Below are 57062 nucleotides of genomic sequence, written 5' to 3' on the forward strand. Positions count from 1 at the left end.
CCAGGACGATCCGTCTGCGACGAGCCGTTTCGCAGAGATCGGCCAGGCCTACGAGGTCCTGAAGGATCCCGAGCGCCGCAAGCGATACGACAGAGCCGCCGAGATGCACCAAACCATCATGCAGCAGCGCAACGCTGCCCGCGAAGCCGCCGAACGCGCCAAGGTCGCCAAGGCCAATGCCGAAAAGGTCATGGAGGAGCTCGCCAAGGCCAATGCCCAGGCCGCGCATGCGCAGGCCCAAGCTCGCAGCCAGGCACAGTCGCAAGCCCAATCCCAGGCCCAGCCGCAGAATCAGTCAGGCCCGGCCGGCGAAACGCCGGAGGATATGATCGAACGCATTTTCGGCGCCGCGGCGGCCGAAAATGCGAAAGCCCAGACCCAGGCGGGCAGCGGATCGGCGCAGGCGACCGACGAACATGCCGAACCGGCCAGGAGCGACGCGGGCGGTGAAAGACCGCCCCTTCCAGCGCTTGCCATCGACCTGATCGCTTCCATCGTGCGCCGCTTCCGCGGCACGACGCCGACCCCGGAAAAGGCGCCGGATATTTCCGTCGACGCCACTGTCACCGTCGAGGATCTGCTGAAGCTGAACTCGATCACACTGAAAATGGCCGATGACCGCGAAGTCCGTCTTGCGCTCGAAAAGGGCATGACGGAGGGCCACGTGGCGCGGCTGAAGGGCCAGGGCCTCAAGCTAACCGGCATGAAATCCGGCGACATCCTCGCCTCGATCAAGATTGCCCGCGACAGCCGTTTCCGCGTCGAAGGCTTCGATCTCCACACAACTTTGTCGATCTCGCTCGAAGATGCCGTGCTTGGCGGCGACGCGTCGGTCGAGACGCCGGAAGGCAGCCGCAGCATCAGCATTCCGGCATGGTCCGGTTCCGACCAGACGGTCCGACTGAACGGCCTAGGCCTCCATGACGATGCCGGCGGTCGCGGCGATCTCGTGGTCGAATTGCGTGTCGTCCTGTGGGAAAAGCCGAACGAAAAGGTCACGGACCTGATGCGGCACATGCGTCACGGGCTCTATGTCTGACGGGCACCGCCGAATATGACAGTTTTGCGTCGGTATTCACCGTTGCGCACCCTTTGTTACGGCCACTAACACGAGATGATCCAAGTCAGCTTGAACCCTAGAGCTGCCTATGTCATAGGCAGCGTTCATCTAAGGTATCAGGGGACTATGTATGGTTCAGGCTTCCGGCCTCATGGCAGGCAAACGCGGTCTCATCATGGGCGTTGCCAACAACCGTTCGATCGCGTGGGGCATTGCCAAGGCCATCCACCAGCATGGCGGGGAAGTTGCGTTCACCTACCAGGGCGACGCGCTCAAGAAGCGCGTTGAGCCGCTGGCTGCGGAACTGGGCGCCTACATGGCCGGCCATTGCGACGTCGGCGACGAATCGACCATAGACGAAGTCTTCGCCAATCTCGAAAAGCACTGGGGCAAGATCGACTTCCTGGTGCATGCGATCGGCTTTTCCGACAAGGACGAGCTGACCGGCCGCTACGTCGATACGTCGGCGGACAATTTCGCCAAGACCATGCAGATCTCGGTCTATTCCTTTACATCCGTCGCACGGCGGGCGGAAAAGCTGATGACCGAGGGCGGTTCGATGCTGACGCTCACCTATTACGGCGCGGAAAAGGTCATGCCGAACTACAACGTCATGGGCGTTGCCAAGGCGGCACTCGAAGCCAGCGTCAAATATCTCGCCGTCGATCTCGGCCCGAAGAACATCCGCGTCAACGCGATCTCGGCCGGCCCGATCAAGACGCTTGCAGCCTCCGGTATCGGCGACTTCCGCTACATCCTCAAATGGAACGAGTACAATGCGCCGCTGCGCCGTACCGTTACCATCGAGGAAGTCGGTGATGTCGGTCTCTATATGCTCTCCGACCTGTCGCGTTCGGTTACCGGCGAAACCCATCACGCCGACAGCGGCTATCATGTCGTGGGCATGAAGGCCGTCGATGCGCCGGACATTTCGGTCATCAAGGACTGATGCTCTTCCAGGGACGTCTGCCGTGCTCATCTACATGATCCGCCACGGGCAGACGGACTGGAATGCCGAAGGCCGGCTTCAGGGCCAGCAGGATATTCCGCTCAATGCGCTCGGCCGTTCGCAGGCAACGCGGAACGGCGAACGGCTGCGCGAGATGATCGGCACGGCCGACGGGTTCAGCTTCATCGCCAGCCCGCTGTCGCGGACTCGCGAAACCATGGAGCGGCTGCGCACCGCCATGGGCCTCGATCCCCTCGCCTATCGGACCGACGAACGGCTGGTCGAAGTCTCCTTCGGCGACTGGGAAGGCTATACGCTCGATGAGATCGGCCAGATTTCTCCAGACCGGCTCGCCGCCCGAGCCGAGCAGAAATGGAGTTTCATCCCGCCGGGGACATCTGCCGAGAGTTATGAAATCCTCTGCTGGCGGATCGGCGCCTGGCTGCAATCGCTCGACAAACCGACCGTGTGCATCAGCCATGGCGGAGTGATCCGCTCGCTGTTCCGGCTGATCGGCAACCTCGACGAGGACGAGGCCGCCACCGTTCCGACCCCGCAGGACCGCATCCTTAGGGTGGACACGGAGCACAAACGGATGGAATGGCTCTGATCGGCGCACGGACGTGCCCGATATTCAAAATTATACTTTGCTAATTCTAGAGTATTACTGAACGATCTCGAGGTCGTCGACCACGCGGTTGCCATCGACGACCGTGTAGAAGACGAGCACTTTCACGCCGGCCTTCAAGCCCTCGAAATTGAATTCCTCGGGTACCTTGTAGGTCTTTCCGTCATCGAGCGTGAAGCTCAGCGCCTTGGCGTCCACGGCCTTGATCGTGGCTTCGACGTCGGCACTTTGGGCCCAGCTGTTGAGGGGCGAAAAGATGCTGGCCGTGGCAAGCAGAGCAGCAATCAGAATGCGCATGGTCGGAAGCCTTGATGAGGTCGATGATGTCTCGTTTCGACGCACAGATAGCCCCCTGATTGTGGCGAAAATCGCCCCTCACCATGACATTTTCCGTACAAGTAATGACCTGATTGTTAACGCTTTTCAAGAGCCGGGCGCCGCCTTGCGATCGAGCCCCGGAACCTTCGCCAGGCCCTTCTGAGTATTTCCGTACAATAAATGGCGCCAAAGTTTGTAGGGTGCGGTGAAAGCGTAAATTAACCCCCGCCCCATAGGCTGTCCTCTCATGCCACAGGGATTAATAAGAAGGTTTGCGCGCGTGAAATTCTGGCCGTCGTCCGGTTCCAAATCACTGCGCCTCGTGCGCAGCACCAAGACCCCGACGGCATTCGCGCTCGTTATTGCCCTGACGGTGATCACGATCGGCGTGATCGTCGACCAACGTAATACCGAAGGCTTTCGCAGCGAGCTGCGGGCGACGACGGAAAAAGTTGGCAGCATGCTGGTGCGGCGCCTCGTTGGACGCGTAGAGACCGACATCGCTACCTCAGACCATCTGGTTCACATATTGAGGGAGGACGCCAGGGACTCGCTGCATGTGTTCGAGCACTACGTTGACAGGGAATTTAGCGGGGCAGCGCACTTTTCGGGCGTCGCGGTCGCACCCGATTTCGAGCTTGCTCATTTGATCACCCGCGACGGCGTTATCAGCGGTGCGTCGGGGGCGGTCGGCGGGATCGATCTGGCGCGGCTTGCAAACGACCTGAAATCCGTCAGCGGCCGCAACCGTCTATCTCTGCTGAGCGGCGCGCAGGAAGGACATCTGACCCTCGTCATGCCGGTGCCGAAGGAAGAGGATGGCGCGGACCTGTGGGGCGCCATCGCCGTGCTGATCGACAAGCAAGACCTGATGGAGGCATCCGGCGTCACCTTTTCTCCGGCGACAGCGAAAAAACCGAACCTGATCAATCTCGACTGGCTGAACGTCGTTTTGCGGGACGCGGACAGGCCGGAATATTTCGCCTTCTTCGGCAACGATTCCATCGAGGAGCAATCCCCGATGAAATGGACGGTCCCGGTCAAAGGTGCCAGCTGGACCATGCTCGCCGCGCCGCGTTCCGGTTGGGACGTCATGCCGCCGGACCAGTTGCAGTTCCGCCTGCTGATCGTGCTTGTGGGCCTGGCGGTGATCGTGCCGGTCTTCATCGCCACATCGCTGATTTCCGAACGCAACCGCAATATCAATGTATTGAAAGCGCGCGAACTCAATCTCATAGAGCTCTCGCAGCGGTTCAACCTTGCCATGGAGGCTTCCAATATCGGCATCTGGGAGGTGACCGGCAACAGCAGCAGTCTGTTCTGGGACAACCGAGCCGCCGGGCTGCACGACAAGCCGGCTGCCAGCGAGGGCAATCGTCTCTACGACTGGCTCGGATCGATCTATCCGCCGGACCGGACGGCGGCGGAGACACATTTCGTCGACTGCGCCTCCGCCAACACGCCCTGCAGCGAGACCTATCGCGTGCAGTTGCCGGACGGCACGCTGCGATACCTGAGGTCTGCGGGCGCGAACTATCGCAACGCCGACGGCAGCCTGCGCACCACCGGCATCGTCTGGGACGTGACCGGCGACATGGTGATGACGCAGACGCTGCGCAACGCCAAGGAAAATACCGACATCAAGAACGCCGAGCTAGAGCTGGCGCTCGATGAACTGTCGAATCGCGAGCAACAGTTGGAAGAGCTGTCGACCAAACTCGACCTTGCGCTCGACTCCTATAATTGCGGCATATGGGAATCCAATCCGGTAACCCATATCGAGACCTGGGATGCCCGCATGTGCCAGTTGCACGGTGTCCCCTTCACCGACGGGCACATCCGGGCCGAGGACTGGATCGAGCTGATCCATCCCGACGACCGGGAGCACGCCAAGCTCAGTTCCTATCATTTCACGGAGAACTTCCTCCCCGAGCCATTGGTCGTGCGTGTGCCCCAGCCGGACGGCTCGATCCGCTACATCCGCTCGACCGGGAAGGTGCATACGACGCGTGACGGATCCAAGAAGGTGGTCGGCATCGCCTTCGACGTCACCCAGGACGCGATCCTGACGCGGGAACTCAAGGCTGCCAAGGACGAGGCCGACGCGAAGAACGCCGAGCTCGAAATCGCCAAGAGCCGCATCGAGCACAATTCGCTGCACGACCCGCTGACCCTGCTCGCCAACCGCCGCAAGCTCGACATGGAACTCGACCGGCTGTCGCGCTCCAGCCATAACGAGCGCCAGAAGTTCTCGATCCTGCATCTCGATCTCGACCGCTTCAAGCAGATCAACGATACGCTCGGCCATGCGGCGGGCGACGCGATGCTCGTGCACGCCTCGCGCATCCTGTCGCGCAACGTGCGCAGCAGCGATATCGTCGCACGCATCGGCGGCGACGAATTCGTGATCCTCGCCACCGACAATTCGAGCGCCGAACAGATAGGCCAGCTCGCCCAGCGCATCATCGCGGAATTCCACCAGCCGATCGATTTCGAGGGTTTTGCCTGCCGCTGCGGCGTGTCCATCGGCATCGCCCAGGCAAGCGGCATGAATGTCGATGCGCGCCGCACGCTTGTGAATGCCGATATCGCGCTCTACCGGGCGAAGGGCATGGGCCGCAACCGATACGAATTCTTCACGCAGAACCTGCAGGCCGAGATCGTCAGCCACAAGCGCACCGCCGACGAGGTGCTGGCCGGCATCGACAATGATGAATTCATCACCTTCTACCAACCACAGTTCGATGCACGCACCAATCAGCTGACCGGCGTCGAGGCGCTGATCCGCTGGAACCATCCGCATCACGGGATTCTTGCGCCCGACCGGTTCCTGAAGATTGCCGAGGACCTCAATGTGTCCGCCGCGCTCGACCACATCGTGCTTCAGACGGTTTTGAAGGACAAGATGCGCTGGGCGGCACTCGGCGTGCGGATACCGAAGGTTTCCGTCAACGTCTCCTCCAAGCGCCTGCATGACGAAACGCTGATCGATACGCTGCAATCGCTGGCGATCGTTCCCGGCGAGATCTCCTTCGAACTGGTGGAATCGATCTTCCTCGATGAGAGCGAAGCATCGGCGACCGGCAATCTCGAGCGGATCAAGGAGCTCGGCATCGATATCGAGATCGACGATTTCGGCACCGGCCATACCTCGATCGTCAGCCTTCTGAAGCTGAAGCCGAAACGGCTGAAGATCGATCGTCAGCTCGTCATGCCGATCCTGACCTCACCGCAGGAACGGGCGCTGGTGCGCTCGATCATCGACATCGCCCGCTCGCTCGGCGTCGAAACGGTGGCGGAAGGGGTAGAGACCATGCAGCATGCTAGCCTTTTGCGCGAACTCGGCTGCGATCTGCTGCAAGGTTATGCCTTCGCCCGGCCGCTTTCCTTCAACGATTTCACCGAGGCCGCGCATGCGGGCTGGCGCAAGGCCGCCTAGAGCCACCATTGTTCACCCTTGCAGGCGTGATCGTTCTGCCAAGAAAGACTTGTCGCCCGGCAACCTTTTCCATATGACAGCCGCGTCAGTAGTTGGCGGAAGGCCAACTCCGCCAGAGCTGGTCTTGTAACGCCATGTCGCACAACACTTTCGGTCACCTTTTTCGCGTCACCACCTGGGGTGAAAGTCATGGTCCGGCACTCGGCTGCGTGGTCGATGGCTGCCCGCCCGGCATTCGCTTCACGCTTGCGGAAATCCAGGCCTGGATGGACAAGCGCAAGCCTGGCCAGTCGCGTTTCGTGACGCAACGGCGCGAGGACGACATCGTCAAGGTGCTCTCCGGCGTGATGATGGATGCCGACGGCGAGACGATGATCTCGACCGGCACGCCGATTTCCATGCTGATCGAAAATACCGACCAGCGCTCTAAGGATTACGGCGAGATCGCCCGCCGCTACCGTCCCGGTCATGCGGACTATACCTATGACGTCAAATACGGTATCCGCGACTATCGCGGCGGCGGCCGTTCTTCCGCCCGCGAGACCGCAGCCCGCGTTGCCGCCGGGGCGCTTGCCCGCAAGGTCGTGCCGAGCCTGAATGTCCGCGCCGCGCTGATCCAGATCGGCAAGCACAGAATAGACCGCGCCAACTGGGATTGGGATCAGGTCGGCCAGAACCCGTTCTTCTGCCCCGATGCGGCGATGGTGCCTGTCTGGGAAGAGTATCTCGACGGCATCCGCAAGGCCGGTTCCTCGATCGGCGCCGTCGTCGAAGTGATCGCCGAAGGCGTTCCCGCCGGCCTCGGCGCGCCGGTCTATGGCAAGCTCGACCAGGATATCGCCGGCCTGCTGATGTCGATCAACGCCGTCAAGGGCGTCGAGATCGGCGACGGTTTCGGTGTTGCCGAGCTTTCCGGCGAGGAAGATGCCGACGAGATGCGCATGGGCAATGACGGCAAGCGCATCTTCCTTTCCAATCACGCTGGCGGTATTCTCGGCGGTATCTCGACCGGTGAGGCGGTGGTCGCCCGGTTTGCGATCAAGCCGACCTCCTCCATTCTCACCGAGCAGCGCTCGATCGACGTCGACGGCAACAATGTCGAGGTGCGCACCAAGGGCCGCCACGACCCCTGCGTCGGCATCCGCGCCGTGCCGATCGGCGAGGCAATGGTTGCATGCGCAGTTGCCGATCACTATCTCCGCGACCGGGCCCAGACGGGGCGAAATCTCTAGGAAACGACATTCATGGCCTATGATCAGAAGCGCGTCGTCGACGCCCTCCGCGCCTTCGAAGCCGGCGAAATCGTCGTCGTCACCGATGACGACGACCGTGAGAACGAAGGCGACCTGATCGTCGCCGCCGTCCACTGCACGCCGGACAAGATGGCCTTCATCGTGCGCCATACATCCGGCATCGTCTGCGCGCCGATGCCGCGAGAAGAGGCCAAACGCCTCAACCTCAACGCCATGGTGGCGGAAAACGACAGCGCCCATACGACGGCCTTCACCGTCACCGTCGACTTCAAGCACGGCACGACGACCGGCATTTCCGCCGAGGACCGGACGCTCACCGTCCGTAACCTCGCCAATCCGAATGTCGGCCCGAGCGATTTCGTGCGGCCCGGCCATATCTTCCCGCTGATCGCCCGCGAAGGCGGCGTGCTGATGCGCTCCGGCCATACGGAAGCGGCCGTCGATCTCTGCAGGCTCGCCGGCCTTCCGCCGATCGGCGTCATCTGCGAACTCGTCAACGACGACGGCACGGTGACGCGCGGCCAGCAGGTCACCGACTTTGCCGCCAAACATGGCCTGAAGCAGGTTTCCGTCGCCGATCTCATCGCCTACCGCCAGCGCAAGGAAACCTTGATCGAGCTGCAGACGGCGTTTGACGTCGAGACGCCGCACGGCAAGGCGAAGGCGCATGCCTATTCGCTGCCCTGGGACCCGATGCAGCATGTGGCGGTGATCTTCGGCGACATCCGTGACGGCGTCGATATTCCGGTCCGCCTGCATCTCGAAAACGTCACCCGCGACGTGTTCGGCACGCAGCGCTCGGTCGATCGTTACATGGCGAAAATCGAGGAAGAGGGTCGCGGCGTGATCATCTACCTGCGCGAAGGTTCGGTCGGCGTCGGCCAGAAGGATCATGGCCGCAAGCTGCGCCAGGACCAGGAGGGCCATGCCGAAGCCCAGGCCCGCGAAAGCGAATGGCTGGAAATCGGCCTCGGCGCGCAGATTCTCAAGGACCTCGGCGTCACCTCGATCAAGCTGCTCACCCGCAGCGAGCGCCACTATGTCGGCCTCGAAGGTTTCGGCATCAAGATCTCCGAGACGGTGATCTGCTGAGCGCCATCAATCCTTAGGGTTGCAAAAGGTTTCGGACCGTTCCATCGTCGCTCGTTGTCGGGCGGCGATTTTTCGTGTACGGATAATAATTGAAGATCATTTGGGACGAGACGAAGCGGCGTGCGAATCTCGAGAAACACGGTCTCGATTTCGCTGATCTCGGCTTTTTTCACTGGGAAACGGCTGTGATGGAACGTGGTCATTCCGGCCGCACCAAAGCCATCGGCTATTTCGAAGATGGCACTGCGGTGGTGATTTTTGCGAAGCTGGGGACGGAAGCCATCTCGATCATCAGCTTCCGACCCGCCAACGCGAAAGAAAGGAGGCTTCTCCTATGGCAATGAAGCATCGAACTCTAAAAGAATTCCAGCCGGGGCGCGGCTACACCAAGGAAGATTGGGACGCCGTGGACAGCCCGCCGCTTACTGATGAAGAACTGGCGAGCATGCGGCCCGCACGCGAAGTCATGCCGCCGGAATTCTTCGAAGCTATCGAAGAACTTCGCCGCACCCGGGGTCGGCCGAAGCTTGAGACGCCGAAGGTGGCCGTGACGCTCAGGCTCGAGCCAGACGTGCTCGAAAAGTTCAAGGCGCGCGGAAAGGACTGGCGGGCCAAGATGGCCGAGGAGCTGCGCAAGGCAGCCGGGCTCTGAGACGGTCTACCGGCTGGCGGCGAGGATTTCCGCGATGAAGCGGTGAGCCTTGAGCGCATCCTCGCCAGTGACGCGCAGCGGCGCGCCGTTGCGGATCGCATCCACGAAGTTTTCGATCAAGGCGCGATGCATTTCGTGGCCGAAAGCCATCGGATTGGCCCCGGCCCCGCTGCCGGATTTTTCACCGCCCTCCGTAATGGTCGTGCCGTCCGTGAAAGCCGCATCCAGCTTGGCGCCCGTAAAGGCGGCAGTGCCTTTGGTGCCGAACAGCTCGATGCGCTCCGGCAGGCCGGGATAGGCGCAGGTGGTGGCGTTCAGCGTGCCGATCGCGCCGTTTTCATAGGTGAAGGTCGCCGTCACGAGGTCCTCGGTTTCCATCGAATGGATCGGGCTGGTGCGGACAAAGGCCGAGACGTCTTTCGGCGAGCCGGCGAAGCTCAGCAGCAGGTCGATCGTGTGGATACCTTGGGTTAGCAGCACGCCGCCGCCGTCGCGTGCCATCGTGCCTCGACCCTCGACGTCGTAATAGCTCTGCGGGCGCCAGTTGCGGATCGCAGCGGAGGCCTCGATCAACTGGCCGAGCCGGCCGGATCTGACGATCTCGTCGAGTTTCAGAGCCGCCGAGCGGAAACGGTTCTGCAGCACCATGGCCAGCAGCACGCCCGCATCCGTCGCAGCGCGGACGATTGCCTCGGAGCGCTCGAAAGAAATGTCGAGCGGTTTTTCCAATAGAATATGCTTTTTCGCCGTAGCACATCGCTGGACGAGTTCCAGATGGCTGCTCGGCGGGGTGAGGATCAGCACGGCCTCGATCGCCTTGTCCGCGAAGATCGCATCGAGATCACCAGTCACGGGGATCGGGTACTCGGCGGCGAACGCCTCGCGCCGGGTTGCGGTCGGGCTGAAGGCCGCGACGCATTCGATCCGGTCGGAAAGGTCGAGCAGGGCGCGGGCATGGTGCCCCGCTGCCATGCCGAGCCCGATCATCGCCACTTTCAGTTTCGTCATCGTCCCCTCCCCTCAGGATCTGTTTTCAGCCGAGAACTTCGAGCGTGCGCATGATGCCGCGCAGTTCCGCCAGACCCTTCAGCCGCCCGATGCAGGAATAGCCGGGATTGACGCGTCTGCCTATGTCGTCGACGATCGCATGGCCGTGGTCGGGCCGCATTGGGATCTGCCAGTCCGCCCGACCTTCGGCCTTGCGGCGCTTTTCCTCGGCCATCAGCGCCATCACGACACGCACCATGTCCGTATCCCCGTCCAGATGTTCGGCCTCGTGGAAGGAACCGTCGCCTTCCCTGGTGACGTTGCGCGGGTGGGCGAAATGGATGTCGGAGGCGAATTCCTTCGCCATGGCGACGAGATCGTTTTCGGGATTGGCGCCGTAGGAGCCGGTGCAGAGCGTGATGCCGTTCGAGGGCGACTTCACTGCCGCTAGCAGCGCGCGCGCATCCGAAGCCTTGCAGACGACGCGCGGCAGGCCGAAGAGCGGGAATGGCGGATCGTCCGGATGGATCGCCATCCTGACACCCGCCTCTTCGGCGACCGGGATGATCTCGCTCAGGAAGGTGAAGAGGTTTTCGCGGAAACCAGTCTCCGACAGTTCCTTGTAGATATCCAGCATACGGTTGAGGCTCTGGCGGTCGTAGACGAATTCGCGGGCCGGCACCCATTCGATCAGGTTGCGCTCGAGGCGGGCGAGATCGGTCTCGCTCGCCGTCTTCAGCCATGTTTCGGCCCTGGCGATACGGTCGGCAGGATGATCGGCCTCGGCGCCGGGGCGCTTCAGGATGAAGACGTCATAGGCGCAGAATTCGACGATATCGAAACGCAGGGCCGTGCCGCCATGCGGCATCTCGTATTCGAGGTCGGTGCGCGTCCAATCGGTGATCGCCATGAAATTGTAGCAGACCGTCCTGATGCCGGCTTTTGCCACCGCGCGGATCGAGGCCTTGTAGTTGTCGATCAGCTCGCGGTACCGCCCGGTGCGGGTCTTGATGTCCTCGTGGACGATGATGCTTTCCACCACCGACCAGGTGAGCCCGGCCGCCTCGATGATCGCCTTGCGCTTTAAAATCTCGTCATCGGGCCAGATGCGGCCATCGTTCAAGTGATGCAGCGCGCTGACGATGCCCGTCGCGCCGGCCTGTTTTACATGCGAAAGCTTGACCGTGTCGTCCGGTCCGAACCAGCGCCAAGTCTGTTCCATCCTATTGTTACCTTATGCTTGTCAGCCGAGCCGCATGCCGGTTGCGGCATCGAAGATATGGCTGTTGGTGGGCGCAAGCGCCAGATTGAGCACCTCGCCGGTTTTTATGAAAAGCCGCTCGCGCAGCTGCGCCGAGAACTTCTGGCCGTCGACGGTGCCCTGCACGAAGGTTTCCGAACCGGTCGGCTCGATATTCGTCACGGTTATCGGAATGCCCTCGTTGCCGGAGGCGATGGCGAGATGTTCCGGCCGGATGCCATAGGTGACCGCGGTACCCGCCAGGACAGAAGCCTCGGGTCCAAGCGGCAGGCGGACACCGTTTTCAGTCAGCACGGACTTACAATCCTCGGCCACCTTGCCGGAGAGGAAATTCATCGAGGGTGAGCCGATGAAGCTGGCGACGAAGGTGTTGACCGGTTTGTCGTAAAGCTCCAGCGGCGCGCCGACCTGCTCGACGATGCCGTCCCGCATCACCACGATCCGGTCGGCCATGGTCATCGCCTCGATCTGGTCGTGGGTGACATAGACGGTGGTCGTCTTGATGCGGGCGTGGATGTCCTTCAGCTCGGCGCGCATCTGCACGCGCAGCTTGGCGTCGAGGTTGGAGAGCGGTTCGTCGAACAGGAAAACCTTGGGGTTGCGGACGATCGCGCGGCCCATGGCGACGCGCTGACGCTGACCGCCGGAGAGCTGTTTCGGGTAACGCTTGAGGTAATCGGTAAGCCCCAGGATACGCGCGGCATCGTTGACCCGCTCGGCAATCTCTTCCTTGGATTTCTTGGCCAGCCGCAGCGAAAAGCCCATGTTCTCGGCAATCGTCATATGCGGGTAGAGCGCATAATTCTGAAAAACCATGGCGATGTCGCGGTTCTTCGGCTCGACCTCGTTGATGACGCGGCCGTCGATGCGGATCGTGCCGCCGGAAATGTCTTCGAGGCCGGCGATCATCCGCAACAGCGTGGACTTGCCGCAGCCGGATGGCCCGACGAGGACGACGAAGGCGCCATCCGGCACATCGACCGACACGCCCTTGATGGTCTCGACGTCGCCATAGGCCTTGCGGACGTTCTGGATTTCAACGGAAGCCATATATCTATCCTGAAACTGTTCGGGTTTGGGGCTTCAGCCGATCTGCGGCGTGAATGGCTGCGAGCAGGCTGAGGCCGGTGTGGTAGCCGGGATCGAGATCCGGCGTGGCGGGCACGAAATCGACGGGGCCGTCCTTCGTCTTGGTCTGGTAGGCGATCGGCGGCGTACCGCGCCAGTAGCGCTCGAAGAAGGCGGCATGCGCGGCCTTCCAGACGTCGAGGCTTGCGGCGCTGCCGGTGCGCTCGTGGACGAGAGCCGCCGAGCGGATGGTTTCCGGCAGCGACCACCAGGGGCAATAGGGGCTCTGTGCCTCACCGGTCTTGATGGACACGGTGAGCGTGATGCCCGGACCGACGAAGCCCTTGTCGAAGGATGAAACGAGGATGCGTTCCAGTTTGTCGATCAATGCCGGATCGGCGGTGTCGTCGAGATAGTCGAGTGCGAAGCCGACAAACTCGATGCCGTGGCCGACATTGCAGCTGTCCTCGCCGGGCACGTTGCGGAGCAGGCCGGTCGCGGCGTCGTAATGCCTGTCGATGACATGGGCGATGAAGCGGTCGGCAAAGGCGAGATGCGCCGTGTGGCCGAAGCGCTTCAGCATGCCGGCCGCGCCGAGCAGGATCATCCGCGGTCCGAAATCGTCCACCTGTTCGGCGGGGCTGTCGAGCGAAAGTGGCCGGCGTTCGTCCATCTGGAAACGGCCGGTTTCGATCGCGGCGATCACCCGGTCGAAATAGGCGAGATGGTCGGCAATATCCGGTAGGCCGTAGCGGCTTGCTGCGGCCACCAGTCCCTTGGCCACGAAGGCGTCGGAATAGGTGTAGATCAGCGCCGGCTTTTCCTGGTGCCGGACCAGGTTGGACTGGTCGGCATAAACGGCCTGCATATCGCGGTCGTAGCAGAAATAGGCGTGGCCATCCGGCTTCTGGAGGTTCGCCAACAGGTCATAGAGACGACGGCCGGCGGCATCGAGCTTTTCGGCCAGGGGCGGCAGCTCCGCGCCGAAGAACTCGGCATGGGTGACGACCGCTTCCAGCCCCCGCCCCTGGATCCAGCCATAGGTGTAATCCGGGCCGCGAACGCCGTCTTCCGCACCATAATCCTTCAGCGTCAGGCTGTTCTGCTTGGTATTCAGAAAACCGCCGCCGAGCATCGGCCGCTGAAGCATCCAGTAGAGGGTGCCGGCATTGGCTGCGGCATAGGTGGTGCGGGCTTCCGCGAAGAAATCCATCGCCATCGTCACTCCTTGAGGCCGGTGCTGGCGACGCCCTGCACGAAATTGCGGCGCAGGATGACGAAGAGAAGGATGGAGGGGATGAGGACCGTGGCGGAGGCGGCGCTGAGGCGGCCGAGATCGACGGTGAAACCGGTCTGGAACAGCGCCAGCCCCACTTCGATCGTGTAGCTGGTGCGGGTCGTCGCGACGATCATCGGCCAGGCGAAGGCGGTCCAGGCCTGGAAGAAGGCAAGCACGGCGAGTGCACCGAGAGCGCCGCGCAGCAGCGGCAGGACGATGTGCAGGAAGATCCAGAACTCGCCGGCGCCGTCGATGCGGGCCGCTTCCAGCAGTTCGTCGGGGATCGAGTGGATGACGTTCTGGCGGATCAGGAAGATGCCGAAACTCATCACCAGGTAACCGAGCAGCAGGCCCCAGACGGAATTGAGGATGCCGAGACTTTTTGCCTGGAAATAGAGCGGGATCATGTAGACCTCGAACGGCACGATGGCGGTTGCGAGGAAGAGCGCGAAGAGGATGTTCAGCGTCCGGAAGCGGAATTTTCCGAAGATATAACCGGCGATCGCCGAGGTGGCGACGATCGCGATCGTCGACATGACGGCAAAGGCGATGCTGTTGCCGATCCAGCGCAAGAGCGGCGTTTCGCCGAGCACGGCGGAGAAATTGGCGATCGTCGGGTCGCGCGGGATGATGGTCGGTGGCCAGCTCAACATTTCCGCCGGCGTCTTAAAGGCGTTCGCCACCAGGAAGACCAGCGGCAGGAGCATCAGGATAGAGACGACGATGAGGAAGACGTCGATCGCGAAGTTGATTGCGCGCTTCCTGCGGCGCAGGCGCACGCCCTCGGAAAGCTCTTCGGTGGTGGGCTCGATATAGTTCACGGAATTGGTCGTCATGCCTTGCCCCTTTCCCGCAGCATCGAGAACTGGATGAGCGTCAGTGCCAGAACGATGACCAGAAGGACGACGGCTTCGGAGGCCGCATAGCCGACGCGATAATTGCGGAAGCTGTTTTCCAGCATGTCGAGAACCAGCACCCGCACCTGCCGTCCGGGCGCGCCTTGTGCATCGGATGCCAGCACGAAGGCCTGGGCATAGACGTTGAAGCCGGATACCAGCGTCACGACCGAAACGTAGAGGGTGATCGGCTTCAGCATCGGGATCGACAGGTACCAGAAGCTCTGCGGGCCGGAAGCGCCGTCTAGCTTGGCCGCTTCATAAAGCGAGACCGGCAGGTTCTTGAAACCGACGATATAGATCAGCACCGCGTAACCCAGCGCCTGCCACGAGCAGAGCACGATGATGCAGATGACGGACAGAACCGGATCGAACAGCCAGGATTGCGCCGGGATGCCGAAAAAGGTCAGCAGCGCATTTAGCGGTCCGAGCCGGGCATCAAAAATCCATTTCCAGGCCATGGCGGCGGGAACCAGCGACACGACATGCGGAATGAAGATCGCGGTCTCGTAGAAACCGGCCATCCGCGAACGGGTGCGGTGGAAGATCAGCGCGGCGATGATCAGCGCCATCGGGATGGTCAGGATCAGCACCCCGAAGGCGATGATCGTGGTATTGACCAGCGCGTCGAGGAACAGATGGTCGCCCATCAGCTCGCGAAAATTGGCGAGGCCGACGAAGGGCTTGTTCTTCGACAGGATGTCCCACTTGAAAAGGCTGAGCCTCAGCGTGTCGGCGATCGGATAAAGCCGCACATAGGCAAAGACTGCCAGGGTCGGCAAAATCGCAAGGATCGCAAAAATCCATCTTTTGCGCTTCAGCATAAAGTTTGGCCTGTAGACAGCAGGGTTCGGCCGCGGCGCGGGTCGGACCCAGGATCCCCGTTTTAAGTGCCCGGAGCAATGATGCTCCGGGCCCATGCGATTGGCGAGTCGTGCCGGCGATTATTTCGCGCCCAAGCCTTCGCGGGTAAGGATGGTGTTCACTTCGTCGCTGGCCTTCTTGAGGAAGGCGTCGATCTTGGCATCGTCGCTGGCAAGCGAAGCGTCGCCGAAGGCGACGACGAGCTGGGCGGCAACGCGGGTCAGGATCTCTTCGATCGGACCGATCGAAGGTAGCGTGAAGAACTCGTAGCCCTTCGGATAGTCGACGAAGGCGGCAAACGCCGGCTGCTTGGACGTGACGGCCGAATAGTCGACGCCCGAACGATTCGGCAGCCAGCCGACGTTCTGGAGCAGCCAGACGAGGTTGTCCGGCGAATTGGCCGCCTTGGCGAATTCCCAGCCGACCTTGGCATCAGCGCCCTTGCCGGCGACATAGAGGTTGGTGGGCAGGGCGATGGAACCCTTCGGCAGCGGGGCGGTGGCGTATTTCAGATCCGGCGCCTTCTTGGCGATATCGCCGATCACCCAGGATTCGCGGATGAACATGGCGGTCTGGCCGCGCTCGAAGGCATCGGCGTCAGCCGGCATTTCCGGGGTGACCGTCTTGGTGGTGAAGATATTGGTGAGGTACTGTTTCAGCGCCTTGCGGCCAGCTTCATTGGCGAAATTGGGCTTCCACTTGCCCTCGCCTGCGGGAACCAGGATGGCGCCGCCATATTGATGCATGTTGATCCAGAATTTCTCCGCAATGCCCTGGCCACCGCCCGAGAGACGCATGCTCCAGCCCGACACACTCGCCTTGCCGGAGGCATCGCGCTTGGTCAGCTTCTCGGCATAGGCCGAATATTCCTCCATGGTCTTCGGCGCGGCCGTCAGCCCTGCAGCCTTGAACATGTCGGTGTTATAATAAAGAGCGCCCTGGCCGCGGAAGAGCGGCACGCCGTAGATCTTGCCGCCCTGGCCCGCGGTATCGCTGAAGAACTTGTCGAAGTTCTTCGGGTCCTTGACGAAGGTCGAGATATCGGCCGGCGCTTCCGGCAGAAGATCGTTTTCGAGGTAACGGGTGGCGGTCGAGCCGGAGAGCTCGATGACTGTCGTGCCGTCCTGGCCGCCGGTGAGGCCAAGCGCGACGCGCTTTTCGTGCTCGCGAAGGGCGATCGCCTCGACCTTCACTTCGAGCTTCGGATAGGCGGCCTTCATGCCCTGCGCGACATGTTCGTAGAACGGCGCCATTTCCGGATAACCGCTCCAGACCGTCAGCGTTTCAGCCGAAACGGTGGAAGCGCCGGAGAGAAGTGCGGCGCCGAATGCCGCGCTCATAAGCAGCGCGCGGGTGGAAATCCTGGTCTTTGCTGATCTGTTTTTCATGTCCCTGTTCCCTTGTTGTTGTTAACAAAAAGCTCTCATGCAACCGGTTGCGTGTCAAGCATCGGATCGTTTGTGACGGCCCATCGGCTCATGCGGCCCCGCTTCCGCTGGAGGTGGCTTTCGCGAGTTCGATAGCGCAGGCCGCGAGCGCTTCGGCAGAGCCCGGCGCGAAGGTCGCGGCCAGGCCGTAATAGCGGTGCGCCTCGTCGACTTCGTAACCGCCGAACTGGAATTCGCTGGCCGGCGGGATGTAGCCGGGATTGTCGCCGGCAAAACCGATGACGAAGGCCGGCTTGTCCGCGCCAAGGCTCGTACGGATGGTCAGCGCCGTCTCCGCAAAGATCTCGCCCGGCAACGCCACGATCGGCACGCCGCCCCAATCGAGCACGGTCACCCGCGCCGGGAGCGATTCAGGCTTGAGGGGCGCGATGTCGCGCGCCCAATCGGCCCAATAGCCGAGCAAGCTTTTGCGGGCGGGTTCGGCGGTCAAAGCCTCGTCCCGCCAGCGGTTTTCGAGAATTTCGGAGGCTTCGGTCTCGCGGCGCTCGAAGGCGAGACTGACGGTGCCGTTGCAGGCATGTACGGTGTCGGAAACCGGCCGTTCCGCGGCGCCGAGCGCTGCCTCGGCGATCTTGCGGCCGATGCTTTCGGCGGCAGCAAAGCTGCGATCCTGGTTCGCCGCAAGCGAGATCGAGGCATGCGCCGAGTGGCCGGTATTGGCATCACCGACGCAGCCGGTCATGAACAGCGCGACTGCGCCCGGATAGGTTTCCTCGAGTGCCTGCCGCACGAAATGAGGATAATCGGCCGTCCAGAGGAGATTGTCGGCCGCCAGCACCACCGGGTGGCAGGCGTAGGCGGTGATCAAGGCGATCATGCTGCCATCCGTGGCGCGGATGCGAAGGAGCGGCAGGGAAGTGTCCACGGGTCCGCCCGGATGGCGCCGATTACGCGCAATCCCCGGATCACTTCCCTGCCCCACAGTAACCGTTGCCGGCCGGCGCATGGTGGCGGCCTTGTCGATGGCGGCGACGCAGGCATCTTCCAGCCGCGCCAGATAGGCTGGATCGGCTGCGATGCTGAGCCGGCCGGCCATGGAAACCGGGCCGCCGTGATTGTGGAGTGCGGCGACCACGACGTTCTCCGCCGGAAGGACGCAGCGCTCGCGGATCCGAGCGCTCGCCGCGGCATCGATGCCGATGACGTCGGCAACGACGACCGCCGTGTCCCCGACTACCACGGCACGGGCCGCGAGGGCATCATGAGCGCCCTTGGCCGGCAGGGTGCGGGCCGCAAAACCGGACATGGCAAGACCCGGCGGCGGGGTGATATCGACGATGGCGGCTCCGGCTTGGATCATGCGCAGAACGCCTTCTCGCCGTGGACCCAGGCTTCCCGCACCTTCAGCTCGCGCACGCCTTCCGACCATTCGAAACGGATGAGATCGGCACGGGCGCCGACTTCCAGCAGGCCGCGACCGCCGACAAAGTGGCCGGGATTGCGGGTTGCGAGCAAAAGTGTATCGGCCAGCGGAAGGCCCGCCATCTGCGATGCGATCGCGATATTGGCCGATAGCGGCAGGCTGGCACCGGCGAGATAGGGCGTGCCGGCAACGCTGATCCGGCCCTCGGGTGATACCTCGACCCGGCCGCCGACCGGCTGGTCGTAGATGCCGGCGGGCATGCCGGCGAGCGCCACCATGTCGGACACGAGGATGGCGCGATCCGAACCCTTGGCGCGCAGCATGGCCTTGAATGTGTCGGCCGGTAGATGCCAGCCGTCGGCAATGAAGCTTGCCGTCAACCGGTCGTCGGCAAGCTGCGCCCAGATGAAATTCGGATGGCGCGGCAGCATCGCGGCAGCACCATTGCCGAGATGAGTGGAGAGGACCGCACCCGCTTCCGCCGCCGCATGGATTTCCTCCGGCGTTGCGGCTGTGTGGCCGAGCGCCACGTGGACTCCCCTCGCCGTCAGCGCACGGATGTATTCGATGCTTCCTTCATGTTCCGGCGCGATCGTCACCATCGAAACCAGATTGCCCGACGCCTGCTGCCAGCGATCGAATTCGGCGATAGACGGCGGGCGGACATGGGCTAAAGGATGAGCGCCGCGTGGACCGTCCTTATCGGAGATAGAGGGGCCTTCGACATGTATGCCCGGCACCATTTCGGCGATCAACTGGTGACCGGCACGGATTCTTGCGATATCGGCGAGCGCCTGAAGGATGGAGGCCTCGGAGGCCGTGATAATGGTCGGTAGCCAGGTCGTGACCCCGACGCTCAGCATCTCCTCGCAGAGCGACAGCAGGATGTTTGGGGTGACCTCGCCATTGTTCAGGTCAAAACCACGGTAGCCGTTGACCTGCAGGTCGATCAGCCCGGCGGAGAGATAAAATGGACCGGTATTTTCCGCCGGACGGATGGCGGCAATCGTGCCATCGGCGATTTCGATCGCAAAACCTCTGCCGGTGCGGGGATCGATACCGTCGACAACCATGGTCAGAGCGCCCTCACCCTGCCCTGGAAATTGGCGATGAAACGGCCGTTCGCCTCGTCGCCTCCCGGCGCATTGCCGCTGCGCCAGACCGGCGGCTCCATCCCCCGTTCGACAAGCTTCGCCACCGTGCGGATGACCAGGCAATTCAGCGTGAACGCGTTGGCGAAGGTGGAGATCGCCGCGATGTTTTCACCCATGCCGGGGACCTTCACGACCGCATCGCCGATCGGCACCTTGCAGTCGATAGCGATGTCGACGATGTCATGCAGGTTCTGTTTGGTCGGGTGGCGCGCCGGATGATCCGGCGAGGTTTTCGAAGCGTGTTCGCGGGAGCTGACACCGATCAGGAAGGCACCGCGGCGTTTCGCCTCCAGGGCCGCATCGATCAGCGCCGCGTTGATGCCGTAGGCGTTGACGAGGATCAGCAGGTCGGTGTCGCCGAGTCGCTGGTTTGCAATCACCACCTTGCCGTAACCCGGCGTGCGCTCGATCGCCATGGAACGGAGCGCGCCGTTCGACAGAAGCGTGCCTTCATCGAGAATGGCGCTGATATGCATCAGCCCGCCGGCGCGGAAGAAGACTTCCTGCGAGGCGAGATTGGAATGGCCGCCGGGGCCGTAGATATGCACCAGCCGGTCGGCGGCAATCTGGTCGGCGAGTTTTGACGCCGCCTGATCGAGCGGGGCCTTTTCCTCTTCCAGGACCCGGCGCATCAAGCCTTGAGTCGAGGCGAAATAACCTTCGCAGAGCGCATCCGTATCGATGACGGGGGTCTCAGGCATCGGGGTCAGAATCCTTGTCGATATAGAGGGTGCAGGCGGCGTGGAAGCGCAGGACGCTGGCCGGGCATTCGGTGGTCAGCGGGCCGTAAAGCGTTTTCGAAACGGCGTCGCGCTTGACGGCGCCCGGCACGACGCAGAACATCCGGTCAGCGCGCAACAGGCGCGGCACCGTCAGCGTGATCGCCTCGTTGGGCACCGACGCGATATCCGGGAAACAGTCGTCATCGACCTGCTGCTGGCGGCAGATATCGTCCAGTTCGACGATCTTGACGTCCAGCGGATCGTTGAAATCGGCGACCGGCGGGTCGTTGAAGGCGATATGGCCGTTGACGCCGATGCCGAGGCAGACGAAATCGATCGGCGCCTCGTTCAGCAGATCGGCGTAACGACGGACTTCGGCGCTCGCATCCGGCTCAGGGGTGATGCGGTGCACGGCGGCGAACGGCAGCTTGCCGAACACATGCTCATCCAGCCAGTTGACGAACCGCGCCGGCGAGGACGGCGACAGGCCGATATATTCATCCATGTGGAAGGCGGTGACGCGGCCCCAGTCGATGCCCGGCACGGCGCAGAGCGCCTTCAGCATATCGGCCTGGCTGGGGGCGGCGGCAAAGACCATGCGGACGTCCGCTTGGTTAGCGAGGCGCTCGGTCAAGGCGGCGGCAATATCGGCGGCCGCGGCGGCGCCCATCTCGGCCCGTGTTGCGAAGCTTTCGACCGAGAGACGGTCGAAGGTCCGCCGCGTTTCCGGCGAAGGACGATGGGCGGTGGCGAAGCTCAAACGCGGTCTCCATGTCGTCTGGGAGGGAACCGTCCGGGCAGTGGCGATGCGTCGCCGCATCCCTTGCAGGTCCCCACTTTTGTTAATGAAAGAGTTCCATGCAACCGGTTGCATGTCAAGTGGATGAATGTCAGTCTTCGCGTCAGAATTGATAGCGCAGCGGACTTCATGTTAAGTGCCAAGCCAAACGGGCGAGTTCTCAATTTCCATGATCAAACGGACCAAGGGCGTCACCATCAGCCAGGTCGCCGATGCGGCAGGCGTTGCGCGTTCCAGCGTCTCGCGCGCCTTCACGCGGCCGGACATGCTCTCCCCGGAAACTGTGACCCGCATCATGAAGGCGGCCGAAGCGCTCGGCTACGTGCCGAACCATACGGCGCGGGCACTCAGCACCGGGCGGCACGGCAATGTCGGGCTGATCGTGCCCGATATCGCCAACCCGTTCTTTCCACCTCTGATCCAGGCGGCCCAGCTCGAAGCGGACCGTTCCGATTTCTGCATCTTCCTCGGCAATACCGAAGAAAACCCCAAGCAGGAGGACAAGCTGGTCGGCCGGTTCGCCGGCCAGGTGGAAGGCCTCGTGCTCGCCTCCTCGCGCCTCTCGGACGAGCGCATCCGCGCCCATGCGGGCCTGTTGCCGCTGGTCTTGATCAACCGCGATATCGACGGCATTCCGCGCGTGCTGATCGACAGCGGTTCGGGTGTGCGCGAAGCGGTCGAACATCTCGCCAAGCTCGGACATCGCCGGATCGTCTATGTCAGCGGCCCGTCGAATTCCTGGTCGAACAAGCAGCGCCGCACCGCCATCAAGGCCGCCGCATCAAGGCTGGATATCGTGGTGGAAACCGTACCGGCAGTGCTGGCGAGCTATAATTCCGGCCGCAACGCGGTGAGCGCGATCCTTGCCACCGGCGCCACGGCAGCCGTCGCGTTCGATGACCTGACAGCCCAGGGCGTGCTCGCCGGGCTTTCCGAAAAGCGCGTCTCGGTGCCGTCAGATTTCAGCCTGATCGGCTGCGACGACGTGCTCGGCGCCGTCACCTATCCTGCCCTCACCTCGGTCTCCAACCGCTCGACGGAGGCCGGCCGGGTGGCCGTCTCGCTGCTCCTCGACATGCTGCAGTCTCGGGCCATCCGCGACGTGCGCTACGTGCTGGAAACACATCTTGTGGTGCGCAATACGACCACCGCCTTGCGATAGATGGGAACCTTGGCCTCCGCGGCAGGTTGGATGGAAGTCCAACCTTTACAAGGGAGGTTTTCATGCCGAAGAAAAAATGGTCGCAGGACGTGACCGAGCACAGCGACGCGATGGACCTGAGGGATGGCGTGTTCAAATCGCGCAGTCCGAAAAAGATCGCCGAGTCCCTCAAGCATTCCGCCGAAGCCAGTCAGCGTCGCAAGTCGAGCCCGTTCCAGTCGGCCATGTCGATGCTGAATTTCTACATCAACCGCGCCGGCGGCCAGCTTTCGAAATCGCGCCGCGCCACGCTGGAGAAGGCCAAGGATGAGCTTCGCAAGGATTTCGGCCGTGAACCGAAGCATTAAAACCACCCCGCCAAGCCTCGACAGCATGACCTCCGCCGCCGATGTCACCATCGAAACCATTCTCTTCGAATTCAGCGACTGGGTGCCGAACAATCCCGATCTGCCGGTGCTGATCTATCGCAACGCCATCCCGGCCGAAGGGGAGATGGCGCCGAAGTTCGAAGATCGGTTCCAGTCGAATGGCTGGCAGGGCATCTGGCGCAACGGCGTCTTCGACTACCAGCACTATCACACCGGCGCTCATGAGGTGCTGGGGATCGCCGGCGGCCGGGCGCGGTTGCTGATCGGCGGGCCGGCCGGCGCCGAACTGAGCGTCCATGCCGGAGACTGCCTGATCTTGCCGGCCGGCACCGGCCACAGGCGGATCGATGCCAGCCGGGATTTCCTGGTGGTCGGCGCCTACCCGCCCGGACAGGACGCGGACATACAGACCGGACCGGCAGACCAGGTGCAGCTCGACACCATTGCGCGCCTGCCGCTTCCAAAGACCGATCCCGTCGAAGGCGCCGACGGCGCCCTTCTTCGCGCATGGTCGCGACGTTGATTTTCCAGTTGCCTCCATGCAATCCACATCTCTCGGCGAGTGCCCCAACAATGACGAGCCTCCCTGTCTTGGCCGAACTTTCCAGGCGGCGGAATATCGCCGTTTCGTGCCGGAATTCGCCCACAAAACAAGCATTGCAACGTTGCAGCATAAGCGCGCCCCTTGGAGCCATTAGATTTCGGCTTGAGGGCCATTCACGACAGCAGAGCGTTTGACGACCTCCAAAATGTATGGCTTCCTTATATCACGACGCGAACGGGAGGAGACTGTTCGCGTCACATCACACTCCGGCTTGCCCGCGAGGTGCCGGACTGAACTCTAGGAGGAGAGTGCAGTGAAGCGATTTCTAGCAGGCGCCCTGGCGCTGGTGTTTTCCGCATACATTCCGGGCGGCACTGCCACCGCCGCCGACGAATATCCGACCCGGCAGATCACGCTGATCGCCGGTTTCCCGGCCGGCAGCGGCGCGGACGTCTACGCCCGCTTCTTCGCCAAGAAACTCGAGGAACAGCTGAAGCAGACCGTCATCGTCGATAACAAGCCGGGCGGTCTCGGAAGCCTTTCGGTCGTCGCACTCAAGAACGCCAAGCCGGACGGCTATACGATGCTGATCGGTTCGGCCGACCAGTTCACGGCGGCGCCCTACGTCTTCAACGCCCCGCCCTATGATCCGCTCAAGGACTTTGACTATGTCGCGCCGGTGTTCAGCCAGGCATTCATGATGCTGGTCAACGCCAAGTCGCCCTACCAGAAGATTTCCGACCTGAGCAAGGCGATGAAGGAAAAGGGCGCCAAGGGCTCCTACGCCACGTCGAACTTCCCGTCTGTCATCCTTGCCGAAATGTACAAGGCCAATACCGGCGTGCCGGACACACTTCAGGTGCGCTACAAGACCAGCGCGGACTCGCTCAACGACTTTGCAAGCGGCGCGATCGACTACATGGTCGGCGATCCGGTCTTCGGCCTTGCCCGCTCGCGCGACGGAACGCTGCGCGTGCTGGCGGTCAGCACGGCGAAGCGCATTTCCTCGGTGCCGGACATCCCGACTTTCGCGGAAGAAGGCGTCCCGAATGTCGACGTGCGCATCTGGTGGGTTCTCGCCGCGCCCAAGGGCACGCCGAAGGATATTCTCGACAAGATGCACAAGGTGATGACCCAGGTCACCACCAGCGAAGAAGCCCGCAAGTTCGTCGGCACCAATGGCGGCGAGCCGATGACGCTCGACAGCCCGAAGGCGACCCTCGACTATGCGACGATGGACACCAAGCGCTGGGAAGAGTGGGCCAAGATCGGCAAGATCGAAAAGCAGTAAGCTTCCAGAGGCATGACCAGATCGGAAAGGCTGGAGGGGATCTCCGGCCTTTTCCGTTTCAGCGTGCCAGAATAGAGCTGATAATGCGCCCACAGAAACAACTCCGGATTGTTCATCTGCATCAATAGCTTCGCTGAAGATGCACGCCTGAGGGATGAGAAACCGCGTGAGTCAGGCAATTTTATCGGAACCAGCACCGCCGCTCGACAGTTAGACCGCCAATTCGACGGCTCTAATCGACGGCGAGGCAAATCCCATGAACACGCGTCCCCAATTCATCGCCGGGACATCCCTCGCGCAACTCCCACCACAGATTTACTACGTTCATCCCCTGATGCTGAGGGGGCTCGACGCGTGGCGAGAGGTTTTTGCGCATGCGAGGAATCTCGGCTTCGACACGGTGCTGACGGCGCCGCTTTTCGAGCGGGGCCACAATGCGAGCGTCTTCGTGACGAAGGACTTCGACCGGCTCGACCCGGAGCTTCAGCTCGGCTCTTCCGTCCAGGACGGTATCAAGGCCCTGATCCAGGCGGCGCGCGAAAGCAAGATCAAGCTGATGCTCGACCTCGTGGTCGATAGGGTCGCCGTGGACGCCGAACATGCCGGCCCGATCCTCGCCGATCCGCGTATCACGCCGCGGGACAGCGGCAGCCGCGGCATCGACTTCATGAGCGAAGCCCGTCATATCGAGGATTGGCGCAAGCGGATGGCGCAGCTCACCGATCTCGGGATTGCCGGTTTCCGCTGCCTCGGCATCGGCCGCCTGGCGCCGGAAGCCTGGTACGACCTTATCGTATCGACCCGCAAGACCGCGCCGGAAACCGCCTTTCTGGCATGGACGCCCGGCACCTCGTTCGAGGATCGACGGGCGCTCGAGGGGGCCGGTTTCGACGGCAGTTTCTCGTCGCTTGCCTGGTGGAACCTCGAGGAGCGCTGGATCCTCGACGAATACCAGATCCAGCGGCAGCTCGGTTATCAGGTCACGTTTCCGGAAGCACCTTTCGGCAAACGCATCGCCCATGGCACCGACAGTTGCGAAGTGCTGCAGAGGAAGGCAATCCGGTCGCTGAAACTCGCATCGACCTTCGCGAGCGGGCTAATGATCCCGATGGGCTTCGAATTCGGCGCGACGACGCCACTCGACCCGCTGTTTGGCGACGGAATGGGCATCAGGGGGCTGCGGGAGCAGGGATCGTTCGATCTCTCGGCGGATATCCGAAGCGTGAACGCCGGCACCAACAAGACCGCGGCCGGCTTTGCCCGCCAGCCGCTGCGGCTCATCTCCACCAGCCAGACGCCGGCCGTGGCGTTGATGCAGACCGACCGGGAAGACCTGCGCTCCGCGCAGAAAGTGCGCGTCGTGGTTCTGAACCGCGATCTGCGTCGCTCCGTGGCCGCTCCGTTCAACGTGCTGCGCGAGGCGGCCGCGCCTTTCCTGCCGCTCGAAGCGCCGGAGGCGGATGGCGAAGCCTTTGCCGCACAGCTCAAGCTGAAACCCGGCGAGATCAGGATTTTCGAAGGCCGGTCGTCGGTGCCGATCGTGGACGCGGCACCGGTGCCCTCGATAGACAAGGCGACCGCTTCGCCGCGGCTGGCGATCGAGAAGATCACGCCGTCCGTCGACGACGGCCGTTTCGTGGTCAAACGGGTGGTCGGCGAGACGGTGAAGGTCGAGGCGGACATTTTTGGCGACGGCCACGACCCGCTGGCGGCGGCGCTGCTCTGGCGCGCGGCCGACGAGACGGAATGGACCGAAGAGCGCATGCAGCTCGTCCTGAACGATCGCTGGAATGCGGAATTCACGCTGAAGCGCATGGGCCGGCATGAATTCGTCATCGAAGCCTGGCGCAATCCCTTCGCGATCTTCCGCTATGAATTCGTGAAGAAACACGAGGCGCGGCTCGATCTCAGGCTGGAAATCCAGGAAGGCATCAACCTCGTTCTCGATGCGCTGGACAATTCCTCCGGCAGGATCAGGACACGGCTGAAAACCCTGTTCGACAAGCTGACCGAAGTGCAGGACCCGCAGCGCACGGAAATCCTGCTGGCGCCGGAGACCGCCGAGCTGATGGCGGAGGCCGACCGTCGACCATTCAAGGTCCGCTCACAGGCAATCCAGGTCGATGCCGAGCGTATCGCTGCCGGTTTCGCCAGCTGGTATCAGATCTTTCCCCGCTCGCAGAGTGGCGATCCGAACCGTCACGGCACGTTCGACGACGTCATCAAGCGGCTACCCGCCATCCGCGACATGGGTTTCGACGTTCTCTATTTCCCGCCCGTCCATCCGATCGGCAAGACCAACCGCAAGGGCAAGAACAACTCGCTGAGCCCCGCGCCGGACGATCCGGGCAGCCCCTATGCGATCGGCTCGGAGGACGGCGGTCATGACGCGATCCATCCGGCGCTCGGCACGTTCGAGGATTTCCGCCGGCTGATGGACGCCGCCCAGGACGAGGGCCTTGAAATCGCGCTCGACCTGGCGATCCAGGCCTCACCCGATCACCCGTGGCTGAAGTCACATCCCGGCTGGTTCGACTGGCGGCCGGACGGGACGATCCGTTATGCGGAAAACCCGCCGAAGAAATACGAGGACATCGTCAACGTCGATTTCTACGCCCATGACGCGATCCCCTCGCTCTGGATCGAGCTTCGCGACATCGTGCAGAAATGGGTCGACAACGGCGTCAAGCTCTTCCGCGTCGACAACCCGCACACGAAACCCTTCCCCTTCTGGGAATGGCTGATCGCCGATATCCGGGCGCGGCATCCGGAGGTCGTTTTCCTGTCGGAGGCCTTCACCAAGCCGAAGGTCATGTACCGGCTCGCCAAGGTGGGTTTCTCGCAGTCCTACACCTATTTCACCTGGCGCAATGCCAAGTGGGAGCTCGAGGAGTATATGCGCGAGATCACCACCGAGGAGCCGAAGGAGTTCTTCCGGCCGCATTTCTTCGTCAACACCCACGACATCAACCCGGACTTCCTGCAGAACGCGCCGCGTCCCGCCTACCTGATCCGCGCCGCCCTTGCCGCGACGCTGTCCGGTCTCTGGGGCGTCTATAACGGCTTCGAGCTTTGCGAGGGCCGGCCGGATGCCAAGCGCAAGGAATATGCGGATTCGGAGAAATACGAGATCCGGGCCTGGGACTACGACCGTCCCGGCAACATCAAGGGCGAGATCACCCTGCTCAACCGGATCCGCCGCGAGAACCCGGCGCTGCATTCGCATCTCGGCCTGCAGCTTCTCACCGCCTGGAACGACAACATCATGTTCTTCGAGAAGGCGAGTGCCGGTCGCGAGAACGTCCTGCTGATCGCGATCAACCTCGATCCGCACAACGTGCAGGAGGCGGATGTCGAAATACCGCTCTGGTCATGGAACCTCCCGGACCATGGCACACTTGACGTCGAAGACCTGATCACCGGCCAAAAGTTCACCTGGACCGGCAAGATGCAAAGGCTGCGGCTCGATCCCCATTGGGGCCTGCCCTTTGCGATCTGGCGCGTGAGATAGGGGAGGAAAGCAAAAAATGGATATGACGAGTGCAAACCGGGGCCAGGGTCAAAACCAGGCACAGATGAATGATGGCGATCCGTTGTGGTACAAGGACGCCGTCATCTACCAGCTCCACATCAAATCGTTCTTCGATGCGAATGATGACGGGATCGGCGATTTTCAGGGCCTGCACGAGAAGCTCGACCATATCGCCTCGCTCGGGGCGAACGCGATCTGGCTGCTGCCCTTCTTCCCCTCGCCGCGCCGCGACGATGGATACGACATCGCCGACTACGGCAATGTCAGCTCCGACTACGGCACGATCGAAGAATTCCAGGCCTTCGTCGAAGCGGCGCACCAGCGCGGAATCCGGGTGATTATCGAGCTTGTCATCAATCATACCTCCGATCAGCATCCGTGGTTCCAGCGGGCGCGGCATGCGCCGCCCGGCTCTCCGGAACGGGATTTCTACGTCTGGTCGGATACCGACCAGAAATTCCCCGAAACCCGGATCATCTTCCTTGACACGGAAAAATCGAACTGGACCTGGGACCCGGTCGCCGGCGCCTATTACTGGCACCGCTTCTACTCCCACCAGCCGGACCTCAACTTCGACAATCCGCAGGTGCTGGAGGAATTGCTCGGCGTCATGCGCTTCTGGGCGGATACCGGCATCGACGGCTTCCGGCTGGACGCGATCCCCTATCTCGTCGAGCGCGAGGGGACAAACAACGAGAACCTGCCCGAGACGCACGAGATCCTGAAGAAGATCCGCGCCTCGCTCGATTCCACCCATCCCGGCAAGATGCTGCTCGCCGAGGCCAATCAATGGCCGGAGGACACGAACGAGTATTTCGGCAATGGCGACGAATGCAACATGGCGTTCCACTTCCCGCTGATGCCGCGCATGTACATGGCAATCGCCAAGGAAGACCGTTTCCCGATCACCGACATCATGCGCCAGACGCCGGAAATCCCGGAAAACTGCCAGTGGGCGATCTTCCTGCGGAACCATGACGAGCTGACGCTCGAAATGGTGACCGACGAGGAGCGCGACTACCTCTGGAACATCTATGCCGCCGATCGCCGCGCCCGCATCAATCTCGGCATCCGCCGCCGCCTTGCGCCCCTGATGGAACGCGACCGCCGTCGCATCGAGCTGATGAATGCACTGCTGCTTTCGATGCGCGGAACGCCGGTTCTCTATTACGGCGACGAGATCGGCATGGGCGACAACATCTATCTCGGCGACCGCGACGGGGTGCGCACCCCGATGCAATGGTCGCCGGACCGCAATGGCGGTTTCTCCAAGGCCGATCCGGCCCGCCTCGTTCTGCCGCCGGTGATGGACCCGCTCTACGGGTACGAGGCGGTGAATGTCGAGGCGCAAGGCTCCGATGCCCATTCGCTGCTGAACTGGACCCGGCGCATGCTGGCATTGCGCAACAAGCACTCCGCCTTCGGTCGGGGCTCGCTGAAATTCCTGACGCCGGGCAATCGCAAGATCCTCGCCTATCTGCGCGAATACAATGGCGAGACCATCCTCTGCGTCGCCAATCTCTCGCGCCTGCCGCAGGCGGTGGAACTCGACCTGGCGCATTTCGCCGGCCGCGTGCCGATCGAACTTTCGGGCATGTCGCCCTTCCCGCCGATCGGCCAGCTGACCTATCTCCTGACACTGCAGCCGTTCGGCTTCTTCTGGTTCCAGCTCGTGGCCGAAGCCGACGGCCCCGTCTGGCGCAAGGAGCCGCCGGAGCAGATGCAGGACATGGTGACCATGGTCACCCGCCGCGACCTGCAGGAACTGGTCGACGAGCCCCGGCTTGCCGCCACGCTCTCCAACGAGGTTCTTCCCGCCTATCTCGGCAAGCGCCGCTGGTTCGGCTCCAAGGGGCAGGTCCTGAATGGGGCCACACTGGTCGCGGCAACGCCGATCGCTTTCGCCAACAACATCCTGCTCGGTGAGCTCGAGGCGGAGGTGGATGGCCGCAAGGACACCTATCTGCTGCCGCTTGCGGTGTCCTGGGACGATGCGCAGCCCACCGCGCTCGCCCAGCAGCTTGCGCTGGCCCGTATCCGCCAAGGCCGTCGTGTCGGCTTCCTGACCGACGGGTTCGCCATGGAGGGCTTGGCGCGCGGCGTGATGCGTGGCCTCGGCGAGCGTTCGGTGATTTCCGGCCGCGCCGGCACATTGGAATTCATCGGTACGGAGAGCCTCGACAGCCTGACGGTCACCGACGACATGGCCGTCCGTTGGCTCTCGGCGGAGCAGTCCAACAGTTCGCTTATTTTGGGCGACCTGGCGATGGTAAAGCTCATCCGCCACGTCTTCCCGGGCGTGCATCCCGAAGTCGAAATGACCCGATATCTGACCAATGTCGGTTATCAGAACACCGCGCAACTGCTCGGCGAGGTCGCCCGCACGGCGCCGGATGGCAGCCGCTACACGCTGATCATCGTTCAGAGTGCGATCCGCAATCAGGGCGACGCGTGGAACTGGATGCTCAGCAATCTGCGCCGCGCCATCGACGAGATCGTGGTGACCGGTCTTGAAGGCGAGGTGGTGGACGAGCATTTCAAGCCGCTGGTAAACTTGGTCGCGACCATCGGCAAACGGCTCGGCGAATTGCATGCGGCGCTTGCCCAGTCAACCGACGACCCGGACTTTCAACCGGTCCGGGCAAATGCGGCCGATGCCGAAAAGTGGCGCGAGGCCGTCACGAGCCAGATTTCCCACAGTCTGGCGATCCTCGAAAAAACGGTCGAGGGCGTGGATTCGGATATCGCTCGCGATGTGCGGGGGCTTCTGGAACGCCGCGACGACCTTCTCGGCCTCGCCACACATCTGGCGAGCGCGGTGAAAGGCACGCTGATGACCCGCAACCATGGCGACTTCCATCTCGGCCAGATCCTGGTCGCGGAGGGCGACGCCTATATCATCGACTTCGAAGGCGAACCGACCCGCGACCTCGCCGAGCGCCGCGCCAAGACCAACCCGCTGCGCGACGTCGCGGGACTTTTGCGGTCGCTGAGCTACCTCGCCGCCTCGGCCGACCTCGACCGGGAAATCGTCAGCGAGGTGGACGACGCCCGCCACAGAGAGCTCGTCGCCCGTTTCATCGAAATGGCGGAACCGGCCTTCCTCGATGCCTATTTCGAGGCGACCGAGAATTCGCAAGAATTGCGCATCGCGCCGGAGGCCCGCGCGCGCATCCTTGATCTCTTCCTGCTTGAAAAGGCTGCCTACGAGATCGCCTACGAAGTGCGCAGCCGTCCGCACTGGCTTCCCCTCCCGCTTGCCGGCTTCTCGGCGATCGCATCCCGACTTCTGGAGAATGTCTCATGAGATACGAGCGCACAGACCTGATGATTGGCACCGTCAGCGAAGGCTTGCAGGCCCTTGTGGAAGGACGGCATGGCGATCCATTCTCGATCCTCGGACGCCATCAATACGGCAACCTCACCGTGGTCCGGGCGCTGCTGCCGGGTGCGCTGTCGGTGGAAGTCGTGGAGGCCGATACCGGCAAGGTGCTGGCCGAACTCGAGACCATTCATGAAGGCGGATTGTTTGCCGGGGTGACCGGCAGCACGACGCCCTATTTCTTCCGGATCCACTGGCCGGACGCCATCCAGGAGATGGAAGATCCCTACTCCTTCCCGCTGCTGCTCGGCGATCTCGACCTGCACCTGATCGGCCAAGGCACGCACTACGATCTCGGCCGTACGCTCGGCGCCATACCGATGGAAGTCGAGGGCATCGAGGGCGTGCGCTTCGCGGTTTGGGCGCCGAATGCGCGGCGTGTTTCGGTCGTCGGTGATTTCAACGCCTGGGACGGACGGCGCTACCCGATGCGGCTTCGCACGCAGGCCGGCATCTGGGAACTCTTCCTTCCGCGCCTTACCCACGGCGAGCGCTACAAGTTCGAAATCCTGGACGGCAACGGCACCCTGCTGGCGCAAAAGGCCGACCCGGTCGCCCGCTCCAGCGAGGCAGCGCCGTCGACGGCGTCGATCGTCGCCTCCTCCAAGCCCTTCCGCTGGAACGACGAGAACTGGATGCGCAGGCAGCGCACTGATCGCGCCCGCGAGGGGGCAATGTCGATCTACGAGGTGCATCTCGGCTCGTGGCTGCGGATCGCCGAAGAAGGCAACCGCCATCTCGACTGGGTCGAACTCAGCCAGCGGCTGATCCCTTACGTCCACAACCTCGGCTTTACCCATATCGAAATGCTGCCGATCATGGAGCATCCGTTCGGCGGCTCCTGGGGTTATCAGCCGCTCGGACTGTTCGCCCCGACCGGGCGTCACGGCACGCCGGAAGATTTCGCCTATTTCATCGATCGCTGCCACGCGGCGGGCATCGGCGTCATCCTCGACTGGGTGCCGGCGCATTTCCCGACCGACGTCTGGGGTCTTGCCAAGTTCGACGGCACGCCACTCTACGAACATGCCGATCCTCGCGAAGGTTTCCACAGGGATTGGAACACGCTGATCTACAATCTCGGCCGCAACGAGGTGAAAGGTTTCCTGATCGCCTCGGCGCTCGAATGGCTCGAGCATTACCATGTCGATGCGTTGCGGGTCGATGCGGTCGCCTCGATGCTCTACCGCGACTACAGCCGCAACGAGGGCGAATGGATCCCCAACCAGTATGGCGGGCGCGAGAACCTGGAAGCCGTCGAATTCTTCAAGCACCTGAACAGTATCATCCATGACCGCTGCCCGCACGCGTTCACGGCGGCGGAGGAATCGACCGCCTGGCCGGGCGTCACCAAGGCTGCCGAAGAGGGCGGCCTCGGCTTCGATTTCAAATGGAACATGGGCTGGATGCACGACACGCTGCATTACATGCAGGATGATCCCGTCTACCGGAAATACCAGCATGGGGCGATGAGCTTCGGAATGATCTATGCCTATTCCGAACGCTTCATCCTGCCGCTCTCTCATGACGAAGTGGTGCACGGCAAGGGCTCGCTGATGGCCAAGATGCCGGGCGACCACTGGCAGAAACTTGCCAACCTTCGCGCCTATTACGGCTTCATGTGGGGCCATCCCGGCAAGAAGCTGATGTTCATGGGCGGCGAACTGGCGCAGGAGACCGAGTGGAACCATGACGGCTCGGTCGTCTGGGACATGCTGGACAGCCCCGACCACGCAGGCGTCCAACGGCTGATCCGCGACCTGAACACGCTCTATGCCCAGGAACCCGCGCTGCAGTTCGGCGATCTGCATCATGAAGGTTTCGAATGGGCGGTGGCCGACGATGCCGAGAATTCCGTCTATGGCATGTTGAGGAGCAACGAAGACCGATCCTCGCATGTGCTGGTCGCCTCGAACCTCACGCCGATGCCGCGGCACGGCTACCGCATTGGCGTCCCGGCGGAGGGACGCTGGGAGGTGGTGCTGAACACCGATGCGGCGCTCTACGGCGGGTCCAATCTGGGGCAGACGGAAGCCTGGACGGAACCTGCGCCGGCGCATGGGAAGGCGTTTTCCATACAAGTGGTGCTGCCGCCGCTGGCGACGGTGTTCTTGCGGTGGCGGGGGTAGGTTTTGGCTTGAAGTTGAAACGGGAATTTGCCGTGAGGCACCCCCCTCTGCCCTGCCGGGCATCTCCTCTTCAAGGGGGAGATTCGCCGGAGGCGGGATCACCGCCTCCCATCGAAGAGCGAAGTTAGCGGTAACGGAAAGTATTTAGTTCCATGCCCGCGATCGTGATGGGGGAGAGAGCGTAGCTCCATCCGATCTCCCCCCTTGAGGGGGAGATGTCCGGCAGGGCAGAGGGGGTGTCGCGGGCACAAGGGGCGATGTTGTTTTTCACTCGCCGGTGCCTATTCCCCCCGCCAGCCCATCTGATAAGTCACCTTATCCACCCCCGCGAACCGCCCAACCCGAAGCAGCTCCGCCTCCAGCTTCTCCAATCTCCCAGCCGAAGCGCGCACACCTTTTTCCAGCCACAGCCGCTTCACATCCAGCACGCCCGACTTGCGGTCCGCCTTCATATCGATGCGACCGATCATGCGGTCGCCTTCGAGCAGCGGAAAGACGTAGTAGCCGTATTGGCGCTTCGGCTCCGGCACGAAAACCTCGATCCGGTAGAAAAAGTTGAACAGCCGCTCGGCGCGGTCGCGGTTGCGCAGGAGCGGATCGAAGGGGCTCAGCACGCGCACGCGGGCGGGCGGTTCGGGGATCTCACCCAGGTTTTCGGGAAAGCCGAGGAAGGCGAAGGAGGGGCGCGGGCGGCTGCCGTCCGCCGTCTCGATCAGCACCTCCGTCAACTCATCGCGACGGGACTTCACCCAGTCCTTCGCCTCGTCCGGCGTAACCAGATCGAAAAAGGCGGCAAGCTCGCCGGAGGTCGCAAAACCGAGGCGGGTCATGGCACCGCGGCAGGCCCAGTCGATGAAGGCCTCGTGGCTGACCTCCGGCTCGTGATGATGCGGCGGGATCACCCGTTCCATCAGGTCGTAGATCTTCTGGAAATTGACGCGGCCGGCGATCGCCAGCTTGCCGGTGTGCCAGTAATATTCGAGCGCCGTCTTGTTCGGATGCCAGTTCCACCAGCCGCCGGACTTGTGGTCCTCGGCCTTCATGTCGCGCGACATGATCGAACCGTTTTCGGCGATGTGCTGGAAGGTCTCCTCGAAGGCCGCGTCGAACCCCTCGCCGTGCCATTTCCTCCAGCGCTCGGCGAGGACCGGCTCGCGGCGGCGAAAACGGTGTTTCCAGTAGCGGAAGAAGCTTGCCGGAATGATCGAGGCGTCATGCGTCCAGTGTTCGAAGAGCTCGCCGTCTTTTTCCAACAGTGCAGTAAGGTGCTCGCGCCGGTAGGTCTGGTTGCGCGAGAACAGGATCATGTGATGGGCGCGCTCGACGGTGGCAATACTGTCCACCTGGACGAAACCGAGATCGTCGATGAGCTGCAGCAGGCCGGATTTGGTCAGCGCCCGGCCGGGCGGCTCGCAGAGCCGCTGCCGTTCGAGGAAAATCTTGCGGGCCTGATCGTTCGGAATGAGAATCGCCATGCCATCTAGACTAGGATGTCACCGCGCCGGATTCAATGTTCACGTTCGGTTCCGCATTCCCCTTCCCCATCTTCCGGTCTATAGACCGCTGAACATCGAGGGACAGGCTTGGATATCCGTTTCGAACAGGCAGAAGCGCGTTTCGAGGGACGCACCGTCGTCCATCCGCTGACGCTGTCGCTGAGCGAACGGCGGATCGGCGTCATCGGCCTCAACGGCTCCGGCAAGACGACATTCGCGCGGATGATCAACGGGCTGGTGCCGCCTGCCACAGGCCAGGTGACCGTCAACGGCTTCGATACGGTGAAGGACGGCGACAAGGTTCGCGGCCAGGCAGGCTTCATCTTCCAGAACCCGCAGAACCAGATCATCCTGCCGATCCTCAAGGAGGATATCGCGCTGGGGCTGAAATCGCGAAAACTCTCGAAGGCGGACACGGAGGCGGCGGTCGAGGCCGTGCTTGCCCGTTTCGGTATCGCCCATCTCGGCGAGCGGCGTGCGCATGAGCTCTCCGGCGGCGAATTGCAGCTCGCGGCGCTCGCCTCGGTTCTGGTCACCCAGCCGGATATCCTGATCATGGACGAACCGACCAATCAGCTCGATCTCAAGAACCACGGCCTGGTGGAGCGGACGATCCAGGGCCTCGACGAAAACGTCATCATCATCAGCCATGACCTCGGCCTGATCGCCGATTTCGACCGGGTTCTGCTTTTCCACGGAGGCCGCCTCGCCCAGGACGGCGCGCCGGCTGAGGTCATCGCCCGCTACCGCGAGCTCGCCGCATGAAGACGCTCTATGTGGAGGGCGACACGTTTCTGCACCGGCTTTCGCCGCGGACGAAACTTCTCGGCCTTGCCGCACTCAGCCTTGTTCTATTCCTTGTCCATTCGCCGGCCGTTCTTTCGGTCGCGGCCATGCTCGGCGGCATCGTCTGTGCCTCGCTCCGGCTCGGATGGCGCCAATCCTGGCTTCGGCTGCGGCCGATCCTGCTGACCATCGTCATCGTTGCGCTCTTCACCCTCGTCCTCAACGGCCGGCACGATGCACTGATCGTCGCCACGCGGCTGACGGCGCTTGCCCTCTTCGCAGCGGCCGTGACGGCGACCACTAGCACCGGCGACTTCATCGACGAGATCACCCGGCTTGCCATGCCACTCGAACGTTTAGGGGTCGTCAAGGCCGCGGATATCGGGCTTTCGATCGGCCTCGTCATCCGTTTCGTGCCGGAAATCCTCAGCCGTTACCAGGCCATCCGAGATGCCCATCGCGCCCGCGGTCTCAAGCCGAGGCCGCTGACGCTCGCGGTGCCCTTGATCATTCTGACGCTCAAAAATGCCGACGATATTGCCGCCGCCATTGACGCACGCGGCATCCGGGCGCAGAAATAACCTCGTATAAAGGTTCAAGGATTCGCATAGTATGACCACCCGTGATCTCGTACTGGCCGCCCTTTTCGCCGCCATTATCGTGGCGCTCGGTCTCGTGCCGCCGATCATGCTCGGCTTCATTCCGGTGCCGATCACGGCGCAGTCGCTCGGCGTCATGCTGGCAGGCGTCATCCTCGGCGCCAAGCGCGGCGGTTTCGCGGTGCTTCTGGTCCTGCTACTTGTCGCGATCGGCCTGCCGGTGCTGTCAGGCGGACGCGGCGGCCTAGCCACCTTTGCCTCGCCGACCGCCGGTTATCTTGTCGGCTGGTTCTTCGCGGCCGTCGTCACCGGCTATTGTTCCGAGCGGTTCGTCGATCGATCGCAGAGCGGTCTCGTGCAGATCACCGGCTTTTTCCTCGCGGCCCTGCTCGGCGGCGTGGTTGTCGATCACGCGCTCGGCATCCTCTACCTTGCCTATGTCACGGGCACCGGGCTTTCGACCGCCTTCATCGGCGACCTCTCCTTCGTACCGGGCGATGTGCTGAAGGCAATGATTTCGGCACTTGCAGGCCGCGCCGTAATGGTCGGTTACCCGCTGCTGCCGCAACGGGCCTGATCGACGGCGTCCGATCAATCCAGGAACTGATAGAGCCAGTCGCGCAGGTCTTCGGGAAGCGGCACCGGCTCCATGCTGTCGGGGTCGCAGGTCATCCAGACGATCTCCGCTTCCGCGACAGCCTCATTGCCCCGCAGCATATGCACCAGGAAGCCTGCGGACTTTCCGCCGATCTTGCTCACGCCGATATGCGTGTGAACAATATCGCCGAGCTTCAAGGCCGAATGAAACGTGCAGGTGATCTTGCCGATCCTGAGGAACGGATCGTCCTTCTGCGGCTTGCGGCGGCGCCAGAATTCCGTGACAGCTTCTTCCGCCCGCACGACATAGGATGCCCGGAACATCTCTCCGTTCATGTCGACATCGCGGAAAGGAACCCGGAATTCCTGAGACTTGACTGACTCTTTGGCCACGATACCCTCTGGGTTGCACCCAATCATGTAAGACCATTCTTTCAAGCTAAACAAGCACAAGAGCAAGGGGTTGCGGCTTGAAAAAGTCAGCTTTCTGCGCCATGTCGGAGAGGTCCAGACCGGACTGACCCTCACGAGGCCGCCGCATGACCACGCGCCTTTACGAACACAAGATCTTCCTCGAACACAGCACGCCCGAAGGACATCCCGAACGGGCCGACCGGCTGCGGTCGCTGGCGATCGCGCTCGAGCATCCGAATTTCGCCAGGCTCGACCGCAAGGACGCACCGCAGGCGAACGAGGACGCGGTTCTGCTCGCCCATCCGGAAGAGCACCTGCGCGCCGTCATGCGCGAAATCCCGGAAGAGGATACGATCCGCCAGATCGAGGCGGACACTTATGTGGGGCCGAAGAGTTTTCAAGCCGCGCTGACCGGGATCGGCGGCGCGATGGCGGCCGTCGATGACGTGGCGACCGGCAAGGTCGACAATGCCTTCGTGGCGGCCAGACCGCCCGGCCATCACGCCGAAAAAGACAAGGCGATGGGTTTCTGCCTGTTCAACAACGCCGCGATCGCCGCGCGTCACGCGCAACGGAAATACGGCATGGAACGCGTCGCGATCGTCGATTGGGATGTGCATCACGGCAACGGCACGCAGGACATCTTCTGGAACGATCCGTCGGTGCTGTTCTGCTCGACGCACCAGATGCCGCTTTATCCCGGCACCGGCGCCAAGGATGAGACCGGCACCAAGAACAATGTCGTTAACGCGCCTCTTTCGCCCGATACCGGCAGCGAATATTTTCGCGAGGCCTTCAAGAGCCGCGTGCTGCCGGCACTCGACAATTTCCGGCCGGATTTCATCATCATCTCGGCCGGCTTCGACGCGCATCATCGCGATCCGCTGGCGCAGATCAATCTCGTCGGCGACGATTTTGACTGGGCAACCGGCCGGGTCATGGAGATCGCCGGCAAATATGCCGGCCACCGTATCGTCAGCCTGCTCGAGGGCGGATATGATCTCGAAGGGCTCGCCGAATCGGCGGGCATGCACATCTGCAGACTGATGAAGGGATAGACGATGACCGACAACACCGAGACCCTCGATGTGAGCGGCTATTCCTTCGAGAAGGCCGTCGCCGAACTGGAAAGCATCGTGGCGCGGCTGGAACGCGGCGACGTGGCGCTCGACGAATCGATCGCCATCTACGAACGCGGCGAAGCGCTGAAGAAACACTGCGAGAAACTGCTGACGGCCGCCGAGAACCGCATCGAAAAGATCCGCCTCGACCGGGCCGGCAAGCCGCAGGGCGTCGAACCGCTCGACGGCGAGTGAACTTCATCGACTAAAACCAAAGTCTTACGACCTTCGCGACGAATGCGTCATAAACCGATTGACGCACCGGAAGTGCCTCCCCATGATGGCCTCCATCTTATGGTTGTTTTGGGAGGAGACCATTATGAATTTCGGCGTGAAGGCCAGCAAAATCAATCTCATGTTCGCGGCGACGCTTGCCGTTTCGACGGCGTTTTCCGCCACCGGGGCGAAGGCTGCGGAATTTATCAACGTGCTGACCGGCGGCACATCGGGCGTATATTACCCGCTCGGCGTCGCACTGGCCGAAATCTACGGACAGGGGATCAAGGACAGCCGCACACAGGTGCAGGCCACCAAGGCCTCCGTCGAGAACCTGAACCTGCTGCAGGCCGGGCGCGGCGAGATCGCCTTCTCGCTCGGCGATTCCGTCCAGGAAGGCTGGAAGGGCAACAAGGAGGCGGGCTTTCCCGCCAAGCTTGACAAGCTGCGCGGCATCGCCGCCATCTATCCGAACTATATCCAGGTGGTCGCAAGCGCCGAATCCGGCGTGAAGACGCTCGCTGATCTCAAGGGCAAGAGCCTGTCGGTCGGTGCACCCGCCTCCGGCACCGAGCTCAATGCCCGGGCGATCTTCACTGCTGCCGGGCTCTCCTACAAGGACCTCGGCAAGACCGAATACCTGCCGTTCGCCGAATCCGTCGAGTTGATCAAGAACCGCCAGCTCGACGCGACCCTGCAATCGGCCGGCCTCGGCGTCGCCTCGATCCGCGACCTTGCCACCTCGCTGAAGATCAACGTCGTGGCGATCCCGGCGGCCGAAGTCGCGAAGATCGGGGCGCCCTATGTCTCCGTCAAAATCCCGGCCGGCACCTATGAGGGCCAGACCGCCGATGTCGAGACCGCAGCCGTCGGCAACTTCCTGATCACCCATTCCGGTGTTTCGGACGAAACCGTCTACCAGATGACCAAGCTGCTGTTCTCCAACCTGCCGAAGCTTTCCGCCGCCCACGCAGCCGCCAAGGCGATCGACGTGAAGAAGGCGCTGGAAGGCATGCCCGTGCCGCTGCATCCGGGCGCCGAGCGGTATTACAAGGAAGTCGGGTTGGTGAAGTAATGCATGGCGCCCTTCCTTCTCCCCAGCGGGGAGAAGGTGGCCCGAAGGGTCGGATGAGGGGGAGCGGAGCCAAACTCTTGCTCTTCGCTTCCGCTTCGAGCCTTCGTCGCTACGCTCCTCAGCCCCCTCATCGCCTCGCGTCCGCTCGGCACTTCTCCCCGCTGGGGAGAAGAGGGAGCAAGCCAATCGGCAATTGAATCCCGAAAGAAATCCATGTCCGAAACCGCAATGCATCATCCGATGGCGCCGCACACCGCCGAAGAGCCGATCGAGGGCCTGCCGCCCGGCTGGGGTGAAGGCATCGGGGCGAAGATCACCTTTGCCATCGCAATCGCCTTTTCCGCCTTCCAGCTGATCACCGCGGCTTACGCCATCCTGCCGAGCCAGGTGATCCGCGCGATGCATGTCGCTTTCCTGCTGCTTCTCGGTTTCGGCCTGCTCGCCCAACTGCGCGCCAAGACGCCAGCCGGAAAGACCTGGTTCTGGTTCCTCGGCCTCGCGGGTTTCGCGACCGGGCTCTACAACTGGATTGAATATGCACCACTGCTGCTGCGCAGCGGCTTTCTGACCACGCCTGATATCATCTGCGGCGTGGTGCTGATCGTCGTCGTCTTCGAGGGCGCCCGCCAGCTGATGGGCCTGCCGCTGACGATCATGTGTGGGATCTTCCTCGCCTACTGTTTCTTCGGCCAGTATGCACCGGGTGCGCTCCAGACGCGCGGCTATTTCTTCGACCAGATCATCGACTATTTCGCCTATGGCACCGAGGGCATCTACGGGACGCCGGTCTATGTCTCGGCGGCCTATATCTTCATCTTCGTGGTGTTTGCCGCCTTCCTCGAACGGGCGGGCATGATCGCGCTGTTCAACGACGTGGCGCTCGGGCTTGTCGGCCACTGGCGCGGCGGGCCGGCGCAGGTCTGCGTGCTCTCCTCGGCGCTGATGGGGACGATCTCCGGCTCGGGGGTCGCGAACGTCGTGGCATCCGGCCAGTTCACCATCCCGCTGATGAAGCGCTTCGGCTTCAAGTCCGCCTTTGCCGGCGGTGTCGAGGCGACCTCGTCGATGGGCGGACAGATCATGCCGCCGGTCATGGGGGCCGTCGCCTTCATCATGGCCGAGACGCTCAACATTCCTTATGCCGAGGTGGTGAAGGCCGCGCTCATTCCGGCCGTACTCTATTTCGGTGCCTGTTTCTGGCAGGTGCATCTGGAGGCGGGCAAGGCGGGCCTGCGCGGCATGAACGCAAGCGAGTTGCCGAGCGCCTGGGGCGCCATCAAGCAGCATTGGCCGCTGATCCTGCCGCTTGCCGCCCTCGTCTACCTGCTGTTTGCCGGTTATACGCCGATCTTCGCGGGCACGATGGGTCTGGCGCTGACCGTGGTGCTGATCCTGTCGACGCCGATCGCAGCGTCGATCGGCCCGACGGCCTTCCGCGTCGTGTTCTGGATCGCGGTCGGGGTCGCATCGGCGAGCTTCTTCGAATTCGGCGTCACCTTCCTCGCTCTGCTGCTGTGCGCGTTGATCGTCGCCTGCTTCTTCTTCAAGGGTGGCCGCGAGACGCTGATGATCTGCGTCGATTCGCTTGCCGAAGGCGCCAAGAACGCACTGCCGGTCGGCATTGCCTGCGCCATCGTCGGCATCGTCATCGGCACGCTGACCTTGACCGGCATCGCCTCGACGCTGATCGGCACGATCATCGACATCGGCCGGGACAACCTGTTCATCTCGCTGATCCTGACGATGATCACCTGCCTGGTGCTCGGCATGGGTATCCCGACCATCCCCAACTACATCATCACCTCGTCGCTCGCCGGCCCTGCCCTGCTCGAACTCGGCGTGCCGCTGATCGTCAGCCACATGTTCGTCTTCTATTTCGGCATCATGGCGGACCTCACGCCGCCGGTGGCGCTTGCCGCCTTCGCCGCCGCACCGATGGCGAAAGTCTCGGGGCAGAAGATCGGCTGGGAGGCGACCAAACTGGCGATCGCCGGGTACGTCGTGCCGTTCATGGCCGTCTATACGCCGGCGCTGATGCTGCAGGATCCCGGCCCGCTCTCGGCCTATGTCGGTTATTGGGGCGAGGTCACTTACGTCTTCGTCAAGGCCTGCTTCGGCATCGTGCTCTGGGGGGCGGCGGTCGTCGGCTTCCTGTTCGCGCGGCTTGCCATCTGGGAGCGGGTGCTCGCCTTCACGGCCGGCGTGCTGCTGGTGCTGGCGCTCCCCTGGACCGACGAGATCGGCTGGGTGATCACCATTCTCTGGATCGGCTGGCACTGGTGGAGGACACGTAAAATCTCACCGCCGGCGGTCGCGACGCCTTGAGGTCAGAGCGATGAGCCTCTGCATCCTGGCGGGCGGCAAGGTGACGGTACTCGCTGTCTCGGTGTTCACACTTTCCTGGACCCATTCCGTGCAGAAGACGGAATGGCGTGAGACCTGGGCCGTGACGCCGGCCGGGCTGGAGCTGCGGCAAGCAGAGGTCAAAGGTTCCGGCGCGGGCATGGAGCCCGGGGCGGATGCGGTGCTGAAGGATGGCTGGTGGGTTTGGGCGCCGAAACTGCCGCCACAGAAACGTCTTTCGCTGGCAGCTTCCGGAGTGACGCCGAGCGGGTGGAAACTGTGTCATGCGGGTGGCTGTCTCGAGCTTGGAGCAGTGGCGGGGGATGAGGTGAGCCTGAGCGGGTGTCCCTGAGGCTCTCGACCAAATCCGACGATTCCACTATATTGTCCGCATGGACAAGGATCTGGTCATCGCCAAGCTGAGGGAGCATGAGGACGAGCTGCGCGCCGCGGGTGCGGAGCATGTGTCGATCTTTGGCTCAGTGGCCAGGGGCGATAACCAGGAAGGTTCAGACCTCGACGTTCTCGTCAAGTTTGCAGAGCCGGTGGTCCAGTCGGGCTTCGGCTATTTCAGCGCGGTCGAGGACCTGAGGACCTTAATCGCACATATTACGGGGGCCCCTCAGGTCGACATCGTGGCTGAGCCGATACGCAAAGAGCGGTTGTCGCGAGAAGTAGAACGGGATCGCGCTTTTGCCTACTAAAAGGCCGCTCACCCGTATGCGTGATATCGTCGAGAATGGCCGCGCTATTCTGGAATATACACGTGGTCTCGGTTTTGAAGGATTCTTGAAGCAAAGATTGATCCGGGACGCATCCGAGCGCTGCCTCGCGCGAATTTCGGAAGCTGCGGTCAAACTTGGTCCGACTGCTGAAGAGCTCTTTCCATCCCACGATTGGCGAGGCATGCGCAATTTCGGGAATATTCTGCGTCACGAATATGAGGATATCCTCGATGAAGCCACATGGGCGATCATTACCCGCCACCTCCCGCCCCTCCTCATTGAACTCGAAACATTCTTGACGCAGTATCCGGACGAACAGGAAACACTGTAGCGAGTACCCATGTCCTTCTTCCCAGGAACCGACCCGGCCGCGGGCGATGCCTTCGCCTGTGATGCGATCGAGAACCTGATCATTCCGCGCACCAGCGATATCGGCGGGTTTTCCGTGCGGCGCGCTTTGCCGAGCCGGCAGAGAAGATTGGTGGGGCCGTTTATCTTCTTCGACCGGATGGGACCGGCGCTGTTGCGCGCCGACGAGGCGCTCGACGTCAAGCCGCATCCGCATATCGGGCTTTCCACCGTCACCTACCTGTTCGACGGCGAGATCAAGCATCGCGACAGTCTCGGCACCGAACTGGTGATCCGGCCGGGCGACATCAACCTGATGACCGCCGGCCGCGGCATCGTGCATTCGGAGCGCACGCCTGAAAACCTGCGCGGCCATCCGATGTCAGTCTCCGGCCTGCAGACCTGGCTGGCCCTGCCGGACGACAAGGAGGAGATCGATCCGGCCTTCTCCCATACGGGCAAGGAAAACATGCCGGTCATCGATGCCGACGGGGCGAACGGCCGGGTGGTGATCGGCGCTTTCGAAGGCCTCGGCTCGCCGGTCTCGACCTTTGCCGACACGCTCTATGTCGATCTGCGCCTCGAAGCGGGCAAGCGCTTCCCGTTCGCGGCGGCGCATGAGGAGCGGGCGATCTACATTCTCTCCGGTGAGCTCGTGGTGGCGGGCGACCGGTTTGCGGCCGACCAGCTTCTCGTCTTCCGGCCGGGCGACGATATCACGCTCGAAGCCGGTGCGGCGGGCTGTCACATGATGCTGTTCGGCGGGGCGGCGCTGAACTCCAAACGTTACATCTGGTGGAACTTCGTTTCCTCTTCCAAGGAGCGGATCGAAAAGGCGAAAGAGGAGTGGCGCACAGGCCGTTTCGACATCGTGCCTGGGGACGAGGAGGAGTTTGTCCCCTTGCCCACCGCCTGAAATCGGGTAGAACCCGAGGTCATGCAACTTGAAAAAGCCTGTTTTCTTCTCATGTTGGGGAGGAATACGCTTCCGGAAAAGAGCAGAAAAGGCCACCATCCGTGACATCAATCCCCGCCACGCCCTTGCTCGACAAGGTCAAGCTTCCTGCCGATCTTCGCGAGATCGAAGATCGCGATCTGACGCAGCTTGCCCGCGAATTGCGCGACGAGATGATTGATGCGGTGTCGCGGACCGGCGGCCATCTCGGCGCCGGCCTCGGCGTCGTGGAACTGACGATCGCCATCCACAAGGTGTTCAACACGCCGGACGATCGGCTGATCTTCGACGTCGGCCACCAGTGTTATCCGCACAAGATCCTGACCGGCCGGCGTGATCGCATCCGCACGCTGCGCCAGGAGGACGGGCTTTCCGGCTTCACCCGCCGAGCCGAGAGCGAATACGATCCGTTCGGCGCCGCGCACTCCTCCACCTCGATTTCGGCCGGCCTCGGCATGGCTGTCGCGGCTGACCTTTCCGGCTCGAAGCGCAATGTGATCGCGGTCATCGGCGACGGCGCGATGTCGGCCGGCATGGCCTATGAGGCGCTCAACAATGCCGGCGCGCTCGATGCCCGGCTGATCGTCATCCTCAACGACAACGACATGTCGATCGCCCCGCCGACCGGCGCGATGAGCGCTTATCTGGCGCGCCTCGCCTCCGGCCGCACCTATATGGGCTTTCGCGATCTCGGCAAGAAGCTGACCGCCTATCTCGGCAAGAATGTCGACCGGGCGATTACCCGCGCCGTCGAGCATGCGCGTGGCTACGTCACCGGCGGCACGATGTTCGAGGAAATGGGTTTCTACCATATCGGCCCGATCGACGGTCATTCCTTCGACCATCTCCTGCCGGTGCTGCGCAATGTGCGCGACAACGCCCGCGGCCCAGTGCTGATCCACGTGGTGACGCAGAAGGGCAAGGGGTATGCGCCGGCGGAAGCCGCCGCCGACAAATATCACGGCGTCAACAAGTTCGACGTCATCACCGGCGCGCAGGCGAAATCGAAGCCGAATGCGCCAAGCTATACGAGCGTCTTCGGCGAAGCGCTGGTGCAGGAAGCATCACTCGACGAGAAGATCGTTGGCGTCACAGCCGCGATGCCGAATGGCACGGGCATCGACAAGCTGGCGGACGTCTTCCCGGCCCGCACCTTCGATGTCGGCATTGCCGAACAGCATGCGGTGACGTTTGCGGCGGGCCTTGCGGCGGAGGGTTACAAGCCGTTCTGCGCGCTTTATTCGACCTTCCTGCAGCGCGGCTACGACCAGGTCGTCCACGACGTGGCGATCCAGGGACTGCCGGTCCGCTTCCCGATCGACCGCGCCGGTCTCGTCGGCGCCGACGGACCGACCCATGCGGGATCGTTCGATACGACCTTTCTCGCCACCCTGCCGGGCATGGTGGTGATGGCCGCCGCCGACGAGGCGGAACTGAAGCATATGGTGCGCACGGCCGCCGCCTATGACGAAGGCCCGATTTCCTTCCGTTATCCGCGCGGCGAAGGTGTCGGCGTCGAACTGCCGGAACGTGGTCAGATCCTCGAAATCGGCAAGGGCCGGGTCGTCAAGCAGGGCGCCAAGGTGGCGCTGCTCTCCTTCGGCACCCGCCTCAAAGAATGTCTGCTTGCAGCAGAAGACCTCGATGCCGCCGGTCTTTCAACGACGGTTGCGGATGCCCGCTTCGCCAAACCGCTGGACCAGGAGCTGATCCGCCAGCTCGCCCGCCATCATGAAGTGCTGATCACTATCGAGGAAGGTGCGGTCGGCGGCTTCGGCAGCCACGTGCTGCAGTTCCTCGCGACCGAAGGCCTGCTCGACAACGGCCTGAAGATCCGCTCGCTGGTGCTGCCGGATATCTGGATGCAGCAGGCGAGCCCGGATGCCATGTATGCCAAGGCCGGCCTCGACCGGGCCGGCATCGTCTCGACCGTATTCAAGACACTCGGCCAGACCCAGATCGGCATCGGTTTTGCCGGCTGAGCCTGACCGCCAGGGTCTTACGGACTAGAATCCGAGACGGCTCAAGGGGCCGATGATCTTGCGATAGAGCATCGGCGGCGTGAAATCCCGCAGGACATCACGCCGTCTTTCGGCGTAGTCCTTCTTGTCGGTGGAATTTGGCCGAGGCTTGAAGAGTGTCGAATGCGACTTGCGTGAATCGTCCCAGGTCGCCGTGTAATAATAGAGCGCGATCGAATCCCTCGACCTGCCTTCGGGATGGTTTACGACGCTGGGATTGCCGTGGAAGGAATCCGAAGTCGTCGAGAAGGTGACCATGCGGTTGAACAGCGGCGTGAAGCTGTGCACCTTGCCCTTCATCTCCTTGTCCCAGATCTCGAACGAGCCGCCCCACTCCTCCCGCCAGTCCTTGTTGAGATAGATCAGCGTGTTGAGCCGGCGCTCGACCTTCATCTTGGAATGCACGTTGAAGTCCGCGTGGATATCGAGATGCCCGCCGGTCGCAGTCTCGTGCACGCCGGCGCCGAAGAAGAACGGGTCGGGGATCAATCCTTCAATGCCGGTCATCTCCTCCAGGAACAGGATGAAGGGACGTGAATTCAGCGCGTAGAACAGGTTCTTGGTGTAGGTCGGAAGGCGCTCGGGAACATACGAGACCTTCTTGTTCTCCTGAGCCCTCGCAAAACTCGTCTCCTTTTCGGGGCGGTTCCTGAGGTCGGTCAGGACGTTTTCCAGAACCTGCTCGGGCAGGAAATTGTCGATGCAGATATGCGGATAGGGCGAAGCCGACTGGTAAGCTTCAGCATAATTTCTGGCCATCGCGCGTGCAGCATCAACATCTGCAAGAAGAGTATTCGCATCAATTGGATATACTAACTGCGTCATCACACCCCCCAACTTATACTTCGGTCAGAGTGTCATAATTTTTCGATGGCGCAAGCATGGCAAAAGCCCATACTTCGAAAGCGTTAGTTGTTAGAGGGATTCCAAACCGATCCGCTCGCTTTAATTCACGCTTTAAAATCAACCCGCTTCAGTGACAGCATCCCGCCGCGTGGCAACCTTTGTCAGGAGGGAGGCTCCGAAGCAGTATACGCCTACCTCGAATGAAGTAATACCGCCGGTTGAAGGCGCGGTCCTAGTTCCGCTCGCCCTCGATCATCATGTCGAACTGCACGACATTGGAATAGATCGGCGTGCCGACATCCATGGCGTAGCGTGAACGGAAGATCTTGCCGCTGACGCTGAAGCCGATGGTACGGCCGCTCCAGGAGGTGAGTTTCACATCGAAAATTTCGGGCGAGCTATGCCCCTTGGCGGTCAGCGTGCCGGTGATGCGGGCGCTGTCCGGCCCGGTCTGCTCCACCCGTTCCGAGCGGAACGAGATCGTCTCGAAATGACCGGAATCGAAGACGGCGCCGGAGCGCAGAAAGGCGTCGATGCGGTCCTGGCCGGTGCTGACGCTTTCGGGCTTCAGATCGAAGTTCACCACGGAATGGGCGAGATCGCCGGCCTTGAGGTTGAACGTGCCGGAAAACCTGCCGAACTTGCCCTTGATGCCACCGCCGCCGACCTGATCCACCGCAAACGCGATGCGGGAACCGGGCGTGATGGCATAACGGCCCGCCGCCTCGGCGAGGCTCGGAACCTTCACCGCCGAGAAGCCGGCCTGGGGAAGCGACATGGTGAGCAGCATCGCTGCGATGACGGTTGTCCTGCGGGTCATGGTCCCTGCTCCTCGATTGACGTTTTCACCGCGCGGTGCCGGTTGCCGAGCATGCGGGTGAGCGCGTCGTCGTGCCTGACGTAATGGTGGTAGAGGGCTGCGCCCGAGTGCAGAAGGACGAGTGCGAGCGTGGAATAGGCGAGAACCGCATGGATGGTCGTCCACAAGGCCTCGGCGGCATCCGACTTCGGCACCGGAAGATGCGGAATGACGACGAGGTTGAACGCGAAGGTGGGGATTTCGAGCGGCGATACGGAAGCGATCATCCAGCCGGCCACCGGCACCACCACCGCCAGGATCATGAGCAGGTAGTGCACCGCATCCGCCGAAAGACGTTCCAGAGCACTCAGGCCCTCCACGGGCGTCACCCGCATGACGGTCAGCGAATGAATGAGCCTCACGGCGGCCAGAAGCAGCGCAAGCATGCCGAAGGACTTGTGCCACTGGAAGAGCGAGAACTGCAGCGCGGGATCGATGGATTGCCGGGTCATGACGAAGCCGAGAACCAGCAGGCCGACAATCAACGTCGCGATCAGCCAGTGCAGAACGATCGCGATGGGATCATAACCATCGGCAGGGCGACGCGGCATGGGATGTTTCCGGAACTCTTCACCACAAGTGGAAACATCGTGCTTTTGGACCCTGCCGACAAGCGCCAGCACGATCACGTTTCTTTCAATATTATTGAATTCGGATTTGAGCCGCCGTTACTGGTCGGCGGCCGTCAGGAACAGGATATTCAGATCCTTTTCAGGATAGAAATCGTCGGCGGTCATCTCGAAGGTCGTCGGGCCGATCTTCTTCACGCCGCTGCCGCAGAAGCTGACATAGTCCTGCGCCCTGCCCTTGTCGATCGTCAGCTTGAACTTGCCGATCGAACCGCCCCAATTGGCGCCGGTGGTGAGGATGTACGACACCCATTGCTCCGTATAGTTCGGGCCGCTTTTGCCGGCGGCCGCTTCGAGCTTTGCGGCGGTCTTCATAAAGGCGGCGTCGATGCAGTAGCGGTCGGCGTATTCCTTGTAATTCGTCGCCGGCTTGCCCTGGTCGATGAAGGTCATGGCAACCGTGCCGCCGACGCTCGGCTTGTAGCGATGGCTGACGCGGACGGGTTTGCCGGCCGGGAATTTCGTCTTCCACCAATAGACCGAGCGCAGCGTCCAGGCCGGCGTCAGATCCTCCTGCCAGCCTTTGCCGGCGTCGTATCGGTTGATGAACACGAGGCCTTCCGCGATCCAGGCGGTCTTTACGTCTTCGGGCAGGGCCTTGAGTGCGGCGAGCGTCCTGTCGCTATAGGGCAGGAGCGGAATGTTGCGCGCCAGGAGTTCGTCGGTGCGGTCGATGCCGGCCGCCAGCACCCGCTGCTGCAGTTCCGGCTTGATCTGCCGGCTGTCCTGCACGACCGAGAAGCCGAGGAAGTTGTCGCTGTCGGTTTCGTCGAGCGCGATATTGCTGTCCATGCTGCCGGTGATATCCGGCATCGGGAAAGCGATGACGCTTTCGACATCCTTGTCGCTGGTGTTCTTGAAGACGTAGTCGACCAGCACTTCCTCACGGGAAATGTAGAGCTGCTCCTCCGCCATCGTGACATCGGAGGTCTGGACGTAGATCAGCCCGCCCGTCTTCAGCTCCGCCATGGAATCGTTGGCGATTGCCGGGGGCGCGAAGGCCAGCAATCCGCAGATCAGCATTCTCGACCGCATGTCAGTTCCTCTTCCCGTGATGGCGCGAGGATAGACGGGATCAGCGCAGCGGAAAAGGCGGGCTCTGCAACCTTGTCCGGGAGATCAGAACTCCGACCAATCTTCCTTGACCGCAGTTGCCGAGGCTGTCCTGCCACGGGCGGCCGTGACGCGCGGCGCGTTGACAGGCGAATTGCCCAACCGGGTATCGATAGCCTGTCGAGACGCCCGCCGTCCGTGGTCGCCGCTCGTGTTGGAAGAGTATCCGGCCAGCTTGAACTGCCCGATCAGATCGCGAAGCTTGACGCTTTCCGACGCAAGTTTCGTGCTTGCGGCATTCGATTCCTCAACCATGGCAGCATTGCGCTGTGTCACCTGATCCATCTGGTTGACGGCAGTATTGACCTCCGCAAGCCCGGTTGATTGCTCCGTCGCCGACAGGGCGATGGAATTCATATGCGTGTTGATGGTGACGATGTGGTTCTCGATCGCCTTCAGCGCCTCGCCGGTCCCGCCGACCAGTCTGACGCCGCTTTCCACCTCGCCCGCAGAATTCTGGATCAGGCCCTTGATTTCCTTGGCGGCCTTGGCGGAGCGCTGCGCAAGCTCCCGGACTTCCTGGGCAACCACGGCAAAGCCCTTGCCCGCCTCGCCGGCACGTGCCGCCTCGACGCCGGCATTCAGCGCCAGCAGGTTGGTCTGGAAGGCGATCTCGTCGATGACCCCGATGATGCTGGAGATCTGCCTGGACGATTCCTCGATGCGGCTCATCGCCTGTACCGCCTGAGACATCACTTCGCCAGACTTTCGGGCGCTGTCATTGGCCTGCCTTGCCGCCTGTTGCGCCTCTTCGGCCCGTTTGGTGGAATTGCCGACATTGGCGGTGATCTCGTCCAGCGCAGCCGCCGTCTCTTCCAGGGAAGCGGCCTGCTGTTCTGTGCGCCTGGAAAGATCGTTGGCGCTGGAGGCGATTTCCTGGGTGCCGTTGTCGATGGCGCCGGCCGCGTCGGCGACAGCGGAAAGGGTCTGCGAAAGCTGCAGGGCGGCCGTGTTAAAATCGCTGCAGAGAGACATGAAGTCTTCCGACACGGTTTCGGTGATCCGATAGCTGAGATCGCCGGAGGCCAGATGCTTCAATGCGCTGGCAAATGCGCTCGTGGCCTGCAGCAGCTGAGCCCGAGCCTCTTCCGCGGCCGCCTTGCCGAGCGCGACGCGCTGCCGCTCGTAGTCGCTGCGCTGCTCCTCGGCTTCGGCCGTCAATCGGCGATTTTCGATCGCCGCCCGGCGGAAAACTTCGACGGAGGCCGCCATGGCGCCGATCTCGTCGCCGCGTCCGGCAAAGGGAATGGTGTCGTTGCAATTGCCGGCCGCAAGCTCCTGCATGGACGAGGTGATCCTGCGCACCGGCCGCGCAATACCGGTCACCGAATAAAGGCCGGCGCCCAGGAGGATCAGGAAACAGGCGCCCGTGACCGAATAACTGATCTTCAGCGTCGCATCATAAAGCTTCTGGGTGCCTTCGTAGGCTGCGTCGGCCGCATCCTGGTTATATTTGAGCTGCGCCCCAAGGGCCGCTTTGACCATCTCGATCTGCGGAACCAGCTTGTCGTTGAGGACGCGGGCAGCCTCGCTCTTGCGCTCCGCACGGGACAGGGCCAGGAGGGTCTCGCCGATCTGAGCATAGGTCGCTATCGACTTGTCGACGTTTGCAAGCAGTTCCTTGCCCTTCGGATTGACAATCTTCGGCCTGATCGCTTCGATCACATCGTTCAGCTCTTTTCGCCGTTCGAGGTAAAATGCTTCCGCAGCGTTTCTGTCCTCCGGCGTTTGCGCGAGGATGTGGCGCGCATAGGCGAAATTCACTCGAAAATAGGCCTTGCCGATCTCCTCCGTGGCCAGCAGCTTGGGGAGGCGGTTGGTGGCGATTTCTGCCGTCTCCCTGTTCATGTTGAACACCGCGTTTGTCGATAGCCAGGCCGCGCCGGCGAACATCGCACCGATAACGACAAAAAGGGTGATCAGGACGATCTTGATGCTGGGACGGGACATGCGATGCCACTTTCCTCTGTTGGGAGAATCCAGACGACCGTCATGGCTTCCGGCTGGAAGGAGGCTCGCTGCTGAGCCATGCGCGAGTCACACGCAGAAATGCGCGCTATAAGAGCAAGGATGGACGCGCCGAATTTAAAATTGTCTAATTTAAAACATACCGATATTCACCATTCAGGATTGATAGATTTTTTCCACCATCAGCAGCGATTGTCTTTCGAGGATCACGTGGCAACAAAAAAAGGCCCCGGAACCGGGGCCTTGCTGCGTCGAGCGATGATTGATCAGCAATGTCAGAATTCCGACCACTCTTCCTTCACGGCCGCCGCGCTCGCCGCCTTGCCGGAAAAGGCGCGGGCGACGGTGGACCGCAGGGCGTTCGCCGGCGATGCCACCGGACGGGCTTCCGCCGGAGCCGCAACCGGGCGGGAGGCCCGCACCGCCGCGCCGCCGAAGTTGAACTGCTTCAGCAGGGCATCCAGCGCCTGAGCTTCCTGGGCGAGCTTGTGGCTCGCCGCGTTCTGCTCCTCGACCATGGCGGCATTCTGCTGCGTGCCCTGGTCCATGGCATTCACGGAGGTGTTGATCTCCTGGAGACCGGTCGACTGTTCGCGGGTGGAAATGACGATGGCGGAGAGGTGTTCGTTGATCTGCTGCACCTCGCCGACGATCGCTTCCAGCGCCTGGCCGGTCTCGCCGACCAGCGCCACGCCCGCATCCACCTGCTGGCTGGAGGTGGTGATCAGTGCCTTGATCTCCTTTGCCGCATTCGCCGAGCGCTGGGCGAGTTCGCGGACTTCCTGTGCCACGACCGCGAAACCCTTGCCCGCTTCGCCGGCACGCGCCGCCTCGACACCTGCATTGAGGGCAAGCAGGTTGGTCTGGAAGGCGATATCGTCGATGACGCTGATGATGTTGCCGATCTCGCCCGAGGACTTCGAGATCTGCTCCATGGCGGAGACCGCCCGGCGGACCACTTCGCCGGACTTTTCGGCGCCGATGCGGGTGCGCTCGACACGCTGGCCGACATCCTCGGCGCGGCGTGCCGATTCCTTCACCGTCGTCGTCACCTCTTCGAGTGCGGCGGCGGTTTCTTCGACGGCTGCTGCCTGCTGTTCGGTGCGGCGGCCGAGATCGTCGGCCGCGGCGCGGATCTCGCCGGCACCGGAGCTGATCGCCGACGCGTTCTCACCGACCGCCTGGAGCGCGGACTGCAGCCGGCCGAGCGCCTGGTTGAAGTCGGTGCGCAACCGGTCCAGATTGCCGGAGAAGGGCTTTTCGAGACGGTAGGCGACATCGCCATCGGCAAGGCTTGCAAGGCCGGTCGCCAGCGCATCGATTGCGAACTCGATATCGGCGGCCTCACGGGCCTTCTGGGCGTCGTTGCTCCGGCGTTCGCGCTCGCTGGTTTCACGCAAGGCATCCGCATCGCGAGCGAGAACCTGCTTTTCGATCGCCGCATCCTTGAAGACCGTGACGGCCTGGGCCATCCGGCCAACTTCGTCGCCGCGTTCGAGAGCCGGAACCTCGATGTCATGATTGCCGCCGGCAAGGCTGGTCATGGCTTCCGTCATACCGACGATCGGCTTGACGATGGCGCGCGACAGGGCGAGCACGAGGGCGACCGCGATCAGGCCGGCAATGCCGCCGCCGATCAGAAGCGTCAGCAGCAGATCGTTGTGGGCGCTGGTCTGTGCACTGACCATGGCGGTCGACAGATCGAAAGCCTGCTTCTTGATCTTGGCGGCAGCCTCGCGGAATACGTCGAGCTGGCCCTTCGACTGGTTGCGGCCGATCTCGATGACTTCCTCGATCGGCTTGCTGGTGTTCTTGCGCGCATCGAGCTGCGGGACCGTGAGCTGGGTGTGGAACACGTCGGCTGCGGCCCGCATCGCGTCGAGCGAAGCGACCATATCCGGCATGCCGGCCGCCGCCTTCTTGGCGGTGTCGATCGCAACGATCATCTTTTCGCGGTTGTTGAAGACGTCGCCATAGGTGCTGTCGCTCTTGAAGAGCAGGAAGCCGCGCTGGTTGACGGCCTGTTCCAGCATGGCTTCGAGCGCCGCGTCCACATTCATCATGATCGTCTGGGAAACGACCTGCTGAGCGGAGGAGCGGCTCGATTTCAAAGCCTGCCAATAGACGCCGGCCGAGGCCAGCAGGCACACCGACATCAACGCCGCGAAGGTGACGATCAGCTTCTTGTTCAGGGATAGGTTTTTAAGCGACATGAGGGGCTTCCGCTTTCGGATGAAATAAAACTGCATGCTCCTCCGGCAGCGAGAGAATCCCAACATGATTAAAATTTGATTGAACGCAGCCAAGAGTTTTCATCGGACAAGGCCCTTGCAAGCCACGCGATAGGCAGGCATTGACTGCAGCCATGTCCACAACTCCTGAAAACCAACGCCTCGACCAGCTTCTCGTCTCGCTCAATCTCGTCGCGAGCCGGGCCCGTGCGCGCGACGCGATCTCCCGCGGCACCGTCACCGTCAACGGCCGCGTCGTCACCAAACCGAGCCTCACCTTCCCCCTCGACGCGGTTCTCACCATCGACGACCCGGCACAGGACTACGTCTCCCGCGCGGCACTCAAGCTCGTCGCGGCGCTCGATCACTTCAAGCTCGATCCGGCCGGCCATGACTGTCTCGACATCGGCGCCTCGACCGGCGGCTTTACCGAAGTGCTGATCATGCGCGGCGCAGAGCATGTGACCTCGATCGACGTCGGCCATGGGCAGATGCACCCGCGGCTGATCGCCGATCCGCGGGTCACCAATATCGAAGGCCTCAACGCCCGGTATCTGACTGCGGATGACTACGACGACCGCGAAATCACCTTTATCGTCTCGGACGTTTCCTTCATTTCGCTGAAGCTGGCGCTGGCACCGGCGCTCGAGCTTGCCGAACCCGGGGCGACCTGCGTGCTGCTGGTCAAGCCGCAGTTCGAGGCAGGACGCGAGGCGATCAGCAAGGCGGGGCTTCTGAAAGAACCCGAAACGGCGCCTCAGGTCGCGGCCGAGCTTGAACGCTGGCTCGTCGAGGAAATGGGCTGGGCGAGCCTCGGGCTCATCCCCTCCCCGATCGCCGGCGGCGACGGCAACCAGGAATACCTGCTCGCAGGCCGCAAGCCCGGTGAACCCTCATGAGCACGGTCACGGTGACGATCGCCAGGCTTGGCGCCCAGGGGCACGGCATTGCCAACGGCGAAGACGGCCCGGTCTACGTGCCCTATGCGCTGCCCGGCGAAACGCTGGCGATCGCCCGCAATGGCGATCACGGCACGGTCATGTCGACCTCCAATCCGTCGCCGGACCGGGTCACGCCGCCCTGCCGCCATTTCGGACCCGATAGCGACGCCTGCGGCGGCTGTTCGCTGCAGCATCTGGCGGATGTCCCCTACCACGCCTTCAAGCGCAACCTCGTCGTCGAAGCGCTGAGATCCAAGGGCCTGACGCCCGAGGTCGGAGAACTGGTCATCGCCCGTCCCGGCGAGCGGCGGCGAGTGGTATTTTCGGCGCGCAGGACCGAGAAGGAATTCCTGCTCGGCTTCAACCGCGCCGAGACAAACCATATCGTCTCGATCGTCGAATGTCCGATCGCCTCGCCGGGCATCGTTGCCCGGCTCGAGGCGATCCGCGCGGTGGGCAAGGCACTGGCGACCAGCTCGGAGACGTTCCGGATCGCGGTTCTCGAAACCCTTGCCGGCCTCGACCTTGCTGCGGAAGGGCTGAAGCCGCTGGACGACAAGCAGCGGCGCACGGTGACCGAGACGGTGCTCGCGTTGAAAAGCATCGCGCGGGTTTCCGTCAACGGCGAGATCGTCATCGAATTGCAGAAGCCGCTCGTGGATTTCGGGGGCGTCAAGGTCTCGCCGCCACCCGGCGCCTTCACCCAGGCGACGAAACCGGCGGAAGACGCAATGGCCGAACTGGTGCTTTCGCATGTGGGCAAGGCCAAGCGGGTGATCGACCTGTTTGCCGGCTCCGGCACGTTTTCGCTGCGGCTCGCCCGCTTGGCCAAGGTGCATGCGGTGGAAGGCGAGGAGAAGTCCGTCAAGGCGCTCGATCTTGCGGCGCGCAACACCCAGGGGCTGAAGCCGGTGTCGGTGGAGAAGCGCGACCTCTTCCGCCGGCCAATGATGGTGTCGGAACTGAAAAACTATGACGCCGTCGTCTTCGATCCGCCGCGCGCCGGTGCAGAGGTCCAGATGAAGGACCTCGCCCGTTCGAGCGTGAAGACGATCGTGGCGGTGAGCTGCAACCCTCTGACGTTTGCGCGCGACCTCAGAATTCTCGTCGACGGGGGATACCAGATCAAGGCCGTCACGCCGATCGACCAATTCCTCTGGTCGCCGCATGTGGAGGCGGTGGCGCTGCTGCAGAAATAAAGGCTTCCGCACGCCCGCAACAATTGCCGGCTTGTATTACCGATCTAGGTCGAGCCTTCCATTGCCGGGTACGCCCGAGCAGCGGCAGCGGCCGCCAACGCGGCCCGGTTCGGCGTTGCAGACGAAGGGGCGGCGGCGATCCATGCTCGGGGGCGGAGAGATGACGCAGACATAGCGCTGCGGGCGAGGGCGATCTCTATCGCGGTCACGGTCCCGGTCTCTGTCCCTGTCACGATCACGATCGTCATCGCGGCGAATGATGACGCCGTTCGGGCCGATGGTGACGGAAGGGCTCTGGGCGAGTTGTACCGGCTGGCTCTGCGAGGGAGACGTCAGCGTCTCGGCCTGCGCCGGCACTATTCCCAGAAGCAGTACCAGCAAGCCCGATGAAATACGATGCGCCATCTTTTCCTCCCGATTGATGGGGGCAATCTAGCGCTGACGTTGCGTCAAAAGAAGACGGGAACAAAAATTTCCCATGCAACACCCTTAACGCCGCATAAAGGCCTCGAAGGCGGCGCGCGCCTCGGCACTTTTGAGCTGCGCGGAGAAATGCATCAGCTCCTCGTCGATGCGGGCAAGCACCGCTTCGCGCGGGCCGCGCACCAGATCGCGGGCGATCTTCAGGGCCTGCGGCGGTTTCTTCGCGAGGTTTACGGCAAGAGCCAGCGTTTCGGCTTCGACCGCGTTCGGCTCGACGATCTTCCAGATCAGTCCCGCATCGAGCGCAGCCTCGGCCGAGAAACCCTCACCCGCCACCAGCATGGCAAAGGCGCGCTGGTGGCCGATGGCCTTCGGCGCCAGCAGGCTGGAAGCGGCTTCCGGCACCAGCGCCAGATCGACGAAGGGCGTCTTGAACAGGCTGCGGGCAGAAGCGACCGTCAGGTCGCAATGCATGTTCAAGGTGGTGCCGATGCCGATCGCCAGGCCGTCCACGCCC

Annotated in this window: 52 protein-coding genes (2 of these 52 only partly in view); 29 read left to right on the forward strand and 23 right to left on the reverse strand. The window is 62.5% G+C overall.

The window, feature by feature from the left end:
* The 3 genes from PMI07_RS00310 to PMI07_RS00320 all read left to right on the forward strand — a co-directional run.
* On the forward strand, nt 1-1039 hold the 3' portion of the coding sequence (locus PMI07_RS00310) for a DnaJ C-terminal domain-containing protein (RefSeq protein WP_007771673.1). Its footprint begins 104 nt before the window's first position; 1039 of the gene's 1143 nt are visible here — the last part of the coding sequence; its start codon lies beyond the left edge, outside the window; the stop codon is at nt 1037-1039.
* A gap of 151 nt (nt 1040-1190) precedes the next feature.
* Nucleotides 1191-2009, forward strand: coding sequence for an enoyl-ACP reductase FabI (fabI, locus tag PMI07_RS00315; protein ID WP_007771674.1), 819 nt, complete (start codon nt 1191-1193; stop codon nt 2007-2009).
* A gap of 22 nt (nt 2010-2031) precedes the next feature.
* Nucleotides 2032-2619: a histidine phosphatase family protein gene (locus tag PMI07_RS00320; protein ID WP_007771676.1), complete on the forward strand. Its 588-nt coding sequence runs from the start codon at nt 2032-2034 to the stop codon at nt 2617-2619.
* Nucleotides 2620-2673: 54 nt separating this feature from the next.
* Here PMI07_RS00320 and PMI07_RS00325 read toward each other — a convergent pair whose 3' ends face one another.
* Nucleotides 2674-2934 carry a DUF1344 domain-containing protein gene (locus PMI07_RS00325; RefSeq protein WP_007771678.1) on the reverse strand — a complete coding sequence of 87 codons (261 nt, stop codon included), beginning with the start codon at nt 2932-2934 and terminating at the stop codon, nt 2674-2676.
* 301 nt (nt 2935-3235) lie between these two features.
* Between PMI07_RS00325 and PMI07_RS00335 the strand changes: the two genes are divergently transcribed.
* The 5 genes from PMI07_RS00335 (at nt 3236) to PMI07_RS00355 (ending at nt 9391) form a co-directional block, all read left to right on the forward strand.
* Nucleotides 3236-6394: an EAL domain-containing protein gene (locus tag PMI07_RS00335; protein WP_024163429.1), complete on the forward strand. Its 3159-nt coding sequence runs from the start codon at nt 3236-3238 to the stop codon at nt 6392-6394.
* 134 nt (nt 6395-6528) lie between these two features.
* Nucleotides 6529-7626, forward strand: coding sequence for a chorismate synthase (aroC, locus tag PMI07_RS00340; RefSeq protein WP_007772243.1), 1098 nt, complete (start codon nt 6529-6531; stop codon nt 7624-7626).
* A gap of 12 nt (nt 7627-7638) precedes the next feature.
* The gene (gene ribB / locus PMI07_RS00345; protein WP_007772253.1) at nt 7639-8739 is read left to right on the forward strand and encodes a 3,4-dihydroxy-2-butanone-4-phosphate synthase; all 1101 of its coding nucleotides are present in this window, start codon (nt 7639-7641) and stop codon (nt 8737-8739) included.
* A gap of 89 nt (nt 8740-8828) precedes the next feature.
* Nucleotides 8829-9083 carry a BrnT family toxin gene (locus PMI07_RS00350; RefSeq protein WP_007772255.1) on the forward strand — a complete coding sequence of 85 codons (255 nt, stop codon included), beginning with the start codon at nt 8829-8831 and terminating at the stop codon, nt 9081-9083.
* Nucleotides 9074-9391: a BrnA antitoxin family protein gene (locus tag PMI07_RS00355; protein ID WP_007772257.1), complete on the forward strand. Its 318-nt coding sequence runs from the start codon at nt 9074-9076 to the stop codon at nt 9389-9391. The genes PMI07_RS00350 and PMI07_RS00355 overlap by 10 nt, the downstream gene beginning before the upstream one ends.
* A 6-nt stretch (nt 9392-9397) precedes the next feature.
* Here PMI07_RS00355 and PMI07_RS00360 read toward each other — a convergent pair whose 3' ends face one another.
* The 11 genes from PMI07_RS00360 to PMI07_RS00410 all read right to left on the reverse strand — a co-directional run bounded on the left by PMI07_RS00360 (nt 9398) and on the right by PMI07_RS00410 (nt 21193).
* Nucleotides 9398-10399 carry a Gfo/Idh/MocA family oxidoreductase gene (locus PMI07_RS00360; RefSeq protein WP_007772259.1) on the reverse strand — a complete coding sequence of 334 codons (1002 nt, stop codon included), beginning with the start codon at nt 10397-10399 and terminating at the stop codon, nt 9398-9400.
* Nucleotides 10400-10424: 25 nt separating this feature from the next.
* Nucleotides 10425-11600 (reverse strand): mannonate dehydratase, encoded by a 1176-nt coding sequence (gene uxuA, locus PMI07_RS00365; RefSeq protein WP_007772266.1) that lies wholly within the window; start codon nt 11598-11600, stop codon nt 10425-10427.
* Between the two features lie 21 nt (nt 11601-11621).
* Complete coding sequence (gene ugpC / locus PMI07_RS00370; RefSeq protein ID WP_007773306.1) at nt 11622-12689, reverse strand: sn-glycerol-3-phosphate ABC transporter ATP-binding protein UgpC; 1068 nt, start codon at nt 12687-12689, stop codon at nt 11622-11624.
* A 4-nt stretch (nt 12690-12693) separates the two neighbouring features.
* Entirely contained in the window at nt 12694-13926 is a 1233-nt protein-coding gene (locus PMI07_RS00375) for an AGE family epimerase/isomerase (RefSeq protein WP_024163430.1), read from the reverse strand.
* Between the two features lie 2 nt (nt 13927-13928).
* Nucleotides 13929-14822, reverse strand: a complete 894-nt coding sequence (locus PMI07_RS00380) for a carbohydrate ABC transporter permease (protein WP_007758434.1) — start codon at nt 14820-14822, stop codon at nt 13929-13931.
* Nucleotides 14819-15706, reverse strand: a complete 888-nt coding sequence (locus tag PMI07_RS00385) for a sugar ABC transporter permease (protein ID WP_007758433.1) — start codon at nt 15704-15706, stop codon at nt 14819-14821. Before PMI07_RS00385 ends, PMI07_RS00380 begins: the two co-directional genes overlap by 4 nt.
* Nucleotides 15707-15826: 120 nt before the next feature.
* Nucleotides 15827-17134, reverse strand: coding sequence for an extracellular solute-binding protein (locus PMI07_RS00390; protein ID WP_007758432.1), 1308 nt, complete (start codon nt 17132-17134; stop codon nt 15827-15829).
* A gap of 88 nt (nt 17135-17222) precedes the next feature.
* The gene (locus tag PMI07_RS00395; protein WP_024163431.1) at nt 17223-18494 is read right to left on the reverse strand and encodes a neutral/alkaline non-lysosomal ceramidase N-terminal domain-containing protein; all 1272 of its coding nucleotides are present in this window, start codon (nt 18492-18494) and stop codon (nt 17223-17225) included.
* Entirely contained in the window at nt 18491-19630 is a 1140-nt protein-coding gene (locus PMI07_RS00400; protein WP_007757644.1) for an amidohydrolase family protein, read from the reverse strand. Before PMI07_RS00400 ends, PMI07_RS00395 begins: the two co-directional genes overlap by 4 nt.
* A 2-nt stretch (nt 19631-19632) precedes the next feature.
* On the reverse strand, nt 19633-20412 hold the full coding sequence (locus tag PMI07_RS00405) for an SIS domain-containing protein (protein ID WP_007757646.1): 780 nt from the start codon (nt 20410-20412) through the stop codon (nt 19633-19635).
* Nucleotides 20405-21193 carry a 6-phosphogluconolactonase gene (locus tag PMI07_RS00410; protein ID WP_348626220.1) on the reverse strand — a complete coding sequence of 263 codons (789 nt, stop codon included), beginning with the start codon at nt 21191-21193 and terminating at the stop codon, nt 20405-20407. Before PMI07_RS00410 ends, PMI07_RS00405 begins: the two co-directional genes overlap by 8 nt.
* A 208-nt stretch (nt 21194-21401) precedes the next feature.
* Between PMI07_RS00410 and PMI07_RS00415 the strand changes: the two genes are divergently transcribed.
* The 7 genes from PMI07_RS00415 to glgB all read left to right on the forward strand — a co-directional run bounded on the left by PMI07_RS00415 (nt 21402) and on the right by glgB (nt 33640).
* Nucleotides 21402-22394 carry a LacI family DNA-binding transcriptional regulator gene (locus PMI07_RS00415; RefSeq protein ID WP_007757648.1) on the forward strand — a complete coding sequence of 331 codons (993 nt, stop codon included), beginning with the start codon at nt 21402-21404 and terminating at the stop codon, nt 22392-22394.
* 62 nt (nt 22395-22456) lie between these two features.
* A complete protein-coding gene (locus PMI07_RS00420; RefSeq protein WP_007757649.1) occupies nt 22457-22741 on the forward strand; it encodes a DUF3175 domain-containing protein in 285 nt (94 codons plus the stop codon).
* Nucleotides 22742-22766: 25 nt separating this feature from the next.
* On the forward strand, nt 22767-23285 hold the full coding sequence (locus tag PMI07_RS00425) for a cupin (RefSeq protein WP_037084870.1): 519 nt from the start codon (nt 22767-22769) through the stop codon (nt 23283-23285).
* A 334-nt stretch (nt 23286-23619) separates the two neighbouring features.
* Nucleotides 23620-24597, forward strand: coding sequence for a tripartite tricarboxylate transporter substrate binding protein (locus PMI07_RS00430; RefSeq protein ID WP_007757652.1), 978 nt, complete (start codon nt 23620-23622; stop codon nt 24595-24597).
* 256 nt (nt 24598-24853) lie between these two features.
* Nucleotides 24854-28108, forward strand: coding sequence for a maltotransferase domain-containing protein (locus tag PMI07_RS00435; protein ID WP_024163433.1), 3255 nt, complete (start codon nt 24854-24856; stop codon nt 28106-28108).
* 64 nt (nt 28109-28172) lie between these two features.
* On the forward strand, nt 28173-31436 hold the full coding sequence (gene treS / locus PMI07_RS00440; protein ID WP_037084936.1) for a maltose alpha-D-glucosyltransferase: 3264 nt from the start codon (nt 28173-28175) through the stop codon (nt 31434-31436).
* Nucleotides 31433-33640: a 1,4-alpha-glucan branching protein GlgB gene (gene glgB, locus PMI07_RS00445; RefSeq protein WP_024163434.1), complete on the forward strand. Its 2208-nt coding sequence runs from the start codon at nt 31433-31435 to the stop codon at nt 33638-33640. Before treS ends, glgB begins: the two co-directional genes overlap by 4 nt.
* 281 nt (nt 33641-33921) lie before the next feature.
* Here the strand turns inward: glgB and PMI07_RS00450 are convergent, their stop codons facing one another.
* Nucleotides 33922-35115, reverse strand: coding sequence for a winged helix-turn-helix domain-containing protein (locus tag PMI07_RS00450; protein WP_007757482.1), 1194 nt, complete (start codon nt 35113-35115; stop codon nt 33922-33924).
* Nucleotides 35116-35223: 108 nt separating this feature from the next.
* Here PMI07_RS00450 and PMI07_RS00455 point away from each other — a divergent pair, with 108 nt between their 5' ends.
* Genes PMI07_RS00455 through PMI07_RS00465 form a run of 3 tightly spaced genes read left to right on the forward strand, consistent with a single transcriptional unit; the run spans nt 35224 to nt 37098 of the window.
* Nucleotides 35224-35901 carry an energy-coupling factor ABC transporter ATP-binding protein gene (locus PMI07_RS00455; RefSeq protein ID WP_007757484.1) on the forward strand — a complete coding sequence of 226 codons (678 nt, stop codon included), beginning with the start codon at nt 35224-35226 and terminating at the stop codon, nt 35899-35901.
* Nucleotides 35898-36503, forward strand: a complete 606-nt coding sequence (locus tag PMI07_RS00460) for an energy-coupling factor transporter transmembrane protein EcfT (RefSeq protein ID WP_007757486.1) — start codon at nt 35898-35900, stop codon at nt 36501-36503. The genes PMI07_RS00455 and PMI07_RS00460 overlap by 4 nt, the downstream gene beginning before the upstream one ends.
* Before the next feature lie 31 nt (nt 36504-36534).
* Entirely contained in the window at nt 36535-37098 is a 564-nt protein-coding gene (locus tag PMI07_RS00465) for a biotin transporter BioY (RefSeq protein ID WP_007757487.1), read from the forward strand.
* A 14-nt stretch (nt 37099-37112) separates the two neighbouring features.
* On the opposite strand, the gene PMI07_RS00470 is transcribed toward PMI07_RS00465, so the two are convergent.
* Complete coding sequence (locus PMI07_RS00470) at nt 37113-37511, reverse strand: thioesterase family protein (RefSeq protein ID WP_007757488.1); 399 nt, start codon at nt 37509-37511, stop codon at nt 37113-37115.
* A 146-nt stretch (nt 37512-37657) separates the two neighbouring features.
* On the opposite strand from PMI07_RS00470, the gene PMI07_RS00475 reads away from it, so the two are divergent.
* The 9 genes from PMI07_RS00475 (at nt 37658) to dxs (ending at nt 46297) form a co-directional block, all read left to right on the forward strand.
* Complete coding sequence (locus tag PMI07_RS00475) at nt 37658-38590, forward strand: histone deacetylase family protein (RefSeq protein ID WP_007757489.1); 933 nt, start codon at nt 37658-37660, stop codon at nt 38588-38590.
* 3 nt (nt 38591-38593) lie between these two features.
* Nucleotides 38594-38848 carry an exodeoxyribonuclease VII small subunit gene (locus PMI07_RS00480; protein ID WP_007757495.1) on the forward strand — a complete coding sequence of 85 codons (255 nt, stop codon included), beginning with the start codon at nt 38594-38596 and terminating at the stop codon, nt 38846-38848.
* Nucleotides 38849-39008: 160 nt separating this feature from the next.
* Nucleotides 39009-39944 (forward strand): TAXI family TRAP transporter solute-binding subunit, encoded by a 936-nt coding sequence (locus PMI07_RS00485; RefSeq protein WP_197032456.1) that lies wholly within the window; start codon nt 39009-39011, stop codon nt 39942-39944.
* 213 nt (nt 39945-40157) lie between these two features.
* Nucleotides 40158-42269 (forward strand): TRAP transporter permease, encoded by a 2112-nt coding sequence (locus PMI07_RS00490; protein ID WP_007757498.1) that lies wholly within the window; start codon nt 40158-40160, stop codon nt 42267-42269.
* A 10-nt stretch (nt 42270-42279) separates the two neighbouring features.
* Nucleotides 42280-42639 carry a DUF1850 domain-containing protein gene (locus PMI07_RS00495; protein WP_007757499.1) on the forward strand — a complete coding sequence of 120 codons (360 nt, stop codon included), beginning with the start codon at nt 42280-42282 and terminating at the stop codon, nt 42637-42639.
* Between the two features lie 40 nt (nt 42640-42679).
* Nucleotides 42680-42991, forward strand: a complete 312-nt coding sequence (locus PMI07_RS00500; protein WP_007757500.1) for a nucleotidyltransferase domain-containing protein — start codon at nt 42680-42682, stop codon at nt 42989-42991.
* A 16-nt stretch (nt 42992-43007) separates the two neighbouring features.
* Entirely contained in the window at nt 43008-43343 is a 336-nt protein-coding gene (locus PMI07_RS00505) for a HepT-like ribonuclease domain-containing protein (protein ID WP_007757506.1), read from the forward strand.
* 9 nt (nt 43344-43352) lie between these two features.
* Entirely contained in the window at nt 43353-44276 is a 924-nt protein-coding gene (locus tag PMI07_RS00510; RefSeq protein WP_007757508.1) for a pirin family protein, read from the forward strand.
* A 101-nt stretch (nt 44277-44377) separates the two neighbouring features.
* Entirely contained in the window at nt 44378-46297 is a 1920-nt protein-coding gene (dxs, locus tag PMI07_RS00515; protein WP_007757509.1) for a 1-deoxy-D-xylulose-5-phosphate synthase, read from the forward strand.
* 24 nt (nt 46298-46321) lie between these two features.
* Here dxs and PMI07_RS00520 read toward each other — a convergent pair whose 3' ends face one another.
* From PMI07_RS00520 to PMI07_RS34675, 7 genes are all read right to left on the reverse strand, one after another.
* On the reverse strand, nt 46322-47095 hold the full coding sequence (locus PMI07_RS00520; RefSeq protein ID WP_197032453.1) for a 2OG-Fe(II) oxygenase: 774 nt from the start codon (nt 47093-47095) through the stop codon (nt 46322-46324).
* Nucleotides 47096-47414: 319 nt separating this feature from the next.
* Nucleotides 47415-48002: a YceI family protein gene (locus PMI07_RS00525; RefSeq protein ID WP_024163435.1), complete on the reverse strand. Its 588-nt coding sequence runs from the start codon at nt 48000-48002 to the stop codon at nt 47415-47417.
* Entirely contained in the window at nt 47999-48592 is a 594-nt protein-coding gene (locus PMI07_RS00530) for a cytochrome b (protein ID WP_007764269.1), read from the reverse strand. Before PMI07_RS00530 ends, PMI07_RS00525 begins: the two co-directional genes overlap by 4 nt.
* Nucleotides 48593-48709: 117 nt before the next feature.
* Nucleotides 48710-49705, reverse strand: a complete 996-nt coding sequence (locus tag PMI07_RS00535; protein ID WP_024163436.1) for a DUF4424 domain-containing protein — start codon at nt 49703-49705, stop codon at nt 48710-48712.
* Between the two features lie 84 nt (nt 49706-49789).
* A complete protein-coding gene (locus PMI07_RS00540) occupies nt 49790-51733 on the reverse strand; it encodes a HAMP domain-containing methyl-accepting chemotaxis protein (protein WP_007770531.1) in 1944 nt (647 codons plus the stop codon).
* A gap of 293 nt (nt 51734-52026) precedes the next feature.
* Nucleotides 52027-53964, reverse strand: coding sequence for a methyl-accepting chemotaxis protein (locus PMI07_RS00545; RefSeq protein WP_037084939.1), 1938 nt, complete (start codon nt 53962-53964; stop codon nt 52027-52029).
* Nucleotides 53954-54118 (reverse strand): hypothetical protein, encoded by a 165-nt coding sequence (locus tag PMI07_RS34675; protein ID WP_155956347.1) that lies wholly within the window; start codon nt 54116-54118, stop codon nt 53954-53956. The genes PMI07_RS00545 and PMI07_RS34675 overlap by 11 nt, the downstream gene beginning before the upstream one ends.
* Between PMI07_RS34675 and PMI07_RS00550 the strand changes: the two genes are divergently transcribed.
* Entirely contained in the window at nt 54117-54881 is a 765-nt protein-coding gene (locus tag PMI07_RS00550; protein WP_007769436.1) for a TlyA family RNA methyltransferase, read from the forward strand. The two genes, PMI07_RS34675 and PMI07_RS00550, sit on opposite strands and share 2 nt — an antisense overlap.
* The gene (locus PMI07_RS00555; RefSeq protein WP_024163438.1) at nt 54878-56122 is read left to right on the forward strand and encodes a class I SAM-dependent RNA methyltransferase; all 1245 of its coding nucleotides are present in this window, start codon (nt 54878-54880) and stop codon (nt 56120-56122) included. Before PMI07_RS00550 ends, PMI07_RS00555 begins: the two co-directional genes overlap by 4 nt.
* Nucleotides 56123-56158: 36 nt before the next feature.
* On the opposite strand, the gene PMI07_RS00560 is transcribed toward PMI07_RS00555, so the two are convergent.
* A complete protein-coding gene (locus PMI07_RS00560) occupies nt 56159-56527 on the reverse strand; it encodes a hypothetical protein (protein ID WP_007762920.1) in 369 nt (122 codons plus the stop codon).
* 84 nt (nt 56528-56611) lie between these two features.
* On the reverse strand, nt 56612-57062 hold the 3' portion of the coding sequence (locus PMI07_RS00565) for a crotonase/enoyl-CoA hydratase family protein (protein ID WP_007762930.1). 308 nt of this gene lie beyond the right edge of the window; the window shows 451 of its 759 coding nt (coding positions 309-759); its start codon lies beyond the right edge, outside the window; its stop codon occupies nt 56612-56614.

This window comes from Rhizobium sp. CF080 (assembly GCF_000282095.2).
Classification (GTDB): Bacteria; Pseudomonadota; Alphaproteobacteria; order Rhizobiales; family Rhizobiaceae; genus Neorhizobium.

Excerpts from the sequence above, each read along its gene's own strand:
- PMI07_RS00495 (WP_007757499.1), top strand. The coding sequence starts at position 42,280 with ATGAGCCTCTGCATCCTGGCGGGCGGCAAGGTGACGGTACTCGCTGTC.
- PMI07_RS00390 (WP_007758432.1), bottom strand. The coding sequence starts at position 17,134 with ATGAAAAACAGATCAGCAAAGACCAGGATTTCCACCCGCGCGCTGCTT.
- PMI07_RS00395 (WP_024163431.1), bottom strand. The coding sequence starts at position 18,494 with ATGATCCAAGCCGGAGCCGCCATCGTCGATATCACCCCGCCGCCGGGT.
- PMI07_RS00480 (WP_007757495.1), top strand. The coding sequence starts at position 38,594 with ATGACCGACAACACCGAGACCCTCGATGTGAGCGGCTATTCCTTCGAG.
- PMI07_RS00325 (WP_007771678.1), bottom strand. The coding sequence starts at position 2,934 with ATGCGCATTCTGATTGCTGCTCTGCTTGCCACGGCCAGCATCTTTTCG.
- PMI07_RS00490 (WP_007757498.1), top strand. The coding sequence starts at position 40,158 with ATGTCCGAAACCGCAATGCATCATCCGATGGCGCCGCACACCGCCGAA.
- PMI07_RS00355 (WP_007772257.1), top strand. The coding sequence starts at position 9,074 with ATGGCAATGAAGCATCGAACTCTAAAAGAATTCCAGCCGGGGCGCGGC.
- ribB (WP_007772253.1), top strand. The coding sequence starts at position 7,639 with ATGGCCTATGATCAGAAGCGCGTCGTCGACGCCCTCCGCGCCTTCGAA.
- PMI07_RS00550 (WP_007769436.1), top strand. The coding sequence starts at position 54,117 with ATGTCCACAACTCCTGAAAACCAACGCCTCGACCAGCTTCTCGTCTCG.
- PMI07_RS00385 (WP_007758433.1), bottom strand. The coding sequence starts at position 15,706 with ATGCTGAAGCGCAAAAGATGGATTTTTGCGATCCTTGCGATTTTGCCG.
- PMI07_RS00525 (WP_024163435.1), bottom strand. The coding sequence starts at position 48,002 with ATGACCCGCAGGACAACCGTCATCGCAGCGATGCTGCTCACCATGTCG.
- PMI07_RS00475 (WP_007757489.1), top strand. The coding sequence starts at position 37,658 with ATGACCACGCGCCTTTACGAACACAAGATCTTCCTCGAACACAGCACG.
- PMI07_RS00425 (WP_037084870.1), top strand. The coding sequence starts at position 22,767 with ATGACCTCCGCCGCCGATGTCACCATCGAAACCATTCTCTTCGAATTC.
- PMI07_RS00535 (WP_024163436.1), bottom strand. The coding sequence starts at position 49,705 with ATGCGGTCGAGAATGCTGATCTGCGGATTGCTGGCCTTCGCGCCCCCG.
- PMI07_RS00500 (WP_007757500.1), top strand. The coding sequence starts at position 42,680 with ATGGACAAGGATCTGGTCATCGCCAAGCTGAGGGAGCATGAGGACGAG.
- PMI07_RS00360 (WP_007772259.1), bottom strand. The coding sequence starts at position 10,399 with ATGACGAAACTGAAAGTGGCGATGATCGGGCTCGGCATGGCAGCGGGG.
- PMI07_RS00530 (WP_007764269.1), bottom strand. The coding sequence starts at position 48,592 with ATGCCGCGTCGCCCTGCCGATGGTTATGATCCCATCGCGATCGTTCTG.
- PMI07_RS00510 (WP_007757508.1), top strand. The coding sequence starts at position 43,353 with ATGTCCTTCTTCCCAGGAACCGACCCGGCCGCGGGCGATGCCTTCGCC.
- PMI07_RS00400 (WP_007757644.1), bottom strand. The coding sequence starts at position 19,630 with ATGGTTGTCGACGGTATCGATCCCCGCACCGGCAGAGGTTTTGCGATC.
- treS (WP_037084936.1), top strand. The coding sequence starts at position 28,173 with ATGAATGATGGCGATCCGTTGTGGTACAAGGACGCCGTCATCTACCAG.
- PMI07_RS00505 (WP_007757506.1), top strand. The coding sequence starts at position 43,008 with ATGCGTGATATCGTCGAGAATGGCCGCGCTATTCTGGAATATACACGT.
- PMI07_RS00415 (WP_007757648.1), top strand. The coding sequence starts at position 21,402 with ATGATCAAACGGACCAAGGGCGTCACCATCAGCCAGGTCGCCGATGCG.
- PMI07_RS00450 (WP_007757482.1), bottom strand. The coding sequence starts at position 35,115 with ATGGCGATTCTCATTCCGAACGATCAGGCCCGCAAGATTTTCCTCGAA.
- ugpC (WP_007773306.1), bottom strand. The coding sequence starts at position 12,689 with ATGGCTTCCGTTGAAATCCAGAACGTCCGCAAGGCCTATGGCGACGTC.
- PMI07_RS00420 (WP_007757649.1), top strand. The coding sequence starts at position 22,457 with ATGCCGAAGAAAAAATGGTCGCAGGACGTGACCGAGCACAGCGACGCG.
- PMI07_RS00540 (WP_007770531.1), bottom strand. The coding sequence starts at position 51,733 with ATGTCCCGTCCCAGCATCAAGATCGTCCTGATCACCCTTTTTGTCGTT.
- PMI07_RS00545 (WP_037084939.1), bottom strand. The coding sequence starts at position 53,964 with ATGTCGCTTAAAAACCTATCCCTGAACAAGAAGCTGATCGTCACCTTC.
- fabI (WP_007771674.1), top strand. The coding sequence starts at position 1,191 with ATGGTTCAGGCTTCCGGCCTCATGGCAGGCAAACGCGGTCTCATCATG.
- aroC (WP_007772243.1), top strand. The coding sequence starts at position 6,529 with ATGTCGCACAACACTTTCGGTCACCTTTTTCGCGTCACCACCTGGGGT.
- uxuA (WP_007772266.1), bottom strand. The coding sequence starts at position 11,600 with ATGGAACAGACTTGGCGCTGGTTCGGACCGGACGACACGGTCAAGCTT.
- PMI07_RS00380 (WP_007758434.1), bottom strand. The coding sequence starts at position 14,822 with ATGACGACCAATTCCGTGAACTATATCGAGCCCACCACCGAAGAGCTT.
- PMI07_RS00465 (WP_007757487.1), top strand. The coding sequence starts at position 36,535 with ATGACCACCCGTGATCTCGTACTGGCCGCCCTTTTCGCCGCCATTATC.
- PMI07_RS00560 (WP_007762920.1), bottom strand. The coding sequence starts at position 56,527 with ATGGCGCATCGTATTTCATCGGGCTTGCTGGTACTGCTTCTGGGAATA.
- glgB (WP_024163434.1), top strand. The coding sequence starts at position 31,433 with ATGAGATACGAGCGCACAGACCTGATGATTGGCACCGTCAGCGAAGGC.
- PMI07_RS00460 (WP_007757486.1), top strand. The coding sequence starts at position 35,898 with ATGAAGACGCTCTATGTGGAGGGCGACACGTTTCTGCACCGGCTTTCG.
- PMI07_RS00485 (WP_197032456.1), top strand. The coding sequence starts at position 39,009 with ATGTTCGCGGCGACGCTTGCCGTTTCGACGGCGTTTTCCGCCACCGGG.
- PMI07_RS34675 (WP_155956347.1), bottom strand. The coding sequence starts at position 54,118 with ATGGCTGCAGTCAATGCCTGCCTATCGCGTGGCTTGCAAGGGCCTTGT.
- PMI07_RS00555 (WP_024163438.1), top strand. The coding sequence starts at position 54,878 with ATGAGCACGGTCACGGTGACGATCGCCAGGCTTGGCGCCCAGGGGCAC.
- PMI07_RS00405 (WP_007757646.1), bottom strand. The coding sequence starts at position 20,412 with ATGCCTGAGACCCCCGTCATCGATACGGATGCGCTCTGCGAAGGTTAT.
- PMI07_RS00375 (WP_024163430.1), bottom strand. The coding sequence starts at position 13,926 with ATGGCGATGGATTTCTTCGCGGAAGCCCGCACCACCTATGCCGCAGCC.
- PMI07_RS00520 (WP_197032453.1), bottom strand. The coding sequence starts at position 47,095 with ATGGCCAGAAATTATGCTGAAGCTTACCAGTCGGCTTCGCCCTATCCG.
- PMI07_RS00435 (WP_024163433.1), top strand. The coding sequence starts at position 24,854 with ATGAACACGCGTCCCCAATTCATCGCCGGGACATCCCTCGCGCAACTC.